Source organism: Methylobacterium sp. Leaf93 (genome assembly GCF_001422345.1).
In the GTDB taxonomy this organism is placed as follows: Bacteria; Pseudomonadota; Alphaproteobacteria; order Rhizobiales; family Beijerinckiaceae; genus Methylobacterium; species Methylobacterium bullatum.
Genome location: NZ_LMMS01000028.1, coordinates 56,962 through 113,956, shown reverse-complemented (window position 1 = coordinate 113,956; position 56,995 = coordinate 56,962). Strand labels below are relative to the sequence as shown.

Genomic DNA, 56,995 nt, shown 5'->3' with positions numbered 1-56,995 from the left:
TGTTCGCACTGCTCTCGATTCCCCTGTTGATGCTGTCGGGGCTAGCGATCGATTACAGCGTGAACTCCATGGCCCAGCAAGGCCTCCAGGATGCCGCGGATTCCACCGTCATCTCATTGCTGAAGTTGCCGCTCTCCACCACGGATGCCGACCTCCAGGCGAAGGCGGACAAACAGATCAGGGCCGCCGTTCCAAAACTGGTGGACGCAGGCACGACGGTCACCGCCACGCGCGTGGACAATACGATCACCGTAAAGGTGGTCGGCAATAGCCCGACCAGCGTGTCCAAGATCGCCGGCTACGAAGCCTTTCCCGTCTCGGTCACAGCCGCCGGCACGCGCGGATCCGGTAATCTCGAGATCGCCCTCGTACTCGACAATACCGGATCGATGAGCGGCGCGAAGATCAACAACCTGAAAGCGGCCGCCAACGACCTCGTCACGTCGCTGTTCAAAGAGGCCGACACCACCAAGCCCAACGCCCTCAAGATCGGAATTGTCCCGTTCTCGATGACCGTGAATGTCGGGCCTTCGAATGCGACCCAGTCATGGCTCGATAAGGATGCGAAAGCCTCCTATCACTCGGACATCTTCGTCTCGCCAGCGAACCGCCTGACCCTGTTCAGCCAGATGAAGGTCGCGTGGGGCGGGTGCGTCGAGAGCCGGCCCGCGCCCTACGACGTTCAGGACACGCCACCGTCGATCGCCACTCCCAACACTCTGTTCGTCCCCTTCTTCGCACCCGACGAGTCCGACAAGGACAATAACGCCGTCAACGATTACATGTACGATTACGTCACCGCGTCGTCGATGCCCGACCACCGTACACGACAGGGCCAGATCACAAAATATTCAAAGAACGCTATCTTACAAAAAGGCCGGATCAGCAACAACATTCCCTATCTTTACGGGCCCAATTCCGGCTGCGAACTCCAACCCGTCACGCGCCTCACCACATCGCAATCGACGCTCACGAACGCGATCAACGCGATGACTGTGGTCGGCGACACGAACATCGCCATGGGGTTGGTCTGGGGATGGCACCTGCTGTCTCCGAACGCCCCCTTCGCTGAGGGTGTGCCCTATGACGACAAGAACACCCGGAAGTTCGTCGTCCTGATGACGGACGGGCAGAACACCTCCTATGTCGGATCGTCCGCGAACGCATCGATCTATTCCGGCCTCGGCTTCATCTGGCAGAACCGGATCGGGACCACGTCGACGAATACGACCACCCGCACGAACGCCATGAATGCCCGGCTGTCGACGCTCTGCTCCAACATGAAGAATGCCGGCATCACCATCTTCACGGTTCGCGTTGAGGTGACCGAGGGAACCAGCGACATCCTGCGCAACTGCGCCACCAGCACGGACAAGTTCTACGACGTCCAGAACTCGGCAACACTCACCGATGCCTTCAAGGCGATCGGATCACAGATGAGCGAGTTGCGGATTTCGCGATGAACGTCCGGGGACGCACTCGCCTGATCGTCCGCACGCTGCGGGAACTCCCAGGTGACCGAAGCGGTGCGACAGCCGTCGAGTTCGGGCTCGTCGGTATCCCCTTCTTCGTACTGCTCGGCGCGATGCTGGAAGGCTTCATGTTCATGGTCGCCCAGGTCTCCTTCGACAACGCTCTGGACCGGGCCGCGCGTGCCGTCTTCACCGGCACGTTTCAACAGGGGTCCAACGGCAGCGACCCGGCGTCCCGCCTCATCCAGGAGATGTGCAAGGACGCAACGCTGTTCACGTGCAACGCGGAAAAGATCAAGCTCGAGGTCACCACTGCGGATGCGGACGACGCGCCCGTCACCTGCTCTCCCTACGACAGCACGAGCCAGTCGATCTCGCCGAGCTTCGGAACCAAGTTCCAGTGCCCCAATGGCGACGATATCGTCACGATCTGCGCCATCGCGGCGATCCCGCGCTATTTTCCGACATCGAAACTGACCTTGCCGCCCCTTCCGAACAACGAGCAGATGATCCGGTCGATGGTCGTCTTTCGTGCGGAGCCATACGCGCAGGGAAAATGTCAGGCGAATTGATGCGGTCTGTCATTCTCTTCCGGCGGTTCGTCACCGAGCGCTCGGGTGTGTCCGCCGTGGAATTCGCACTCGTGGCACCGGTGATGATCCTGCTGTTCATGGGAACGATCGAACTGCCCCGTGCCTACACGACCGGGCAACATGCCAACCGCGCCGCTCGCTCGATGGCGGATCTGATCTCACGCAAGACCCTGACTGCTCAGGAGGTGGACGGCGTCTACAACACGGGCCGCAACATGATGGCGCCGTACGATGCCACCGACGCGAAGATCGTCCTGACGGCGGCGGGCGTCTATCAGCAGAAAGACGGTTCGTTCAAAGCCAAGGTCTGCTCCAGCACGGCGGTGAATGCCCAGAAATACGCGGCTTCCACGGACCTTGGAGCACCGCCACCGTCGGAGGCAGTCGACAAGGCCCGCTACGTCATCGCCAAGATGACGATCGAATATAGGCCCATCTTCGACATCTTCCCGTCGCTCACCTCCTTCTCGTTCGAGAAGGAAGTGACTTGGCCCGTCCGAGCGATGAACGGAAAGCCGATCATCCTGCCCGGTGGCGTGGCCTGCCCCGCGACGTGATTCGCGAAGGGCATGGCGGTTTCAGGGACCAGCCCGGATTGACGGTCAGCGAGCCGGCAGAGCCGTCTCGATCACCCTCGCCCACAGCGAGGCCCCATAGGGAATGGCGGCATCGTTGAAATCGTAATGCGGATGGTGGAGCCCGGCGCTGTCCCCGTTCCCCATGAAGATGTAGGCACCGGGCCGGTGGGCCAGCATGTAGGAGAAATCCTCTGCCGCCATCATCGGCGCCACATCCCGCTCCACATGGCTGTCTCCGACCATCCCTGCCGCCACGTCTGCGATGAATTCCGCCTCGGCCGGGTGGTTCTCCGTCACCGGATATCCGCCGCTGTAATCCACGCGGGCGATGGCCCCGTAGGCCGCGGCCGTGTTCGTGACGATGGCATCGATGCGCTCCAGCATGGTGGCGCGTACCGTCTTCGAGAGCGCGCGCATGGTGCCCCGCATGGTCACCTGCTGGGGCAGGACGTTGAAGGCATCGCCGGCCTCGAGGGCACAGACCGACACGACACCGCTCTCGAGCGGGTTGACCCCGCGCGCCACGACCGATTGCAGGGCGACGACGATGTGGCTCGCCACCAGCACGCTGTCGATGGCGAGATGCGGCTGCGCCGCATGGCCGCCGCGCCCATCGATCGTGATGGTGAAGCGGTCCGTGGAGGCCATGATCGGGCCGGGACGGATCGCGAAGCGGCCGAGCTCCAATCCGGGAATGTTGTGCAGGCCGTAGACGGTCTCGACGCCGAACCGCTCCATCATGCCGTCCCGGACCATCGCCTCGCCGCCACCGCCGCCTTCTTCGGCGGGCTGGAAGATCATCACTGCCGTGCCGTCGAAATCGCGGGTCTCGGCGAGGTACTTGGCGGCACCGAGCAGCATCGCGGTATGACCGTCATGGCCGCAGGCATGCATCCGCCCCGGCACGGTGGAGCGATAGGCGAGATCGCGCACCTCTTGGATCGGCAGCGCGTCCATGTCCGCACGCAGCCCGATGGCGCGGTTCGAACCGTGCGAGCGCCCGCGAATGAGCCCGACGACTCCCGTCCGGCCGATCCCCGTGGCGACCTCGTCGCAGCCGAAACCCCGCAGCTTTTCCGCCACGAAGCCGGCCGTGCGATGGACGTCGTATTGCAGCTCCGGATGGGCGTGGAGGTCGTGCCGCCATGCGGTGATCTCATCCGCCAGGGCTGCGATCCGGTCGACGATGGGCATGGTTCACGTCTCTTGCGCGTCTTGGCTCGTCTCGGGCCGAGCTTGTCGACCATAGCGCATACCAGCAAAGGCGAGGCCATTTAGATCGATTTGAAAAAGCGCGGACGACGGATCATGTGCAGAACGTGATGGCTGGTGCTAGCGGGAAGGCGGTCTTGCCCCGACAGGTCGTCGTGGAGCCGGCGCATGCGCGGCGGCGAGATCGTCGAGGATCGGGCAATCGGGGCGGGCATCGCCGCTACAATGGTCCGCGAGCGATGCCAGGGTTCGGGCCATGGCCTCGAGCTCGGCGATGCGGCGGCGCAGGTCCGCTACGTGATGCAGGGCCAAGGCCTTCACCTGGGCGCTGGCGCGGTCGCGATCCTGCCAGAGGGCGAGAAGGCCGGCGATGTCCTCGACGGAGAAGCCGAGATCGCGGGAGCGGCGCACGAAACGCAAGGCGTGCAGATCCTCCTCGCCATAAAGCCGGTAGCCGGACGTGGTCCTGCCGGCCGGTGGCAAAAGGCCGATCTCTTCGTAGTACCGGATCATCTTGGCCGAGACGCCGGTGGCCTTCGCCGCCACGCCGATGGTGACGGGACCGCTCATCCCAGGCCTCCCGCGCGCCTTCCCGCATTGCGAAGGCGGAGGGCATTGGCGAGCACGAACACGCTCGACAGCGCCATGGCACCTGCCGCCAGGACCGGCGAGAGCGACGGACCGCCGAACGCTTGGAGCAGCCCTGCCGCCACGGGAATCAGCGCGACGTTGTAGGCGAAAGCCCAGAACAGGTTTTGCGTGATGTTGCGCATCACCGCGCGCGACAGGCCGATGGCAGAGACGATGCCGGACAGCGCCCCCGACATCAGCACCACGTCCGCGCTCTCCACGGCGATGTCCGTACCCGTCCCGATAGCGAGGCCGATTTCGGCCTCCGCGAGGGCCGGAGCATCGTTGATGCCGTCCCCGACGAAGGCCACGGGGCCGAACCGGGCGCGCAAGTCCCGCACGGCCTCGACCTTGCCGCCGGGAAGCACCTCGGCGACGATCTCGGCGATCCCCAGCCGTGCCGCGACCCCGGATGCCGCTCCCCTTGCATCCCCCGTGACCATGGCGACGACGAGGCCCTGCGCCTTCAGGGCCGAGACGGCCTCGGCCGCGCCCGCCTTGATCGGGTCCGATACGGCCATGAGGGCGGCAAGGCGACCGTCGATGGTGACGTAGAGGGGGCTCTTTCCCTCACCCTCCAATCGGGATGCCGCCTCGGCGAGGCCGGCTATGGCGATGCCGTACTTGTCCAAATGGCGCCGTGCGCCGACGATGATCGCCTGCCCCCCGACGCTCCCCTCGACGCCGTGGCCCGGCACGGCCTCGAAACGGTCTACGGGAAACAGGGAAACGCCCCGTTCACCGGCCGCCTCGACGATGCTGCGCGCGATAGGATGTTCGGACCGTGCTTCCACCGAGGCTGCGAGCCTCAGCACCGCGTCCGGCTCGAAGCCGGCCGCGGTGACGAAGTCGGTGAGAGTCGGCCTGCCCTCGGTGAGGGTTCCGGTCTTGTCGAAGGCAACGACCTTGGCGTCGCGCAGGGCCTGTAGCGCCGCGCCGTTGCGGAAGAGCACGCCGAGCTCCGCCGCGCGCCCCGTGCCGACCATGATCGAGGTCGGCGTCGCCAGCCCCATTGCGCAGGGGCAGGCAATGATGAGGACGGCGATGGCGTTGACGAGGGCGAAGCCCATTGCGGGACTTGGACCGAAGGCGAGCCATCCGACGAAAGTCATCAGGGACACGGCGATGACGGCCGGGACGAACCAGCCGGTGACCCGGTCGATCAGGGCCTGGATCGGCAGCTTGGCGCCCTGCGCCGCCTGGACCATCCCCACGATCTGAGCCAGCACCGTGCGCGCGCCGATCGTGTCCACACGCAGATCGAAGCCGCCATTGGTGTTCAGCGTGCCGCCGACCGTGCGGTCGCCCTCGCGCTTCCGCACGGGCAAAGGTTCGCCGGTGACCATGCTTTCGTCGACGAAGCTCTCCCCCGCGACGACCACGCCATCGGCGGCGATGCGCTCGCCGGGGCGGATGCGGACGATATCGCCGAGCCGAAGGGACGCGAGGGGAATGTCGCTTGCGCGACCCTCCCGGATGACGCGTGCGCTCGCCGGCGCGAGTCCGACGAGGCGCGCGATGGCCGCGCCGGTACGTCCTTTGGCCCGAGCCTCCAGCATGCGGCCGAGGAGGATCAGCGTGACGATGAGGACGGCGGCCTCGAAATAGAGATGGGCCGTTCCGGGCGGCAGAACCTGCGGTACCAGGGTCGAGACGAGGGAATACGAATACGCGGCCCCCGCGCCGAGGGCGACGAGGGCGTTCATGTCCGGATGGCGGTTCAGTAGGGCCGGGATCCCCTGCCGGAAGAAGCGCCGTCCGGGCCAAGCGAGGACGATAGTGGCGAGAACGGCCTGAAACAGGCCGGCCGCCGTGCCGAGATGGGCCTGGACCGCCTCACCAAAGCCGGGGACGAGATGCCCCCCCATGTCGAGGACGACAATCGGGGCCGACAGGGCGGCGGAGATGACGGCATCGCGCCGGAGCTCCGAAGCCTCGCGCTCGTGCCTATCCGCGGGCACTCCTCCCTTTACCTCGTCAACGGGAGTGGCCTCGTAGCCAGCGGTCTCGACAGCCTCCACCAGATCCGCAACGTCGACTGCCCCTTCCGCATGGCGCAACGTGGCACGCCCGGTGGCGAGGTTCACATTGGCCGTGCTCACCCCGTCGAGGGCGATAAGCGCGCGCTCCACGCGGCCGACGCAGGACCCGCAGGACAAGCCGCCGACGGACAGCTCCGTTACGGTCTCGGGCACCTCATAACCAACCTTGTGGATAGTGGCGACGACGCTTGCCGGGTCGCCGTTCAGTGTCAGGCTGACCCGCCCGGTGGCGAGATTGACGGCAACGTCAGATGCGCCGGGAAGCGCGGTGAGGGCGCGCTCGACGCGACCGACGCAGGACGCGCAGCTCATGCCGACGACCGGAAGGTCGAGACGACGTCCCCTGACGGGGTGCTGCTTGGGGGAAGCGATCACGGTATCCATACGAGCCTATGTGGTGCTTCCCATCGTGGGAAGGTCAAGGCTGCGACGCATGGCTCATCGCGTGGCGTGCACATAGCGTCCGGGGCGTTTCCGCGTCATAGGAAGGCGATGATACAGCCTCTCGACACCTGCATGCGAACCTTGAGCGCGCTGATCACCTCCGACATCCCGGCGGGTGAGGCCGAGGCCAATGCCTGCATCGAGACCTATCTCGCGACGTTTCCCGGTCCGGCGAAGCAGGTGGCGGCCCTAAGCATGCTCGACCATGCGGTCGACCAACGCTTGAGCCCCTCCCCCTTCCTGCCCGTGCTGAAGGCGATCATCGAGGCGCAGTACCGGCGTCTCGGCACCAGCAGGAACTGAAGGGCCAGGGTCAGGGACTCTTAGACGTTTCGTCGCCAGCCTGCCGTTCCGGTAGCAGCGCGCGGACGGTGGTGCCCCGGTCCGGCTCGCTCTCGATGACGAGCTTGCCACGGTGGCGGTTGACGATGTGTTTGACGATGGCGAGGCCGAGGCCCGTCCCGCCCTTCTGCCGGCTCGAGGCCACATCCACCCGGTAGAACCGCTCCGTCAGGCGGGGAATGTGTTCTGGCGCGATACCCGGTCCGTCATCCTGCACGCTGAGCGCGATCTGCGGCTTTCCCGACGCCGGGCGAAGGGTCCGTTCGAGACCGACGACGACGTTGCCGCCCCCGTACTTCACCGCATTCTCCACGAGGTTCTCGACCACGCGGGCGAGCTCGTCGCGCTCGCCGAGCACCGGATAGGTGGCATCCGGCGCGTCGAGGGTGATGCTCACGCCGCGCTCGCGGGCCAGCGGCCCCTGCATGTCCACCATCTGCCGCGCGATCTGGCCGAGATCGACGACCTGCGTCGGTGGGACGTGCTCGCGCAGCTCGATGCGCGAGAGCGAGAGCAGGTCGTCGATGAGGCGCGTCATGCGCTGCGCCTGGGTCTTCATGATGCCGAGGAACTTCTCCCTGGCCGGCGCATCGGCCTTGGCCGGCCCCTGCAGGGTCTCGATGAAGCCGAGGAGGGAGGCGAGCGGCGTGCGAAGCTCGTGGCTGGCATTGGCGACGAAATCGACTCGCATCGCCTCCAGGCGACGCGCCGCCGTGAGGTCGCGCAGGAACAAGACGACGTTGGGCTGTCCGCCCCCCGGGCCATCCGGCATCGGCAATGCGCCGATCTGCACCTCGAACGCACGCTCGGTCGGCACACGTGTCGTGTAGAGCGTCTTCAGTGGGGCACCGGTGCGGAGCACCTCCTCGATCCCGTCGAGCACGTCGGGTGCCCGTAAGGCAAAGGAGAGCGGGTGCTTGAGCTTGAGGGCCGGCAAGAGCGTGCGCGCGGCCGGGTTGACCTCGATGACCACGCTGCGCCGATCCACCAGGATCACCGGATCGGGGATGTTGGCCAGAAGGGCCTCGGCGATGGAGTGGCGCGTGCGGGCAGCGGCCTCGGGCGGGGCCACTCTCCTCGGCCGGCTGAGGCTGCCGACGAGGCCACCAATGACGACCGCCACCACACCTGCGGCGGCGACGGCAGGGTCGAGGTTACCTCTCACGCTCGAAGCGACGACCGTGATCGTGGCAGCGATGCCTGCGCCGATCCAGGCCGATCTTCGCGCGCCACGAGCCATCGCTCACCGTTCCCTGGCCGAAGACAACGCTCAGGAGCCGCTTGACGCGGATGGCGAAGCCCCGCGCACGCGCCGGACAATCTCATAGACGCCGAGCATCGCCAGGGCGACCACGAAGGGAACGAGGTAATAGCAGACCCGGAATAGCAGCAGCGAGCCGAGGACCTGGTCCCGCGGCAGGCTCGATAGGGCGAGCAGGATCGTCGCCTCGAAGACCCCGAGCCCGCCCGGTGCGTTGGAGGCGATGCCGAGCATGGCTGCCAGGACGTAGACGCCGACGAAGGTGGTGAATCCGATGGTCGAACCAGCGGGGAGCAGGACATAGAGCGTCGCCGCCGCAGCGCAGACGTCACCGATGCCCACGACCATCTGGCTCATCGACACCGTGGCGCCAGGCAGTTCGAGGGACCAGCCCTTGACCCTGACATGGCGGCGCTTGAGCGAGACCCAACCGAGATAGCCGAACACCATGAGTAGGGCCGCAAAACCCACGCCTTGGTTCAGACGGATGCTGGTGAAAGTGAGCGCCGCCAGTTGCCCCGCCTCGACCACGAGGCTGAGCCCGAGGACGACACCCATGCCAAGCCAGAAAGTGAAGCCGGCGATGACGGTGAGCGCCGCGATCTTCGCCGCGCTCAGACCTTTCTTCGAGTAGATCCAATAGCGGATCGTTCCCGCCGTCAGGAGCGGGAAGCCGAGAGTGAAGCTCACCGCGTAGCTGGTGAACGAGGCGAGCGCCGTCGTCCTGTAGGGAACCTTGATCTTGAGTTGTCGCAGGGCGAGGGCGTCGTAGCAGGTAAGGAACAGATAGCTCACGCCGACGAACAGGAAAGCGAAGCCGAGCTGTTCGCCGGTGGCCGCCGTCAGTGCCGCATGCAGCTCGGCCCAGGTGACCTGCTGCGCCAGCTTCCACAACACGCCGAGTGACACCGCGAAGATGACGATGCTGGCGGCGGTGCCGAGCCAAGCGTAGCGATTCCTGTAGGAGCGCTTCGGCGCTGGCGGAGCGCAATCCTCCGTTTCGGCCGCCTTCACGTCGGCCCGCCGATGATGGTCTCCCGCAAAGTTCATGTCGTCGGCGTCCGCCTCCGCCGGCCTTCCCGCCCAACCTCGACGGCGGCGTGGATTGGGACCGAGCTTTTGCCGGACCGCGGCCCGTGCCCCGGCATTTAGGGTCTTTGTGTCCGGATGGCCAGTCACCTCGGCCCCTCCGCTAGTGAAGTCCGGTATGAGAGTAGCGTCGCCGCGGCTTGGGCCAGCCCCTCGACGATCCGCTGAGCCACCAGGGGGGAGGTGCAAACGAAGGTCGGGCTCGGATGTGGAATGGCGAGAACCGGTATCCCCGGCCGGAGCCGTGAGAGTGGTTCGCGCGACAGGCCAGCCACGCGCCCGGCAAGCACCACGACGGCGAGGGACGGAAGCAGATCAATGAGCGGCGCGAGGTAGACGGCGGCGGACGCGATCTCGACTTTCTTCGGTGCCCGGTTGAGGGCGCCGGGCGCGTGGATGACCCAGGGAACGGCGTTCCAGATGAGGCTGTCGCGCCGTGCGATACCCGCCTCGGCCATGAAGCGGAACAGGTTGGCGGCGGTACCGGTGGGGTTGTCGCGCGAGACGAAGCCGGTGCGGCCGATGCTAGGACCCGGTGTCTCCAGCAGCAGGAGAAGCCGTGCGTTGATCCCACCATCCTGCGGATCGGGGTCCGGCACCTCGGCGGACCGTTCCGCCGCGATCCGCCGCGCCAGCGCGCGCAAGGGCGCGACATGCGCCTCATTTCGGAATGCGCGACGGACAGCGAGCTGGTCCGGATCGGCGAGGCTCTTTGGCCGGATCGCGTCAGCCTCGGGCGGCATGGGCCTCGAACAGCGCGGCGACATCAATGGACAACGTGCCGGCGAGACGGAACCGCTCCGTCCTCGCCTCGCCCGCCAGACGACCCATCAACCCTTCGACGCCACCGAACTGGAACGTGAGCTGCGTCGCATAAGCCGAACAGGAGGCACCCTTCCGCGCCTCGGCCAACGCGGAATAGCGACACGCGCGCTCCGGCAACCTATGGAAATCGCCCTTAAACGGTTCCTTCGGCGCGGCATCGCGAACGGTATAGGGAAAATCGCGCCACCACAGGATCGGAACGGTCCATCGTGCTTGGCTGATGGCGCGGACCAGCTGGACGTGATCGACATGGCCGCCGACGGCCTGCGGGGCGAAGACGATATCGGGAGAAAGGTCGCCGACGAGGCACGAAACCGCATCGCCAAGGGCATCGACGATGACGTCGTCGTCGCGAGGATCGGCGAACAACTCCGGTGCGGTGCCGTAGCCACGATGCGGCGCTTCCCGAAACGGCAGGTGCAGGGGCGGCGCGATCCCGAGCGCTTCGGCCGCGTGCCGATCCTCGTCCCGCCGGAGGGCCATGTAGTCGATCTCCGGCCCCAGACCTTTGTCGGTCTGGCACGCGAGGGCAAAACCCTTCGGATCGGCGACGGTGGCGGTGAAGATCGTCGTCATCACCACCTTCCAGCCAGCTTCGGCCAAGGTCGCCAGGGTTCCGCCGCATGAGAAGGCGGCATCGTCGAGATGGGGTGAGAGCGCGAGGGCGACGGGCATGGTCAGAGCAGGTGGGGCTCGGCGCGGAACCGGCAGGCGGGATCATGCGGCAGGGTGTCCGCGAAGTCAGTCCGGGGCCGCTCGCCCGCGACCTCGGCATAGACGTCCATGATCTGGCGGCCGACCGCCGTCCAGGAATAGACGCGGCGGCACTCGTCGAGCCCGTCCCGGGCGAGACGCCGGCGCAGGGGCTCGTCCTCGATGACGCGCTGGAGCGCATCGGCGAGGGCTTCCACGTCGCCGGGACGGACCAGCAATCCGTTCTCGCCGTCGCGCAAGCAGTCGGACACGCCCACCGCATGGGTCGAGACCACGGCGAGCCCCGCAGCCATGGCTTCCAGGATGGTGTTGGAAAAGCCCTCGGCATAGGTCGGCGAGACGAAGACGTCCGCCTGTCGGTAGAGGTCGGGCACGGTGTGGTAATCCGCGTAGCCAGTGAAGCGGATCTCGGCCTCGGAAAAGTTCAGCTCGGCAGCACGGGCCTTCGAGGAATCCACGTCGGGCCCGATGCCGGAGACGATCGTCTCGAACGGGACCCCGCGCGAACGTAGCAAGCCGAGGGCGTCGATGAAATCGAGCACGCCTTTCCGGCGGTCGACCCGGCCGTGATAGAACAGCCGCACCGGCCCCGCATGACCCAGGGGACCGGGGGTGAAGCGCGCCGTGTCGACGGCGCCGGGCACGATGGTGAAGCGGTCCGAGTCGGAACCCAGCCGGTCGCAGACCTCCTCAATGAAGGAGCGGCCTCCGATGAGGAGGGCGTTGGCATGGGCCAGCACCTGGCACATGGCCACCCGATGGGTTTCGCAGCACGAGCCGACCCAATGGCCGTCGCCGCCCTGGATCGAGACGACGTTGGGAATGCCGATCCGCTTCGAGGCGAGCAGCGTCGCCCAGCCGGTTGGATAGCCGTATTGGGCATGGAGAAGATCGAAGGGCTGCCGAGCGTGCTCGGCCACGATGGTCTCCACGATCGTCTCGATGTCGCGCTCGAAATCGCCGTTCGTCTGCTCGCCGACCTGTTCGAGGCCGATGACGTGCACACCCGGTACTGAGGGCGGCGGACCACCGCCATAGACGCGGGTGCCGAATGCATCGCCCCGGTACTGGCTGATCATCGTCACGTCGTGGCCGGCATCGACCAGTTCGCGCAGCAGGTTCTGCGCGTACACGCTCATGCCGGAAATCGCCGGGAAGTAACGGCGGCTGACGAAGCAAATTTTCACGCGTTCACCTCTGCCTTATGGTTGCGGCAGGTCCGCAGATAGTCCAGCGATCTCGGCACCATGACGTCGGCGCGGTGGCTCTCGCGGGAGAGTTCGACGCAGACGAGGCGCTGGAAGCCGATGGCGTCGAGGGCATCGAGCACACCGGCGACGTTCATGTCGCCCTCACCGAAGGGCAGGTGGATATGCTCGCCCCGCGCCATGTCCTCGATGGCCACGGTACCGATCACGTCGGCGAATTCCGCCACGGCCGCCGCCGGATCGCGCTCGCCGGTCACGAGGCAATGGCCGGTATCGAGGGCGAGCCTCAAGCCTTCGATGTTCAAAGCGGCGAAATCGTCCAGGGTCTCGACCAGCATGCCGGGTTCCGGCTCGAGGCAGGCGACGATGCCCTGCTCACGGGCATAAGCCACGATCTCGGCGACGCCATCGCCGAGCCAGAGGCGGGCCTCGTCCCGGTCGATGCCGGATCTCGGGACGCCGGCCCAAAACGACACGGCTTCCGAATGCAGGATCACGGCGATGTCCACCGCGCGCTTGAGGAACCCAACCCGCCGGGCGCGCCCGGAAGCGTCCGCGCTCACGAGGGTCGGCTCGTGCTTGGCCCTTGGGTCGAGGAGGAAGCGGGCACCGGTCTCGACGACACTGCCGAGGCCCAGCCGTTGCAGCCGGCTCGACACGCGCTGGGCCTCCTGGACCCAGTTCTCGGCGAACGGATCGAGATGGTGGATGTCGAGAGTCAGTGCCACGCCCTGGTAGCCGGCATCGGCAATGAGATCGATGGCGTCGTCCAAGCGATGGTTGGCCGTGCCGTTGGTGTTGTAGGCGAAACGAAGGGTCATGCGGCCCTCCCCTGCTGTTCGAGGCGGAACGGCGCGTGATGCGATTCCGGCTCGCGGTAGAGCGGGTAATGCCGCCCGACGATCTCGTCGGCCAGGGCCACGTCGAAGAGCGGCTGGCCGCCGAGACGATCGAGCGCTTCGGGGGTGAGACGCACGGGGAGCTTCGTCTCGCTGGCCTCACCGAACGTGATCAGCGGATGGTCCCGCTCGATCAGTTTGGCGGCGTTGCGCTCGCCGATGCGGTGATAGCTCATCGTCTCGACTTCCAACCCTGGTACGATCGCCTTGACCACACCGACGCTGCCGCCTGGCGGAGAGCAATCGACGTAGAGAACGTCGAACCCGGCCTCTTCGAGGCGCTCGCGGGCAATCCGTCCACGGGCATGGCCGTCGGAAGCCTCCGTCGTCGGCAGGTCCGTGAACGCCTTGGTGCTGCGCTCGGAATAGACCGTGTCCTTCAGGACGTCGCGTAGCCCCTCCGGCGGCAGGACGATCCATTCGAGCATGGCCTTCAGGGCGCGGCTCTCTTCGAGGTCGAGGCTCGGGAGAGCCTTCTGGATGAAGGCTTTGACGTAGCCCGGCGGCGTCACCTGTTCGGCGAAGGAAAGTGGGCCGTGGCCGAAGGCCTTGCGCACGCGGGCCGCCTGGAATTCGAGGAGCGCCTTGCGTAGGGCACGCTCGCGGTCGGGATCGCAGGCTTCGCCGCAGGCGGAGAGAGCCACGGGGACCGGAGCGTCGGCGGGGTTCCGGTCGTGGCCGACGACGTAGATGTTGGTGAGACCGAACTGGTCGGTGGCGAATTTCGGCAGCGCGCGGATGCCGAGATCGTCGAGACGGGCGAGCATCGCCCGGTTCTCCGGGCCGATCCCGTCGAGATCGAGCATCACGCCCTGGTCGAGGGCGCGGAACAGCAGGCCGTTGCCATCGCGCTGGAGCAGTTCGAGCAGGCCGTGTCCGAGGGCGAAATCCACGTCCGGCCCGGCGCCGAGCCCGTTGGTGATGAGGTTGGTGAAGGGCTTGTAGCCCTCCGACAGCTCGAAATAGTCCGTGGCCGCGATATCGAGGGGCATCAGAACGGTCTCGCCCGTGAGCGCCCGGACGCTCGGTGTCCATTCCAGCACCGTGTCGCGGCCCACCGGGGAGCCGGCGGGCAGGCACAGGGTGAGCGGATCGGCCACCGAGCCAATGCCGAAGACCTTGGTCAGGTCGTGATAGGAGCCTCGCTCCTTCTTGCGCGGCATGACAGCCAGCGACGGCATCAGGTTCTCGGCGATCTCGGCCACCGCGCCGATCAGCGCCTCGTCGTCGGTGGCGCCGTAGCCGATGCCGCTCGGCATGGCGCCGACGAAGAACGGATCGTCGAGGAACAGCGAGACGAACCAGACCGGGATGCCGGTCCGGTCAAGGGGGGCCAGGGGGAAACCGACGATGCGCCCCTTCGGCAGGATGTCGAGATAAGCCCGCACGGGCTCGGGCAGCGACGCGGGCAGCCCCTCGACAACCCGTGGGCCGCCATAGGTGTAGGGCCGGGGGGACTTGATGCGCGGGTCGCGCGCCCGGGCGTCCTGATCGTGTTCGCTCATGTCGGTCGTCCCTCAGTTCCGGATAGTCCCACCCATCGACCTCATCCTGAGGTGCCGCAGCCTAGCTGCGGCCTCGAAGAAGGCCTCCAGGACCGAAAGCGATCCCTGGAAGTCTCTTTCGAGGCTGCTTCGCAGCACCTCAGGATGAGGTCCGGGGTGAGAAGCAAGTAGGCGTCGCGGCCCGCGTTCTAGTCCCCAATGACCCGCGCGTTCCGGCAACCTTCGTAAGCCCGCGCCAGAAGCCGCATCGTGTGAAGGTCGCGCTCGGCGCTGTAGGCATCGCGCTCGGCGGGTCGGCGAAGGGCGGAGCCGAAGGCACGGACCTGTTCGAGGAAGGGCGAGGCCTGTACATCGAAGGAGATGGCTTGCACCTGCCCACTGACACCGTCGGTGAGGCTGAGCGTGCCGCCCGCCACTTGTCCCATCGTGTCGACGGCGGTGAGTGCCCCCTTGGTGCCGATCACTTCGAGGCGGCGGCGCGGCAGCGCGTCCGGGCAATTGTAGGCGACGTGAAGGTTCGCGAGGATGCCGGAGCTGGTACGACCGATGAGAAGCGCGCCGTCATCGACGGCGTAATCCTGCGCCCTTGCCTGGGTCAGCGCGGCGATGTCCTCAATCGATTCGTCGAGGAGGAAATCAACGAGGTCGATGCCGTGGGGTGCCAGATCCATCAGCGCTCCCCCACCTGCCTTCAGCGGGTCGATGCGCCAATTGTCCTGGCCGGCGAAGGAGGTCCAAGCCCGGTCAAGCCAACAGGCATAGACGATGCGGATGGTGGTGACGGCGCCGATGCGGCCCTGGCGGATCGCATCGCGCATGGCCTGGTGTGCCGGGTGATGGCGCTGGTCGAAGGCGGTGCCGTAGAAGATGCCGCCTTTCCGGACCGCCGCGACCATCGCCTCGGCATCGACGAGCGAGGCTGCCATCGGTTTTTCGCAGAGCACGGCCTTGCCCGATGCGGCCAGGGCTTCCACCGCCTCTCGGTGGAGGTGGTTCGGGGTCGCCACGTAGACCGCCTCGACCTCCGGCTCCGAGAGCAGACCGGCGATGTCGGCATGAGCGCGAGCGCCTTCCGCCTCGGCGGCAGCGCGCGATGCCTCTCCGGGATCGGACACGGCAACGAGCCGATGCCCGGCGCTGCGGATGCCGGGCGCCATGTAATCCCGCGCGACCCAGCCGTAGCCGACGATGCCCCAACCGATGGAATCACCCATCACCAGCGCTCCGGAAGGACAACGAACTCGCGGCGGCGGACACGGTCCTTGTGGGGCGATTGCTCCCCGCCGACCCAGTCGAGGATCTCGGGTCCGTCCGAATGCGACGGATAGGTGACCCGGGACGCGTATTCCGCCTCGTAGCGTTCGGACGGCCAAGCGACGGTGTAGCCGCCCGCCGGATCGGGCGCATAGAGAGGGTTGAGGCGAAGCGACGTTCCCTCGGTTGGCCAGGTCAGACCATCGAGAATGGCGCGCGGGGCTGGCCTCATTCCGGCGCCGGCGACCACGGAGAACGCCTCCACATGTCGCAGGTCGGCCGGGCGCCGTGGCGACGGCGCGCGCTTCTCGACGAGGGCGCGGGTGAGTTCGTCGTCATCGTAGACGAGAGCGTCCGGAAACAGCTCCTCGATCTCGTCCGCCGAGACCGCCCGACCAGCCGAGAAACCCGGCCGCTCGGAATTGTGGATGTGGCTGAGGACGAGCCAGCCGTCTTCGCCGGCATTCTGGCGGAGGCATTCGAGCACAGCCGGCTTGTCATCGAGGAAGTAGAAAGCGTCGTTGCAGACGACGAGATCCACCGGCGCACCCGGGATCGGCCAATGCGGCGAGCCGGCGTCGAAACAGATGAACTGCGCCGTCTCGCCGACGACCCAATGGCGCGCCACCCAAAGCTTGGCGAAGACGACGTCGGCGCCCGCTACCTTGACACCGCGCGCCTGGATCTCGCGCAGATAATGGCCGATGCCGCAGGCGAATTCGAAGACGCAGAGGGGGTCGTTCCAATGCGCCTCGAGGAGCGTCAGCCCGGCCAGGAAGGTCGGGTCGGTCCAGCGATGCAGGAAGTAGTCGCCGACCCGGCCCCAGCCGAGAAGACGCACGGCGTCCCGCAGACTGGCCTTGCTGCGGTCGCTGACGAGGGCATGGAGGTCCAAGGGATCGGCCGGCGGACCGGTCCACCAATCGTCCTGATCGGCGAGCAGACCTTCCAGGGCGAGATCGTCCTGCCCGTTGTCGAGCAGGGCGAGCGTCGCCTCGACAAGGTCGTCGCGCCCGGTCCGGAGGTAGGGAATGCCATCCACGACGGGCCAGCGCGCATTCGTCTCGACGTCGCGCAGGGAATGCGGCGTGTCGGCTTTGAGCGCGTGCCCCGTGTGAGGGGAGAGGAGGTCGAATGGGATCATGACACCCGGCCCATCCTGCCGCAGCGGGCCATCACGGGATTCGCATGTCCCTGAGGACCCGATCGTGGAAGCCTTTCACCGGGCCGGCATGGACCAGTTCCAGGTCGTCGAGCACGGTCGTCATGGTCAGGGACGCAGCCTTAAGGTGCTGGGAAATCTGAAGAACCCGGTCGATGCAATCGGCGGCGTGGAAGGCGCGACCCTCAGCCGTCGCATCGTCGGGCAGGACGGCACGCGCCCGTTCCACGGTCTCGCGCAAGGGGGCGTCCAACTCGTCGAGAGCCCATTGCGTCGTCCGCGCCATGATCGGAGCGAGGTGGTCGCCGAGCAGCATTTCGCCGGTGAAACCGGCATCGGGCATCGCCGCATTGTGGAAGTGGTGGCTCATGGCCGCCAGAAAAACCACGGTGGGGTCGGCCCGGTAGAACGGGCTGAGGACGACCCCATAGACCGCCACCATCAGGCAATGTTCGGCATGGTTCTCGGGCGGCTCGAGCAAGATGCGAGGCTTGCCGGGACAGGTCACGCCGGCCCTCGGCTGGTGGCTCAGTGCCGCCACGAAACCCGGTAAAGGACCGCCATGCACCACCCCGTTCGAGCGCAACGCGTCGGCCAAACGCCGCTTCAGATCGGGGTCGACCGTGGCGGTGACGGCGTCGAGTCCGGACGCCAGAATGTCGCCGATTTCCGCCTCGCCGAGACCGGCAGAGGCGAGGAAAGCGGCGTCGAGGTCGCAGAGCCGGGAGGCCGCGAGCGCCTTGGCGGTGATGTCGATGGCGACCGTCTCGGGATCGGCACCACCCGTCAGCGCCGACCAGCCTTGGGCGAACAGCCGCTCGGCGATGGAGCCGATGCGGCCGGCGGAATGCACGCGCTTGAGGTCGTTGAGCTCGACGAACAGCTCACGCAGCGCGAAGGGGGCAGCCATGCCGCCCCCCGTATCGGACGCGATCATTGCTGGCCGCCGAGCCACTCGAGCAGCATGTGCTGCTGCTTGCCGAAATCGTGCTCCGGCCCATGGCCGTTGGCGACCATCGGTGCCTTGAAGAACGATGACAGCTGCTCCTGCGGTCCGCTCTCGCCGCGCTTCTTGGCGAGGTCGAGAACGCGGGCGATCTCGATCACCAGAGGTGCGGCAAGGATGGAATCCTTACAGAGGAAGTTGACCTTGATCTGCATCCGCTGACCGAGAAATCCGGTGACGTCGATATTGTCCCAGGCTTCCTTGTCGTCGCCGCGCGGGCGGTAATAATGGATGTGGACCAGATGGTCCTCGACAGGATAGCCGAGGATCGAATCCAGCACCGTACCCTTGGTGTTGAGCTTCGACTGGAGCGAATCCTTGTCGTTCAGGGCGAGACCGTCGCGGTTGCCGAGGATGTTGGTGGAGAACCAGCCATCCACGTGCAGGGCACGGGCCTTGAGGGCCGGCGCCAGGACGGTCTTCATCATGGTCTGGCCGGTCTTACCGTCCTTGCCCGCCAACGGTACGCCGTTCTCGCGGGCGAGTTCGAGCAGGGCCGGGATGTCGGCGGCCACGCTCGGGGTGAAGTTGGCGTAAGGCACACCGCTCTGGATCGCCGCATAGGCATAGAGCATCGCCGGGCTGATCGCCTCGTCGCTGGAATCGAGACCCTTCTCGAAAGCGTCGCGGGAGTTCAGTGCGGGCGCATCCAGGTTTGGCCAACGTTCCGTGGAGGCGAGGTTGATCACGACGACTTCGTCGAGGTTGCTCTCCAGCCGAAAACGACGAAGATCGTTCGCGATGACGGAGACCGCCTCGCGGTGGTCGGCGGCGACGATGCGGTTGGCACCCTCAATGTTCTTGCAGAACTTGGCGCTGCCGACAGCCGGCCAGGGCTTGATGCCCTTGAGCACCTGGGCACCGTTCTCGATATCCTGCTTGGTGAGCACGCCGTGGCCGGTGGCGGCTGAGGCGAGATCGTCGTCGTTGAGATCCCAGCCGCCGAAAACGAGATCCTTGTAATCGGCCAACCCGGCCACCGAGAGGCCTGCGAGAGGCAACCCGTCGAGGCGGTTCGATCCGGATTTGATCATCTCGATGCCGGCGATGGCGGTGGTGGCGACAGCGCCACCCATACCGACGAAGGCAACGCCGACACGGCGACCGGTCTGCATGCTCATTGGAAAAAGGCTTCCTTCAATGGGTCCATCGGGGCGTGTCTCATCGACGTTGTGAACCCGCCCTCCGGGACCATCGTAACTGGGCTACGGAGCCTTCGTTCCAACCCCGGCCAGAATGCCTTTTTGACGCGGGCTCTCTGAACCGCACCCGAACGATTACTTAAAATATCGTTAAATCATAGCCTTAACCGTTCCTTAAGCGTGCCACGCTTGAATCACGGAGCTGTCCCATTGTGGTCACAGCTCCCAGCGAGATGTCCGCTCGCTGAACTGATCGAAGCCGCGTCCTAGAACGCCGCGGCACGAACAAGGAACAATGATGGGGCTTTTCCCGGAGCCGGCGCATCGCGCCGACGACGCGTGCCGTCTCGTGCCTGACGAGACCCAGGATCGTGACGAGACTGTGGCTTGGCTGAAGCCCGGCTCCCTTCGCGGCAGGAAGAAGGCAAGCACCACGGTATCGGCCAAACTCACCGTCGCGAAGATCGCGATCGGCCTGCTGCTCGGCTCTGGGTTGCCGCAGAGCGCCCTGGCGCCCGCAGCGACCGCCCACGACCGCATCGACATCCGCGCCTACGTCGCCAGCGATTTCGCGGCGGCCACGATCGACAAACCCACGGATTGGGATGGGGTTCCCCTCCTCGACCAGGAGCCTGCGACGGCCAGCCTGATCGAAAGCGACCTCGCCTCTCTTCCCCAGAGCCGCGAGAGCGACGGCCGGGACGTGCTTCGGTTCGGCGACATGAATGTGCCGCGCGACATCGTCGAGACGATCCTGAAGGCGTCGTCCGAGACCGGGGTCGATCCGGTCTACATGATGGCGCTGGCCGACAAGGAATCGAGCTTCTCGACCACCGTGAAGGCCTCGACCTCTTCGGCGGAGGGGCTGTTCCAGTTCCTCTCCGCCACCTGGCTCGAACTGGTGCGGACCTATGGCGCCCGCTACGGCTATGAGACCGAGGCCAACGCCATCACCGGCCGCGGCAGCGCCATCACGATCCAGGACGAGGCCACCCGCACCCGCGTGCTGCGCCTGCGCCAGGACCCCTATGTGGCGGCCCTGATGGCCGGCGAGTTGATCAAGCGCGACCGCGCCCGCATCGAGCAGCGTATCGGCCGCGAACTGAAGACCTCCGAACTCTATCTCGCCCATTTCCTCGGGACGTCGAGCGCCGGCAAGTTCCTGACGCTGAGCGACGACAACCCGGACCTCGTGGCCAAGCAGGCTTTCCGCGCCGCCGCCCGCGCCAACCGCAGCCTCTTCACCGCGAAGGCCGGCAAGCACCGCCGCAGCCTCACCGTCGCGGAAGTCCGCGAGCGCCTCGGCGACATGATCGACCGCCGGCTCGACCAATATGAAGGCGTCACCGCCCTGGTCGGTACCCAGGACGTCACCCCCGGGACGAACAGCGATCCGAGCCAGGCCTCGGCCCTTCTCGATGCCAGCCTGCGCGTTTCGGCCCCGACCCAGCGGATGCAGGTGACCGAGGCTTTGCCGAGAGAGTGAGGACTCGGAGGAGATTCGGCGCTCAGGCTGTATGGGACCAAAGGGCATGACGACGCCGCTTCCGGCATGGCGTCCACGGTTCTTTCCGGTCTAGAACCGCCAAATCAGCGCCGACGGTAAGCCGACGGGACCTGCACTCCTGGATGACGACCGGCGGCCGATGACAGATCTAGAACCGGAACGGCCGAAGGCTCCTGAGGTGCCGGATGCCCGAACCGCCGCCCGCGAAGCCGGACAGGCGGCGCGCGTCCTCTTCAGGCATCTCGGTTTCCTCCTCGCAACGGCCTTCCGCGGCCTCGCGCGGGGCTTGCTCTTAATGGGGCGCGCTGCCGGGCGGACGCTCGGCACCCTCGGTTCGCGGCTCACCGCACGCACCCCGTCAGCGCGAGCGAGCGGCACGGGCACTCCACCTGCGGCAGGGATCGCTCCGGCGGCGCAGACGGTACAATCGGGCTGGCGCGGTCGTCTGCGGCAACGGCCCTACCTCGCCGCCGGCCTCGCGGCCCTCGCCCTGCCGCTGGTCTTCGTCGCTGGCCTCGTCCTCTACAGTTTCGCGACCCTGCCCCCGCTCGGCGGCGTGGTGCCGGAAGGCGGCCAGCGCGCCCTCACGGTGGAGGCGGATGACGGAAGGGTCTTCGCCACGCGCGGCGCCTTCCAGGGCCAGAAGCTCACGGCGGCGGACATGCCCGCCCATCTCGCCCAAGCCGTGGTCTCCATCGAGGACCGGCGGTTCTACTCGCATTGGGGGGTCGATCCGCGCGGGCTGGTGCGAGCGCTCTGGCGCAACACCGTGAGCGGCGGCGTGCGCGAGGGCGCGTCCACCATCACGCAGCAATATGTCCGGCTCACCTCCCTGACCCAGGAGAAGACGCTGCGCCGGAAGATCCAGGAGGCGTTCCTGGCCCTGCGCGTGGAGAGCACGATGTCGAAGGAAGACATCCTCCTCGGCTATCTCAACACCGCCTATTTCGGGGCCGGCGCCTACGGCATCGACGCCGCGTCGCGGCGCTATTTCGGCAAGGGCGCGAAAGCGCTGACGCTTCCCGAGGCGGCGATGCTGGCGGGCCTCGTCCGCGCGCCGTCACAATTGGCGCCGACGCGCAATTTCGGCGGCGCCAAGGAGCGCGCCGACATCGTGCTGCAGACCATGGTCGAGACCGGCGCGATCACCGCCGCCGAGGCCGACAAGGCACGCGCCGAGACGATCACCCTGCGCACCCCGCCCGAGACGCCGCCGGGCACCAATTACTTCCTCGACATGGTGTCGGCGGACGCCAAGCGCCTGTCGGACACATCCGGCGACGTCACCCTGCGCACCACCCTGAACCTCGATCTGCAGAGTCTGGCGGAGGGCGTCGTCGCCCGGCGGCTCGATGCGGAAGGGGGCAAGAAGAAGGCGAGCCAGGGCGCCATGGTCGTCCTGAACAAGGAGGGCGCGATCCTCGCCATGGTGGGCGGGCGCGACTACGAGGACAGCCAATTCAACCGGGCGACCCAGGCCAAGCGCCAGGCCGGCTCGCTGTTCAAGCTGTTCGTCTACCTCACCGCCTATGAGAAGGGCCTCTCGCCGGAGACGGTCCTGGTGGACCGGCCGATCCAGATCGGCGATTGGGAGCCGCAGAATGCGAGCGGCCGTTTCCGGGGTGCGGTCCCCCTCCGCACGGCCTTCGCGCAATCGATCAACACCATCGCCGCGCAACTCGCCGATGAGATCGGCATGGCCTCCGTGATCGAGACCGCGCGCAAGCTCGGCGTCACCTCCGACCTTCCGAACGTCCCGAGCCTGGCGCTCGGCTCGGCCGAAGTCTCCCTGCTGGAGATGACACGGGCCTATGCCGGCGTTCTGGCGAGCGCCCAGCCCCTCGACACCTATGGCGTCCATGCCATTCGCGGGGCCGGCCCCGACCCGCTCTACCTGCGCCCCGACGCCAAGCCGGCGACGCCGCTGCCGGGCGAGAGCCGCGCGATGATGCTGGATTCGCTCCAGGCGGTGGTAGATAGCGGAACCGGGCGGGCCGCGCGGATCACCAACCTCGCGGTGGGCGGCAAGACCGGGACGACGCAGGATTACCGCGATGCCTGGTTCGTCGGGGTGACTCCGGACCTCGTCGTCGGCGTCTGGGTCGGCAATGACGACAATTCCTCGATGAACAAGGTCGGCGGCGGCGACCTGCCGGCGGCGATCTTCAAGGATTTTACCCAGCGCGCCACCGTCCAGATGGCGTCACGGCGCAAGCGCCCCTCGGCCGCCCGCGCCGAGCCGGCCCCCGCCGCCAAGGAGACCAGCGCGGCCGGGGCGTTGCGCGGCGTGCCGGAGGTGATCGATACCGGCACTCTCTCGTTCCGTGGCCGGACGGTGCGCCTGCTGGGCGTCGATGGCGAGCGCGGCGCCCTGGCGCGCCAACTCGCGCGCTATCTGCGCCGGCGCGAAGTCGTCTGTGCCCCGGCGGCCGGCGAGGCGACCGACGAGGCGCAGCCCGCGGGCCTGCGCTGCCAGATCGACGGCGACGACCTCGCCTCCCTCATCCTCACGGCGGGCGGTGCCCGCGCGTCGGAGGATGCCCCGTCGGACCTTCTGGCGGCGGAGGAGCAGGCCCGGTCCGAGCGGGCCGGTTTATGGCGGCGCGAGCGGTAGGATTATTCCGGGCAACCGCTCGTAGCGCTCGCCCTGGCTTTCTCGCTGGCCACCGTCGCCAGCGGCCCCCTTCGCGGGCTCGGGCTTTCGCTGCGTGAATCCACTCACGCGGCTTCGCGCTATCGCCCCGTCGGATTTTACGACCGAAGTTGACAGGCAGCCATTCCCCGCCCATTTGTGTAGTACACTACATGATAGCAAGCTGCACAAATGAGCCTGGACCGACGAAGGATCGCGACGGAGTTTTCCTTCGCGCTCAACGCCGCCGCCAACCGCATGGTGCGGCTGCACAAGCCTTTCCTCGAGCCGCTTGGCCTGACGTTCTCGCAATACCTCGTCGCCCTCGAATTGATGAACGGCGCACCGCTGACCGTGGGCGAGTTATGTGTCCGCCTCGACATGGAGACGGGCACCCTGACGCCGCTGCTCAAGCGGCTGGAGGCCGCCGGCGTGGTGACACGGACACGCGACGCCTCCGACGAACGCCGGGTGCTGATCGATCTGACCCCGCATGGCCGAGCCCTGGAAGGCGCGCTTCGCGGCATCCCCGACAGGATCCGAACGGCGTGTCAGCTGACCCCGGAGGCCATCGAAGAGCTGCGCCGCACTCTCGACGGCCTCGCACGCCCGGTCGCCGCCCCGTGAGGGATGCGGCCAACCCAAATTCAGAGGACACAGGCATGAAAATCGGCGTCATCGGCACCGGCAATATCGGCGGCACGCTGGCCCGCAAGCTCAGCGCAGCGGGACACGAGGTCCGCGTGGCGAATTCGAAAGGCCCCAACGGCGTGCGCGCCTTCGCCGAGGAGATTGACGCGACTCCCGCCGATGCCCACGGTGCCATCGCGGGCGCGGACCTCGTGATCCTGTCGATCCCGTTTCCCGCCGTCGCCCAGTTGCCGAAAGACCTGTTCGACGACCTGCCCGAGGCGATCCCGATCGTCGACACGGGCAATTACTATCCCGGCCTGCGCGACCCGCAGATCGCCGAACTCGACGCAGGTAAGACGGAGAGCGTCTGGGTGTCGGAACAGATCGGCCGCCCCATCGTCAAGGCGTTCAACAACATCCTCGCCCATTCCCTCGCCGAACTCGGGCGTCCGGCGGGTGCGCCCGACCGGATCGCCGTCGCCGTGGCCGGCGATGCCGAAGCGGCGAAGCGGACCGTGATGGACATCGTGGACGAGGTCGGCTTCGACCCGGTGGATGGGGGATCGCTGGCGGAATCCTGGCGCCAGCAGCCCGCCACCCCGGGTTATTGCTGCGACCACGACGCGGAGACGATGCGCGAGGCCCTGCTCGCCGCGGTGAAGGGAGAGGCGCCCAAGACCCTGAGCCGGGTCTATGGCCTCTTGGGAAAACTCGGTCCCAATCCCAGCCATGCCGAGATGATCGCCATGAACCGTTCGGTGCATGCGGCCGACTGAGAGCGGACAAACCGTAACCCGGGACCATTCGCGGCTCTGCGCCGATCCGATGGCACCGGGGCGGCGTCCCACATCGTCCCTCGGTCGCCGGCCTTCGGACGGCCTACCGGAACGGCGGTTCGTCGAAGCTCCTCAGCTTGCGCGAATGCAGGCCGTTGCGGTCGGCGCGGAGGATATCGAGGGCGGACAGGCCGATGAGCAGGTGCTCGGCCACCGCCCGTTCGTAGAAGGCGTTGGCCGCCCCCGGCAGCTTGATCTCGCCGTGGAGCGGCTTGTCGGACACGCAGAGGAGCGTGCCGTAGGGAACTCGCAGACGGTAGCCCTGGGCCGCGATGGTGCCGCTCTCCATGTCGACGCCGATAGCGCGGGAGAGGTTGATCCGCCGCCGCTCCTGGCTGAAGCGGAGTTCCCAGTTGCGGTCGTCGTAGGTCACCACCGTGCCGGTGCGCAGGCGCCGCTTCAGGTCGTCGCTGGTCTCGCCGGTGACGCTGGCGGCCGCGGCCTGGAGCGCGAGTTGGACTTCGGCCAGGGCCGGCACCGGCACGTCCGGCGGAACCAATTCGTCGAGGATACGATCCCGGCGCAGATAACCATGGGCGAGGACGTAATCACCGATGGTCTGCGACTGCCGCAACCCGCCGCAATGGCCGACCATGAGCCAGCAATGCGGACGCAGGACCGCCAGATGGTCGGTGATCGTCTTGGCGTTGGAAGGGCCGACGCCGATGTTGACCAGCGTCGTGCCCTGCATCGACCCGTCGGGGCCGCGCGCTACGAGATGGTAGGCCGGCATCTGGAACTTGTGCCAGGGGGACGCGGCGATGAGGGCCGCCGGATCGATGCCCGCCGCCTCCTCCCGCGAGACGGTGATGCCGCCGGGCAGGATCATGCGCTCGTAGCCGTCCCTGCCGCTGGCGAGCAGCTCCAAGCCGTGCCGGATGAAGCCGTCGACGTAGCGATGGTAGTTCGTCAGCAGGATCCACGGCTGGACGTCGCGCCAGTCGCAGCCGGTGTAATGGACGAGGCGGCGCAGGGAGTAATCGACACGGATCGCGTCGAACAGCGCCAGGGGCTTCGGCTCTTCGGCCGGCGCCACCCAGAGGCCGTCCGCGATCTCGTCTCCCACCACCGAGAGCAGCGGGACGGGGAAATAGGTGGCCAGATCGCGCGGGGTGATCCCGCTGCCCGAGAGGTTGGCGCCGGGCTCCAGCACATAGGGATAGGGTATCTCCTGCGCGCTCAGGCCCACTTCGAGGGTCGCACCGTAATCCCGGATCAGGGGCGTCAGCTGCTCCAGCAGGTACGGCCGGAAATGCGCCGGCTGCGTCACCGTGGTGGCGTAGGTACCGGGAGACTGGAACTTCGCCGTCGCGCGGGAAAAACGCGGGATCGGGCCGGACGGATGATAGGTGATCCGCAATTCGGGATAGCGGAACTGGAGCCGCTCGGCATGGTCGGGCGCGGCGCCCCCGTCGAGATAGCGGGTCAGGGCGGTCTGGAGCGACTGGATCGCACCCGCGTACAAGGCGGCGAGACGGTCGACGGCGGTCTCGGCATCGCCCACGGATTCCATCGGGCGCCATTCGCTGGTGGTCACGCTCTCTCCTCGAAAGGCTTCGGCTTGAAGGCAGGCGATGCCGAAGGAACCGCCGTGGACCCTATGCAAGAAACCTATACCGCACTGGCGCCCGATGGAACGATGCGGCCCGCATGGCGGCTCGCTGTCGACCGGCTTGCGCACGGGGGCGAGTTGTCCGACATGCTCGCTTCGAACGGCTCGGGGCTCCTCCGGGCACCGCCTCTCCAAATCCGATGCGTCTCATGAGCGACCCGATCGACCGGCGGCCCGGCGAAGAGACCGTCACGCTGCCCGCCTCGCACGATGCCGGGCTCTATTTCATCGGCCATATCCGGACCCCGTGGGCGAGCAGGGCCGAATGCCCCAAGAACGGGCTTCAGACCGACGCCATCTGCACACTGGAGGTCGATGCCACCTTCGCCCCCGGCTTGCAGAACGTGGAGGGGGTGAGCCACCTCATCGTGCTCTACTGGATGGACCGGGCAGCGCGGGACATCGTGCGCCAGATGCCGCGCCATGCGGAGGGCAGCCGGGGCACGTTCTCCCTGCGCTCGCCGGCGCGCCCCAATCCCATCGCGCTCTCCGTGGTGGAACTCCTCGGCATCGACGGGCCTACGTTGAGCGTCCGGGGGCTCGACTGTCTCGACGGCACGCCGCTCCTCGACATCAAGCCCTATTACGCCACGACGGATTCGCGGCCGGACGCGACCATCGACAGGGCCGGCACCGCGAAGACCTCGGAGGTATCGGAAGCCTTCGAAGTATCGAAGACCCGGGACGTGTCGGGAGCGGCCCGGTGAAGGCTCTGCGCCTCGGTCTCGCCGGGTTGGCAATCCTTGGGGTCGGCTTCGCCATTGGTTGGATCGAGAAGCCACTGCACCTCAACGCCCGGCTCTACGCCACGGACCGGCTACCTTCGATCCAGGCCCATCTCGACGATGCACCGAACGGCTACATCCTCCTCGCCGGCGATTCGCAGGCCGAGTTGCAGAGCCCGGCCCAGCGGGTCTGCGGTACGGAGATCGTCAATGGCGGTATCAGCGGCGCATCGGCTTCGGTCTATGCCGATCTCGTGGCCAAGCTGTCGGTGAAGACCCGCGCCCGCGCGGTGGTGGTCTTCATCGGAACCAACGACCTGCAGCGGAAGAAGGAGCCGTTGTCCGACAGGACCGCCCGGGGCTTCGACGACGCGGTGGAGCGGATCGTGACGCGGCTGCAGGCCGGCAGCGACCGTGTCGTGGTCGCCGCCGTTCCGCCCATCTCCCGTTCGGTGGAAAAGCGCCTCGAACCGGCGGCGGTCGTCGCGTACTCCGCGCGGATCGAGGCCCTGTGCCGGCGTCTCTCCTGCCGGTACGTGGACCCCTACGCGGATCTGCGCGACGGCGACACCGGGTTCGCCCTGCCCGGCGCCTTGCGCGACGCTCTGCACATCACCGATTATCGCCGCGTCATGCGGGCCCTGGAGCCCGCACTCTGCGCCGCAGCGCCCTGATCAGGCCTCGGCGTGATGGCCCGCCGCCGGGGCCGTCGATGCGCCGCCCGCGGGGCGATCCCCCTTCGGAGCCTTGATGCGGTACCAGCCGACATAGAGCGCGGGCAGGAAGAACAGGGTGAGGAAGGTGGCGGCGATGATGCCGCCGATCATGGCGTAGGCCATCGGACCCCAGAAGACCTCCCGCGCGATGGGGATGAGGGCGAGGCTCGCCGCACCGGCGGTGAGCAGGATCGGCCGCATCCGGTGGCAGGTCGCCTCCACCACCGCATCCCACGGGGCGTAGCCCTCGCGGTCGTACTCGTCGATCTGCATCACCAGGATCACCGAGTTGCGGATGATGATGCCGATGAGCGCCAGCACGCCGAGGATGGCGACGAAGCCCAGCGGCTTGCCGAAGGGCAGCAGGATCGCCACCACGCCGATCAGGCCGAGCGGCGCCACGCTCGCCACCAGGAACAGCTTCTGGAAGCTCTGGAGCTGGATCATCAGGAACATCGCCATGGCGAGCAGCATCACCGGCGCCACCGCCGCGATGGGTCCGCTGCCCTTGGCGCTCTCCTCCACCGCACCGCCGACCGCGAGGGTGTAGCCGTCCGGCAAAGTCTTCTCGAAGGCCTTGATGGCCGGATCGAGGGCGTTGACGATGGTGGGCGCCTGGGTGTCGTCGACGATCGCCGCCCGCACCGTGATGGTGGGCAGGCGGTCGCGGCGCCAGACGATGGGCTGTTCGAGTTCGTAGCTCACGGTGGCAAAGGCCAGAAGGGGCACGACGCTGCCGTTCGACAGCGGCACCTGCAGGCTTTGCAGCGTCTCGACGGAGTTGCGTTCCGCCGCCTGGGCGCGGCCGACCACGTCCACGAGGTAGATCGAATCGCGCACCTGCGTGATCGAGCGACCGCCGACGATGCCGTTGAGGAGCCCGGCGATATCCTCCGAGGTGACGCCGAGCTGGCGCGCCTTGTCCTGGATGATGTCGACCTTCAGCACCTTGCCGGGCTCGTTCCAATCGAGGTTCGGCAGGCCGACATTCGGGCTCGATGCGACGATGTTGCTGAGCTGGAGCGCGAGGCCGCGCACCTTCTGGAGATCGGGTCCGCTGAGCCGGTACTGGATCGGTCGGCCCACGGGGGGGCCGAGATCGAGGGAGTGGACGAAGACGTCGGTGCCGACGAACTCCTTGGCCGCCAGCGCCTCGAATTTCTGGATCATCTTGTCCCGGGCCTCGAGCGACGAGGTCACGACGATGATCTGGCCGAAGAACGCGTTGCCGAGCTGCTGGTCCAGGGGAAGGTAGAAGCGCACCGCGCCCTGCCCGACATAGGAGCTCCAGCGCAGGATCTCGGGATCGCCCCTCAGCGTCGCCTCGAACCGGTCCATCTGGGCCTTGGTCTCGGCGATGCTGGCATTCTGCGGCAGGGTCATGTCCACGAGAATTTCGGGACGGTCGGAGGCCGGGAAGAACTGCTGCTGCACGAACTGGATGCCGTAGAGCGACAGGCCGAGCAGGCCAACGCATAAGGCCACGGTGATCCAGCGGAACCGCATGGCCGGGAGCAGCATCGCGCGGAAGGTGCGGAGCAGGAAACTCGGTTTGTCGTGGTGCTTCTTGATCGTCTTGGGCAGGAGCTTCACGCCGATGAGCGGCGCGAACAGCACCGCCACCACCCATGAAATCAGCAGCGAAGCCGCGATGACCACGAACAGGCTGTAGGTGTATTCGCCGGCCGCCGAGCCGTTGAAGCCGATGGGCAGGAAGCCCGCCACGGTGACCAGCGTGCCGGTGAGCATCGGGAAGGCGGTGGAGGTATAGGCGAAGGTCGCCGCCTTCTTCAGCGTGTCGCCCACCTCCAGCCGCGCGACCATCATCTCCACGGTGATCATGGCGTCGTCGACGAGGAGGCCCAGGGAGATGATGAGCGCGCCAAGCGAGATGCGCTGCAGCGTGACGCCCATCACCTGCATCACCACGAAGACCACGGCGAGGACGAGGGGAATCGAGAACGAGACCACGAGCCCCGCCCGCCAGCCGAGGCTGATGAAGCTGACGCCCAGCACGATGACCACGGCCTCGATCAGGGCCTTGGTGAAGCCGCCCACCGCCTCTTCGACGATCTTCGGCTGGTCGGAGACGAGGTGGATGCCGACGCCGTAGGGCAGCTCGCCTTCGAGCTTCTTCATCCGCGCCTTGAGGTCGTGGCCGAAGGTCAGCAGGTTGCCGGAGGGCTGCATGGCGATGGCGAGGCCGATCGCCGGCTGGCCGTTGAACCGGAACAGGGCCGTGGGCGGATCGGTGAAGCCGCGCGATATCTCGGCCACGTCGGACAGGCGGAAGAACCGGTCGTTCACCCGCAGGTTGATGGTCTTGAGGCTGTCCTCGGAGACGAACTGACCGCCGACCCGCACGGAGACGCGCTCGGGGCCGGCCTGGATCACGCCGGAGGGGGCGATGGCGTTCTGCGCCTGCAGCGTCGCGATGACGGCGGCCTGGTCGACGCCGAGGCCGGCGAGCTTGCGGGTGGAGAAGTCGAGATAGATGACCTCGTCCTGCGCGCCGAGGAGCTGCATCTTGCCGGCATTGTTGACCTTCTTGAGGTCCGCCCGCACCCGCTCCACGTAGTCGCGCAACTGGCGCATCGAGACACCATCGGCGGTGAACGCATAGACGTTGCCGAAGACGTCGCCGAACTCGTCGTTGAAGAACGGCCCCTGGATGCCCTGCGGGAAGGTGCTGCCGATATCGCCGATGCGCTTGCGCACCTGATAGAAGATGCCCGGAATGGTCTTGGGCGGCGTCGTCTCGCGCAGCTGGACGAAGACCGTGGTCTGCCCCGGCGTGGTGTAGCTGCGGCTGAAATCGACGGCATCGATCTGCTGCAATTCCTTCTCGATCCGCTCGGTGACCTGATCCAGCGTGTCGCTGATCGTGGCACCGGGCCAGCGCGCCTGCACGATCATGGTCTTGATGGCGAAGGGCGGGTCTTCCTCGCGGCCGAGCTTCTCGTAGGCGAGGAAGCCCGCCAGCATCGAGACGAGCATCAGGAACCAGACGAAGGAGCGGTGCTCGAGCGCCCATTCGGACAGGTTGAAGTTCTTCACGGGCGGCTCTCGCGTGACGCTGAACGGATCGGCGCGGCTATTGTGTCTATTGCGGCTTGTCGGACAGGCGGACGCGCTGGCCTTCGCTGAGACTGCGTGCACCCGCGAGGACGACACGGTCCCCCGGTTTCAGTCCCTCGGTGACGGACACGCGCTGGTCGTTTCGTTCCGCCAAAGTGATGTCGCGGCGGTGCACGGAATCCCCGGCCTCGCTCACGATCCAGACCGCGCTTCGACCATCGGCCTCGAAGACGGCGGTTGCCGGCAACAGGAAACGCGCTTTCATGTGGCGCGAGAGCCCGACGGTGATGGTGGAGCCGAGGCGGAACGCCTCCGGCGGCTTCAGCAGTGTCATTCGAATGCGGCGGGTACGGGTCTTCTGGTCGGCGAAGGGCGAGATCTCACGGACTTTGCCCGTCGCCGTCACGTCGGGGGCACTCTGAAGCGCCACGGTGAAGACCGCATCCTTCGGCATGGCTCCGACCAGATCCTCGGGGATGTCCACCACGGCCTCGCGCTCCTCGGGCCGGGCCAGGGTCGCGACCGCCTGTCCGGCGGAGAGGACCTGTCCCACTTCCGCGCTGCGGACGGTGACGACGCCGTCGAAATCCGCATGCAGCTCGGTATAGCCCATCTGGTCGCGGGCCTTCTGCAGGTTGGCCTGGGCCTGGGCGAGACGGGCCTGGGCGGTGTCGCGGCTCGCCACGGCGCTGTCGAGCCGTGCCTGGCTGACATTGCCGTTGGCGATCAGCCGCCGCTGCCGCAGCTCCGTGGCGTTGGCATTTTCCGCCTGCGCCGTGGCATCGGCGAGTTCCGCCTCGGCGCGGGTGAGAGCGAAGCGGGTGACGATGGGGTCGAGGGCGGCGATGCGCTGACCCTTCTTCACCACGTCGCCCACCGTCACGTCGCGGGCGATCATACGGCCCGCGATCTGGAACCCGATCTCCGACTGGTATCGGGGGGCCACGAACCCGGCGAAGGGCCCGAACACGATGGTATCGACGGGCTTGGCCTCCGTATAGAGCACGGGCCGCACCGGCGGCGGTCCGGCCTCCTCCTCCGCGCCATGGCAGGCGCCGAGGCCGGAGAGGGCCACCCCGATCAGGGCGAAGCGGATGCCGGAGCGGATCATCGGGCGGTCTCCTCGGCCACGGCGACGGTCTGGCCCGGCCGGAGGAACTGGATGCCGGCGACGACCACCTCCTCGCCCGGCTCGACACCGCCGGACAGGGCGATGGTGTTGGGCGAATACCGGTCGATGGTCACGTTGCGCGGGGCGACCTTGCCGCTGGCCGGATCACGCACCCACACGGCGGGGCCGTTCTCCCAGCGGTAGAGCGAGGACCAGGGCAGGACGATGGCCGTCTGCGGCCTGAACTTGCCGGTGCCGATGACGATGGCGCCGAGGGACATGGCGGCGGGCGTGTCCTTCAGGCCGACCTTGACCCGCACGGTGCCGGAGGCGGCGTCCACGCTCGGCGAGATCTCCCGCACCGTGCCGACGGTCCGCACCTTCGGGTCCGCCTGTAGGGTAATCTCCACCTGCTTGCTCTCGGGAGGGGTCGCGAGCACCGCCTCGAACACGTTGAACACCGCGTCGCGCGGCCCGTCCTCGGCCATGGTGAGAACGGTCTGGCCGGCCTGGACCACCTGCCCCACCTCGAAGCTGCGGCTGAGCACGATGCCGTCCACGCCCGCCTTCAGGTCGGTATAGGAGAACTGCTCCTGGGCGGTGCCCAGTGCCGCCTTGGCGGATTCCACCGAGGCCTGGGTCGTGCGGAGCTGCTGCTCGGCGTCGTCATAGCTCGGCCGCGTGGTGTATCCGCTGGAGAGCAGCATCTCCTGGCGCTTGAAATTGACCTTGGCCTGGGTCAGCAGCGCCTCGGCCGAGGTGAGCGCGGCCTGCGCGTTGTTGAGATTGGCGCGCTGCTCCTGCGGATCGAGCCTGGCCAGAACCTGGTCGGCGGTGACGTGATCGCCCACTTCCACCAGACGCACGGCGATCTTGCCGTTGTTGCGGAAGGCGACGTTCACCTGCGACTGGGCCTGGATGTCGCCGGTGAAGACGAGATCGGCCGCGATGGTGCTGCGCTCGGCCTTCGCCGTGCGGACGGTGGCGAGGCTCTTTTTCGAGGGAGCCGGGCCGGGTTGGCCGGCATCGTCCTTCGCCTGCGCCGGGAAGCAGGCCAGGGCGGCGAAGCCGAGGCAGGCCACCGTCAGGGCGCCTCGGTACCGTCGAATGGACATGGTCGGACCGGACACTGTGACCCCATCCCGCAAAAGCTCTATCGAAACGCCTGTCTATCGGTTATCTTACCGACCGTCCAGACGGTTTTTAGGGTGTGAACATGGCGAAGCCGCGCACACGGCGGGAGGATCGGCCGAGCGTCATCCTCGATGCGGCCGAGAGCCTGATCCGTCGCGCGGGCACGCGCACCCTGACCATCGACGCGGTGGCGGCGGAGGCGGGCTTGAGCAAGGGCGGGGTCCTCCACCATTTCTCCTCGAAGGAAGCGCTCATCACGGCCATGGCCGAGCGCAAGCTGAAGGAGGTCAAGGAGGGCATTGCCAAGCTCGAAGCGGAGCAGGTGCCGGGCCCCTCGGCCCTCCCCCTCGCGCTGATCGCCCATGCGAGGCAGGTCTATGCGGAGGAAGAGGGGTTCCCGCGGGCCTTCCTCCTGGCCTCGGCGGAGAATCCCGAGGCCTTCGCCGGATTCAACGCCTTCCTCAGCGAGCGACTCGCCGCCCTGGAAAAGATCGAGACCTGTCCGGGAATCGGTGCGGCCTTGGTTTTCTCGACGCTGGGGCTGCTGATCTCCCGGACGCTGGGCTTCCATTCCATGGAGGGCGCGCAGTTGGAGCGGCTCTTCGACGGCCTCGAAAAGGTGGCGCGCTGCGTGACCGAGGGCGAGATCCCGCCGGATGCGTGCGGGACGCCCTGAGCGGCTTCACGCGAGGGCGGCCATGGCCTGGAAGACGAGGGCGTGGCGGGCGGCCAGGGCGTCGATATCGGTGGCATAGCCGCCGCCGATCACCGCCACGAGGGGAATGCGGCGCCGTCGCGCCTCTCCGATGACGTAGCGATCCCGTGCGGCGAGGCCCGCATCGGTCAGGGCCAATCGCCCGAGCCGGTCGTCCATGTGCGGATCGACCCCGGCATTGTAGAACACGATGTCGGGCGAGAGGCCGTCGAGGAGGCCCGGCAGATGCGCCGCCAGAACGGCCGCGTAGGCCGCGTCGTCGACGCCATCGACCAAGCCCAGATCGAGGTCGCCGGGGATCTTGCGCGTCGGGTAGTTCTTCTCGGCGTGGATCGAGAAGGTGAACAGGTCCGGCGAGCCGGCGAGGCAATCGGCGGTGCCGTCGCCCTGGTGCACGTCGCAATCGACCACCAGCGCCCGGCGGATCGTGCCCTCGTCCTGAAGCGCCAGGGCGGCGACCGCGACGTCGTTGAACACGCAGAAGCCCGCACCGGTCTCCCGCCGCGCATGGTGGCTGCCGCCGGCGGCGCTGCCGGCGAGGCCATGGACCAGCGCCAGCCGCGCCGCCGCGAGGGTACCGCCGGCGGAGGCACAGGAGCGGGCCACGACGCTCCCGTCCACCGGCAGGCCGATCTCGCGCTCGATCTCCCGCGAGACCGAGCAGGACAGGACCGCGTCGACGTAATCCGAGCGGTGCGCGCGCTTCAGGAGGGCCGCATCGGCGGGCTCCGGCCTGACGAAACCGGTAGGAGCGAGGCCGAGCTCCGCCAGCGTTTCGGCGAGGCGACCGTATTTCCGCATCGGGAACCGGTGCCCGTCCGGCAGGACGGCCTGATAGGCGGGATGGACGACGATGGGTGGAATCATGTCGGGTCGGCGATCTGCCACGTTCCGGTCACACCGGCCCCTTCCCTGCGACGAGGAGCCGATCGACTCCGCATGTCTGTCATACGACTGAAACAGCCTGCCTGTTACGGCCTCGGGCATGGGCTGGTTCCGTCAGACGGCGGATGCCCCGGGGGAGCGCAGCATGATCGGCAGCATCGAGACCGGCGCGATCGTCGCGCTCTCGCTCTGTGCCGCGCTGACCCTGGTCAATTGTCTCAGCATCGCCATCGCCGCATGGCGCATCGGCCGCACCCGCGGCACGCCGAGCTTCCCGAGCGCGGCACCCATCTCCCTCGTGCGCCCGGTCTGCGGCCTCGAAGCGTTCAGCGAAGAGATGCTGGAGCGCGGCTTCCATCTCGCCCATCCGGATTACGAGCTGATCTTCTGCGTCGCCGACGGCCGCGATCCCATCGTGCCGCTCCTGCATCGCCTCATGGCGTCCCATCCGGCGGTGCCGGCGAAGCTCATGGTCGGCGACGAGCGTATCAGCGACAACCCGAAGCTCAACAATTGCGTGCGCGGCTGGGAGGCGGCCCGCCACGAATGGGTGGTGCTGGCCGATTCCAACGTCCTGATGCCGCCGGACTACCTGCAGCGGCTGCAGGCCTCGTGGCGGCCGGATACGGGCCTCGTCTGCTCGACGCCCATCGGAGCGCGGCCGAACGGCTTCTTCGCCGAACTGGAATGCGCCTTCCTCAACACGCTTCAGGCGCGCTGGCAATATACCGGCGAGAGTCTCGGCCTCGGCTTCGCCCAGGGCAAGAGCATGCTCTGGCACAAGCCGTTCCTCGACGGGCATGGCGGCATCCGGGCACTCGCCGCCGAGATCGCCGAGGATGCGGCAGCGACCAAACTCGTCCGCGCGGCGGGCAAGCGGGTGCATCTCGTGGCCTCGCCCTTCGACCAGCCCCTCGGATTTCGGACGTTCCGCGAGGTCTGGTCGCGGCAGGTGCGCTGGGCGCGCCTGCGCCGCGTCACCTTCCCGCATTTCTTCGGGCCCGAGATCGGCTTGGGCGCGGTGTTGCCCTTCGCGATCGCGGCTCTCTGCGTCCCCACCTTCCCGGTCGTGGCCAGCGTCGTCGCCATGGCGATGCTCTGGTACGGGGCCGAATACGCCCTCGCCGCCCGCGCCGGGTGGCACCGCTCGCCCCGGCTCCTCCTCGCCTTCCTCCTGCGCGACGCGATCCTCCCCGTCATGTGGGTGAGCGCCTGGATGCAGAGCGCCATCGTCTGGCGCGGCAACGCCATGGACATCCGCCCCAAGGAGACGCCCCGCCTGCGCACCCGCGCCACGGCGGCATGAAGACGGATACGGACTTTCAACCCGACATTCCGCGCGCGGCAAAACTCTTGCTTGGCCATATCCCGACGGCAGCCTTCGCCGACGACGGGAAGCCACTATGCAAAGCGAATCCACCGGCCTGCATAAGGGCCTGAACGCGTTCCATCTCTGGGGTATCGCCGTCGGCCTCGTGATCTCGGGCGAGTATTTCGGCTGGAGCTACGGCTGGGCCAGCGCCGGGACCCTCGGCTTCCTGGTGACGACGACCTTCATCGCCGCGATGTACGTCGCCTTCATCTTCAGTTTCACCGAGCTCACCACGGCCATCCCGCAAGCCGGTGGCCCCTTCGCCTATAGCCGTCGCGCCTTCGGCCCCGTCGGCGGCTGCATCGCCGGCTACGCCACGTTGATCGAGTTCGTCTTCGCGCCCCCCGCCATCGCGCTGGCCATCGGCGCCTATCTCAACGTCCAGTTTCCGGGCCTCGACCCGAAACACGCGGCGCTCGGCGCCTACCTGATCTTCATGACCCTCAACATCGTCGGCGTGCAGATCGCCGCCACGTTCGAACTGTTCGTGACCATCCTGGCGGTGGGCGAGTTGCTGGTCTTCATGGGCGTGGTCGCCCCCGCCTTCAGCTTCTCCAATTTCGCGGCCCACGGCTGGGCCGGCGAATCCACTTTCAGCCTCGCTGCAATCGGCGGCATGTTCGCGGCCATTCCCTTCGCGATCTGGTTCTTCCTCGCCATCGAGGGCGTCGCCATGGCGGCGGAAGAGGCCAAGGACCCCAAGCGCACGATCCCCATCGCCTACATCACCGGCGTGCTGACGCTCACCGTCCTCGCCTTCGGCGTGATGATCTTCGCCGGCGGCTCGGGCGACTGGCGCACTCTGAGCAACCTCAACGACCCGCTGCCCCAGGCCATGAAGACGGTGGTGGGCGAGTCGAGCGGCTGGCTGCACATGCTGGTCTGGCTGGGCCTGTTCGGCCTCGTAGCGTCGTTCCACGGCATCATCATGGGCTATTCGCGCCAGATCTTCGCCCTCGGCCGCGCCGGCTACCTGCCCGGTTTCCTCGCCAAGGTGCACCCCCGCTTCCAGACCCCGCATGTGGCGACGGTGGCCGGCGGCCTCGTCGGCATCGCCGCCATCTACAGCGACAACCTCATCGAGATCGCGGGCCAGTCCCTCACCGCGAGCATCGTCACCATGGCGGTGTTCGGTGCGCTGGTGATGTACGGCATGAGCATGGCGGCCCTGTTCAAGCTGCGCCGCAGCGAGCCCGACCTCGCCCGTCCCTACCGGGCGCCGTTCTTCCCCGTCGCCCCCGCCTTCGCCCTGGCCATGGCCGGCATCTGCTTCATCGCCCTGGTCGTCTTCAACCCAGTGATCTTCGCGATCTTCCTGGCCGTGATGGTGGTCGCGGTCGCCGCCTCGCATTTCCTGGCGAAGCCGGTGCCGGCTAGTCCCGCCGCGACGCTCGATCCGGTTATCTGAGGGGCGGGGGCTCGCATCACGGGCGGGGCTTGGCCATAAGGCGGCGATGAAGATTGGAATCATCGAGGCGGGCGCACCGCCCGCTCGCCTGGCCGAGACCTACCCGTCCTACGGCCGCATGGTGGAGCGGCTCCTCGGCGACCCTGCCGAGGTGACCACCTTCCCGGTGGCGGAGGGGCGGTTTCCCGCCGCTCCCGAGGCGTTCGACGCGTTCGTCGTGACGGGATCGGCGGCGGGCGTCTATGACGACCTGCCTTGGATCGCACCGCTCAAGAGCTTCCTGTGCGAGGTCGACGGGCGCGCCAAGCTCGTCGGCCTCTGCTTCGGCCATCAGATCATGGCGGCGGCCTTCGGCGGCACGGTGGAGAAATCGGCCAAGGGCTGGGGCATCGGCCTCCACACCTACGACGTGTTCGAACGCGCGGAGTGGATGGACGACGCGCGCCGCGTCTCGGTCCCGGCGATCCATCAGGATCAGGTGATCGTTCCCCCTTCGGACGCGCGCGTTCTGGGCGGCAGTGCCTTCACGCCCTACGGCATCCTGTCTTACCCGCAACGCCGGGCGATCTCGTTCCAGGTCCATCCGGAATTCGAGACCGATTACGCCACGGCTCTGATTGCCGGGCATCGGCCCAGTCTGCTCCACGACGAGGCGTTTCAGGCGGCGGCCGTCGCCTCGCTGCGCGGCGAGAGCGATGCTCCCCGCGTCGGCGGCTGGATCCGTCAATTCCTAGAATCGAGGTAGGGGCTGCCCGGCACTGGCTCACGGGCCGCGTCGCCGGGGCGAATGGTGCGGGCGGTCGGAATCGAACCGACACTCTGTCACCAGAACCGGATTTTGAGTCCGGCGCGTCTACCAGTTCCACCACGCCCGCAACATCCGCCTCATGGCACAGGTTCGCGCGGACGGCCAGAGGGGTTTTGCCGCCGGGTGCCGAAGCGACGGTTCCGGCTCGCAAGTCCGGCCGGGTTGTGCTCAAAGGGCCTCGCGCCCTCCCCTTTCGGATAGAAGCCCTTCATGATCCGCCGCCTCTACGAGTGGATACTCGCGCTCGCGGGCAAGCCGTCGGCCCCCTATGCGCTCGGTGCGGTGGCGTTCTCGGAGAGTTCGTTCTTTCCGGTCCCCCCCGACGTGATGCTGGTGCCGATGGCGGTGAGCCGGCCCGACAAGGTCTGGCTCTACGCGACGATCACCACCCTGTCGTCGGTGGCCGGCGGGCTGCTCGGCTACGCGATCGGCGCGCTGCTCTACGATTCCATCGGGGTCTGGCTGTTCTCGCTCTATGGGCTGAACGAGAAGGCAGCGAGCTTTCAGGCCTCCTATGCGCAATACGGGCATTGGGTGATCCTGCTGAAGGGGCTCACGCCGATCCCGTTCAAGCTGGTGACGATCACCTCGGGCTTCGCCCATTACGACCTGTTCTGGTTCGTCCTGCTTTCGCTCGTCACCCGGGGGGCGCGCTTCTTCCTGCTCGCTGGGCTTCTGAAGCGCTACGGCGTATCCATTCGCGCCGTCCTCGACCGGCATCTGAACGTCGTCGCGGCCATCACGGTGGCCGTCATCATCCTCGGCTTCGTCCTGTTCAAGGTGCTGCTGTGATCAATTACACCACACTTCTCCGTCTTCGCCGGGCCGCGCTGGCGGTCCTGATTGGCTCCGCACTGGCGATCGCGGGCGCCTTCTATTTTCAGTGGGTCCTCGGCTACGTGCCGTGCAAGCTGTGCCTGACAGAGCGGCTACCCTATTACGCGGCGATCCCGCTGGCCCTTCTGGCCCTGTTCACGCCAGAGCGCCTGACCCGGCTGATCCTCGGAATCGCCGCCCTCGGGTTGCTCTACGGGGCCGGCCTCAGTGTCTATCACGCGGGCGCCGAATGGGCGTTCTGGGCCGGCCCGTCCGATTGCGGCGGCGGCAGCGGCGCCAATCCCAGCGATGTCGGCGATTTCCTCGACACCCTGAAGGCGACGCGGGTCGCCGATTGCTCCACCGCCGCCTGGCGTTTCCTCGGCATCTCGCTGGCCGGCTGGAATGCGGCGATCGCCTCCGTCCTGGCCTCCATCGCCGGAACCGCGGCCCTCAAGCGGTAGCGAGACGGGGCCGACCTCTCAGTTGAGGTCGCCCGGCAATGAGGGGAGCGGCGCCACGTCGATGCCCTCCTCCACCAGCGCGCGCGCCTCGGCGGGGCTCGCTTCGCCGTAGATCGGCCGGGACTCGGCCTCGCCGTAATGCATGCGGCGGGCCTCCTCGGGGAAACGGGGGCCGACATTATCGGCCGTCCGGGTCACGTGCTCGCGCATGGCACGCATCAACGCGCGCAACTGCCGCTCCGGCTCGGCCATCACCGGCACGTCCGCCGAAGGCACGGCAACGGACGCGCTCGCAGGAGGTTCGACAGTCGAGCGGCTTTCGTCCGGCACCGATGCGACGCTTTTCGCCAGGGCCGGTGCCATCATGGCCTTCGCGACTTTGGTCGAGCCGCAGGCCAGGCAGGCCACGAGGCCGTCCGCCGCCTGAGCGTCATAGGAATCGCTCGATCGAAACCAGCCCTCGAAATCGTGTCCGTTCTCGCAGACGAGGGTGTAGCGGATCATGGGCGGGATTGGACCGGACGCATGGTCACCCAGCCCGCCCGACGCGCTCGACCGTGAAGGGGCGCGCGTGTTTGAGGGCGGGGATCCGCCCCCTTGCCTCGGTAACGCGGGCAAGGTCGATCTCGGCCAGGATCACGCCGGGCTCGGCCCCGCCGGCATCCGCCAGCACCTTGCCCCAGGGATCGACGATGATGGAGTGGCCGTAGGTCTCGCGGCCGTCCTCGTGGCGACCGCCCTGGGCGGCCGAGATCATGAACGATCCGGTCTCGATGGCGCGGGCGCGGTGGAGGACATGCCAATGGGCCTCGCCCGTCTGCTTGGTGAAACAGGCCGGCGCGCTGAGGATCGTCGCCCCGGCTTCCGCCAGAGCCCGGTACAGGGCAGGGAAACGCAGATCGTAGCAGATCGCGATTCCGAGGGGCGCCCAGGGCGTCTCTGCGACGACGGCACAGGCCCCGCCGGTATAGGTGTTGGATTCGCGCCAGCGCTCGCCGTTGGGAAGGTCCACGTCATAGAGGTGGAGCTTGTCGTAAGATGCGGTGATTGCCCCGTCCGCATCGATGAGAAAGGCGCGGTTCGCGATCTTGTCGCCGTTCCGCACGGCCAGCGAGCCGACATGGACGACGATGCCGCGCTCGCGGGCCACATCGCGCAGGGCGGCGAGGGTCACGTCCTCGTCCTGCTCGCGCACATTGGCGAACAGGCTGGCTTTGTCCCGCTCCACCAGGGAGGTCATTTCCGGTGTCTGTACGTAGTGAGCCCCCTGGGACGCGGCCTCTCGCACCAGGGCGACGGCGGCATCGCGGTTGGCGAGGGGATCGCGCCCGGACCGCATCTGGACGCAGGCCGCGACGAAGCGGGGCTCCGTCTTGTCCTGTCCCGTCGATGGAGCGTCGCTCATGATTGCACAGCCGGCGCCGACAGGAGCGGATCGAGCTTGCCCGACCGGTCGAGCGCGTAGAGGTCGTCGCAACCACCCACATGCGTCTCGCCGATGAAGATCTGCGGCACGCTGGTCCGGCCGCCGGCACGCTGGGTCATGGCGAGGCGCGAGCCCGCGATCTTCTCGACGTCGATCTCGGTGAAGGAAGCGCCCTTCTCCCGAAGCAAGGTCTTGGCGGCGGTGCAGTAAGGGCACCAGGCTGTCGTGTAGATGGTCACCGGAGGCATGGTTTGCTGACGTCCCGCTTCGCTCCCCTCAGCATATAGGGGAACGACCGTCACCTTCCTACCGACAAGACACCGTCCTGTTACAGAGCCGTCGTCGGGCCGGGGAGCACGTCCCGTCTCAGGCGGCCAGCAGCTTCTCGACCTCATTGACGAGATCGCGCAGGTGGAAAGGCTTGGACAGGACCTTCGCGTCCTTCGGAGCCTTCGAATCTGGGTTGAGGGCGACGGCCGCGAAACCCGTGATGAACATCACCTTGATGTCCGGATCGAGTTCGGTGGCGCGGCGGGCCAGTTCGATCCCGTCCATTTCCGGCATCACGATATCGGTGAGGAGCAGCTCGAACGGCTCCTCCCGCAGCCGGTTATAGGCCGACAGGCCGTTGTCGAACGACAGCACGTCATAGCCGGCATTCTGCAACGCCTTGGCCAGGAAGCGGCGCATGTCGTTGTCGTCTTCGGCCAGGAGGATCTTCATCTGTCGGTGTCCCGCACCCGTGAGTCGCTGAGTTCATTTCATAAAGCGCAGACTTGGTAAACAAGGTGTTGAGATCGGTGGCCGGGCCACGTGCACAGGGGCACAACGTTCGTCTCGCGACAGGTCGTGCCACAGTGGACACGCCCCGTCGCGCACCGCAGAGTGCGCTCATGCGTTTCCCCGTCAGCCCCTGGGCGCCCACGCCGCGATGACCGAGCCGACCCTCCGCCGGGATGCAGCGAATCCAGGAGATTTCGCGCCACCCTTCGCCATTGACGAGCCGAGGGAGCACACGCTTCCGTTCGTGTTCAACACGCCTCATTCCGGTGCGGTCTACCCGAAGGCCTTCCTGGCGGCGTCACGCCTCGACCCGTTGGCGCTCCGGCGCTCGGAAGACGCCTATGTCGACAGGCTGTTCGCGCCCGTGGTCGATCTCGGTGCGCCGCTGATGCGCGCGAACTTCCCGCGGGCCTATCTCGACGTGAATCGCGAGCCCTACGAACTCGACCCACGCATGTTCGACGGGCGCCTCCCGCCCTTCGCCAACACGCGGTCCATGCGGGTGGCCGGCGGCCTCGGCACGGTGCCGAGGGTGGTCGCCGACGGTCAGGAAATCTACCGCGGCCGGTTTCCCGTCGAGGAGGCGGTCGCGCGGATCGAGGAACTCTACAAGCCGTATCACCGCACCCTGCGCGGTCTCGTCCAGCGCACGGCCCGCGTCTTCGGCCACGCCATCCTGATCGATTGCCACTCGATGCCGTCATCGAGCCTGCTGCGGGAGGAGGATTCGAAGGCCGATTTCGTTCTGGGAGACAGGTTCGGAACGAGCTGCACGCCGGCCCTGATCGCGGCGTTCGAATATCATTTGCACGCGCGCGGCTTCCGCACCCTGCGCAACAAGCCCTATGCGGGCGGCTTCATCACCGAGCATTACGGCGAGCCGAATATCGGGCGTCACGCGCTTCAGATCGAGATCAATCGCGGTCTCTACATGAACGAGACCACCCTCGCGGTCACGCAGGGCTTCGCCGATCTGGTCTGGATGCTGCGCGAGGTGGTGAAGGCGGTCGCCGAGGAAATGGACAGCCTCACGCCGCGCAGAATGGCGGCCGAATAGGCCCGGACTTTCGGCCCCCGTCCATCCAGGGTTCGAGCGCGCCTGAACGGCTGCACTGAGCCCGACCCCACCGAAGCCCAACCCCATCGAAGAATGGATCGCCCAAGAAAAAAGGCCGCTCCGAAGAGCGGCCCGAAGTCTAGGGAGGAAACGCCCAAGAAGGGCTGCGGGACCGCGACGCCATCGCGATCTCGCAATGCACAAAGTAAAGTGCGCCGCACAAAACGCAAGAGTGTTTCGCCGTCGAAAGGCTGCACACCGCGCATGCCCCGCCCGCGTCCGCTGCACCATACGGCGCAGCTTGCAGGTCTCTTCCGTTTCACCTCACATTTCGCGGAGCAGGCGGGCGATTTCGGCCTTCAGCGGCTCGGCCAAATCCTTGCGCTCCAGCGCGTAGGCGATGTTCGCCGTCAGGAAGCCGAGCTTGGAACCGGTATCGTAGGTCCGGCCCTCGTAGCGCATGCCGAAGAAGGACTGCTTCTCGGCGAGTTTGATCATGGCGTCGGTGAGCTGGATCTCGCCGCCCGCCCCCTTCTCGCCATGCTCCAGGATCGAGAAGATCTCCGGCTGGAGGATGTAACGCCCGGAAATGATGAAGTTCGACGGGGCGGTGCCCTGTTTGGGCTTCTCGATCATGCCGTTGATCTCGAAGGTCTGCCCGTAGGTCTCGCCGACGCCGACGATACCGTACTGGTGCGTCTCTTCCGGCTTCACTTCTTCCACGGCGATGACGTTGCCGCCATGACGCTCGTAGGCCGAGAGCATCTGCTGCATGCAGCCCTTGCTCAGCATGTCGGGCAGCAGCACCGCGAAGGGCTCGTCGCCGACGATCTCGCGGGCGCACCAGACCGCATGGCCGAGGCCGAGGGGAGCCTGCTGGCGGGTGAAACTCGTCTGCCCGGCGGCCGGGAGATCACGCTTCAACTCCTCGTAGATCGCTTCCTTGCCGCGCTCCTGCAGCATGCGGTCGAGTTCGAAGGCGATGTCGAAATGGTCCTCGATCACGGCCTTGCCGCGTCCGGTGACGAAGATGAAATGCTCGATCCCGGCCTCGCGCGCCTCGTCCACCACATGCTGGACGACCGGCCGGTCGACCACGGTGAGCATTTCCTTCGGGACGGCCTTGGTGGCGGGCAGGAAGCGGGTACCCAACCCTGCGACAGGCAGGACGGCTTTACGAATCGGTTTCATCAAGCGGGACCCGGTCTCTTAAAATGCGGTGGGAACAACCCGGAGGCGGAGGACGATAGCACGTTGTCGTGATGGCGCGAGCAAGAACAAAACCATTTCCACGCCCAACTCAGCCTAACGCGCCGCATGATCACACGGAGTGTTTGAGGTATATCTTCCGCGAAGTCGGCGGGAATGGAAGTGGGGCCATGGCGATTCTGGTGACGGGCGGCGCAGGATATATTGGCAGCCACATGGTGCTGGCGCTGCTGGATGCGGGCCATGAGGACGTCGTCGTCATCGATGATCTGTCCACCGGTTTCGACTGGGTGCTCCCCCCCGAGGTGACCCTTGTGGTGGGCGACGTGGCGGATCAGGCCCTGGTGAAGCAGGTCATCGCCGAGCACGGGATCGACGTGCTGGCGCATTTCGCCGCCAAGATCGTGGTGCCGGAATCGGTGGCGGACCCGCTCGGCTACTATCTGGCGAACACGGTCAAGACCAGGTCGCTCATTGAGGCCGCCGTCGCGGGTGGGGTGAAGCACGTCATCTTCTCCTCCACCGCCGCCGTCTATGGCGAGCCCGAGATCGTACCGGTACCGGAGGACCTCGTCGCCGCGCCGATCAACCCCTACGGCCGCTCGAAACTGATGAGCGAGTGGATGATCGCCGACGCGGCCAAGGCCCACGGCTTCAGCTACGTCATCCTGCGCTATTTCAACGTCGCCGGGGCCGATCCGCGTGGGCGCAGCGGTCAATCCGCAAGCGACGCCACCCACCTCATCAAGGTGGCCACGCAGGCGGCACTCGGCCGGCGCGCCCATCTCGATGTGTTCGGCACGGACTACCCCACCCCCGACGGCTCGTGCCTGCGCGACTACATCCAGGTGTCCGACCTCGCCGATGCCCATTGCGTGGCGATCGCGCATCTGCGCTCGGGCGGCGAGAGCAAGACGCTCAATTGCGGCTACGGGCGCGGCTATTCGGTCCTCCAGGTGATCGAAGTGGTGAAGCGCATGTCGGGCCGTGACTTCGAGGTGAGGCTGGCGCCGCGCAGGCCTGGAGACCCGGCGCAGATCGTGGCGAAGGCCGACCGGATCCGCGACGAATTGGGATGGCGCCCGCGCCATGACGACCTCGATGGGATCGTGGCCCAGGCCCTCGCGTGGGAAGAGTCGCTGGCCCGGCGCAACCGGCTATGACAACGCTCCTTCGCGCCGCCCTCGCCCTCTGCGTCCTGTTGGCGACCGAGAGCAGGGCACAGGACGCTGTCCGGGTCCCCGCAATCGCGAAACCCGACATGGCGGCCAACGCATCGTTCCGCAGCTTCATCGATGCCCTGCGGCCCGATGCGGAGGCACGTGGGGTCAGCGCGGCGACCTTCGATGCGGCCTTTCGTGGCGTATCCTCCCCCGACCCCGGCATTCTCGCCAAAACCACCGCTCAAGGGGAGTTCGGACGCCCCGTCTGGGACTATCTCGTCGGTGCGGTGTCGACCGGGCGGATCGCCAAGGGGCGATCCCAGGCGGCGCGTCTCTCCGGCACCCTGTCGGCGATCGAAGCGCGCACCGGCGTGCCTCGCTGGATCGTCCTCGCCTTCTGGGGGGTCGAGTCGGATTTCGGGGCGAGCGGCGGGACCGTCCCGACCATCCGCGCCCTGGCGACCCTGGCGCAGGCGCGTTTTCGTGGGGCGCTGTTTCGCAACGAACTCCTCGACGCCCTGACCATCCTTCAGCGCGGCGACATCGCGCCGGAGGCAATGAAGGGATCCTGGGCCGGCGCCATGGGCCAGACCCAGTTCCTTCCATCGACCTTCCTCAAACATGCGATGGATTTCGACGGGGATGGCCACCGCGACATCTGGCGCTCCGAGGCCGATGCCCTCGCCTCCATCGCCGGTTATCTTCAAACGCTCGGCTGGAACCGCGACCTGTCGTGGGGCTATGCCGTGACGCTTCCCGGCGGCTTCGACCTGACGAAGTATCGCGCGGACCTGTCGGACTTCGAGAAGCGCGGCGTTCGCAGGATCGATGGCGAGGCCCTGCCGGCATCGGGAGCGGCGAGCCTGTTCCTGCCCGGCGGATCGGGCGGCCCGGTCTTCCTGATCACCGACAATTTCGAGGTCATCCGAGGCTACAACACCTCGGATTCCTACGCGCTCGCCGTCGGGCACCTCGCCGACAGGCTCGCCGGCGGACCGGCCTTGGAAGCACCCTGGCCGACGAGCGCGGCTCGCCTCGACAAGGCGGGGCTCCAGGCGCTGCAGAAGGGCCTCGCCGCCCGCGACCTCTATACCGGCGACGCCGACGGCCGCGCCGGACCGAAGCTGCGCGAAGCGGTCCGCCGGTATCAGATCAAGGAAGGTCTGGTGGCCGACGGCTATGCCACGCCCGCTCTCCTCGAACACATCACGGCGCGCCCCTGATGCTCCGCCTCGTGAAGCGGATTTAGACGCGGGGCCGATCGTCGGATAGGATGGCGCGGTCTCGTCCTTCGACGATCAGCAGGCAGGTCGCAGCGTGGCACCAAGGACCGTCAAGACCATACCGAACGGGGCGACCATCGCGGGACGGGTGAAGGACGCCGTCCGTCGTGCCTGTCTCCTCGCACTTCTCGCGACGCCCCCGCTCTTCTCGTCGAGCCCGTCCGCCGTGGCCCAGTGGGGGGATTCCTACGATACCCCTCGCGGCGACTCCTATTATGCGCCGCGCCGCCGCCCCCGCGAGGAGGGTGATTACGGCGCGCGCCAGGCCAATCGGCGCTACACCCCTCCCCCTCAGGAGGCACCGCGCCAGTTCTACTGGCCCTGGGAGGATCGCCCTCAGCAGGTTCAGCCGACCCCCGCACCCGTGCCATCGGCCCGACCAACCCGGCCGCGGCCGCCGACCATCGGCGAGAGTCAGCGCTCCTACACGAGGCGGCCGCGTCCCGCTCCGGTGATCGCCCAGCCGAAGCCGGTCCAGCCCAAGGCGGAGCCGTCGATCCGCATCGCGGTGTTCGGCGATTCGCTCGCGAGCTATCTCGGCCGCGGCCTCGACGACGTGTTCGAGGACAATGCCGATGTGGCGATCCTCGACCGCTCGAAGGCCGATAGCGGCCTCGTCCGGAAGGACGTGGTCGACTGGCCCAAGGCGGCGGAGGATTTCCTCAAGACGAGCCCGAAGGTGGCCTACGCGGTGGTGATGCTGGGCGCGAACGACCGGCAGCCCATCCGCGATGGGACGGAGAATGTGGAGCCGGGGACGGAGCGCTGGCGCGAGATCTACCGCGACCGCGTGGACGCCCTGGCCAAGGTCTTCGCCAACCAGAAGATCCCCTTCATCTGGGTCGGCGCGCCGCCCATGCGCAGCGAGCCACTGACGAAAGACATCGCGTCGATCAACGACCTGATCCGTGACCGGGTCGCCAAGGCGGGCGGGACTTATGTCGACATCTGGCCGGGCTTCGTCGACGACCGCAACCGCTTCACTATGACCGGCCCCGACCTGGAGGGGCAGGAAGCCAAGCTCCGGACGTCGGACGGCGTGCATTTCACCAAGGCGGGCGCCCGGAAGGTCGCGCATTTCGCCGACGTCGAACTTAAGCGTCTCATGGGCACGAACCCCACCGAGGCGCCGGCCGTCGCGCCCGTGGCGACGGTCCCCGGGCCCCTACTCGAGGGCGAGACACCGAAGCTCGACGATACCGCCGCGATCGACCGCCAGATCACCGCGATGCTGCCGAGCCTGCCTGAGCCTCCGGGCATTCCCGCCTTGCCGGTGAAGCCCGCGTTTGGCCCGGTCATTCCCCTCGGCCGCGCCGAAGTGACCCCCGGCGGCACGCTCATCAGCGGACGGCCGCGCGATGGCGACGCATCGGGGAACGTGGAGCGGGTGCTTCAGCGCGGCTCTGCGCCGATGCCACAGCCGGGCCGGGCCGACGATTTCAAATGGCCGCCGGGCTGAGCCCGGCGTGGCGGCACTGAGTTCGAGAAGAGATCCAGTCGCCGGGGCCTGGCATAAAGCCGGCCCCGGATTGCGAGCTCAGCGCGGCAGGACGCTCGATCCCATCAGCGCCTCGTCGATGGAACGCGCCGCCTGACGGCCTTCACGGATCGCCCAGACCACGAGGGACTGCCCACGGCGCATGTCGCCGGCGGCGTAGATCTTCTCGTTGGACGTCCGGTAATCGAGCTCGTTGGCGGTGACGTTGCCGCGCTTGTCCATGACCACGCCGGATTCCTCCAATAGGCCCTTACGGACCGAACCGGCGAAACCGATGGCGAGGAACACCAGATCGGCCGGCAGGGTGAACTCACCGCCGGGAACGGGCTGGCGCTTCTCGTCGACGCGGGTGCAGACCACGCCGGTGAGCTTGCCCTTCTTGTTGCCTTCCAGGCGCAGCGTCGCGGCCTGGAACTCGCGCTCGGCGCCTTCTGCCTGGCTCGAGGAGGTCCGCATCTTGGTCGGCCAATAGGGCCAGACCGAGAGCTTGTCCTCGCGCTCGGGCGGGCGCGGCCGGATGTCGAGCTGCGTCACCGACAGGGCGCCCTGGCGGAAGGAGGTACCGACGCAATCGGACGCCGTATCGCCGCCGCCGATCACGACGACGTTCTTGGCGGTGGCGAGGATCGGCAATTCACCGTTGCCCGGCATCGGCTCGGCACCGACACGCCGGTTCGACTGGACGAGGAACGGCATCGCGTAATGCACGCCGGCGAGATCCTGGCCGGGAAGCTGCGGGTTGCGCGGGTCTTCGGCGCCGCCGGCGAAGAGCACCGCGTCGAACTCTGCGGTGAGCTCGTCGAGCGGCTTCGTCACGCCGACATTGACGCCGTAATGAAAGGTCACGCCCTCCGCTTCCATCTGCTTCACGCGCCGGTCGATATGGCGCTTCTCCATCTTGAAGTCGGGGATGCCGTAGCGCAGCAAACCACCAGCCTTCGGCTCACGCTCGAAGACATGGACGTCGTGGCCGACACGGGCGAGCTGCTGCGCCGCAGCCATGCCTGCCGGCCCCGAGCCGATGACGGCGACCTTCTTGCCGGTGCGGGTGGCGGGAATTTCCGGCTTCACCCAGCCGTTGTTCCAGGCGCGGTCGGCGATGGCCTGCTCGATCGTCTTGATCGCGACGGGCTGGTTCTCGAGGTTCAGGGTGCAGGCTTCCTCACACGGCGCGGGGCAGACGCGGCCGGTGAATTCCGGGAAATTGTTGGTGGAGTGGAGGTTGCGCGCGGCCTCCTCCCAATCCGACTGGAAGACGAGCTCGTTCCAGTCCGGAATTTGGTTGTGCACGGGGCACCCGGTCGGCCCATGGCAGAACGGGATGCCGCAATCCATGCAGCGCGCGGCCTGCTTTTTCAGGTCGTGCTCGTCGAGGGGCAGCGTGAATTCGCGGAAGTGCCGCACGCGGTCGGCTGCGAGCTGATACTTCTGCTCCTGCCGGTCGAACTCGAGGAAACCCGTGATCTTGCCCATGACCTAAAGCCCCACTCACCCAAAGCGCTCCGCACGGAGCGGAGACCGATTCTTCTTTCGCGAGCGAGCTCGCTACGGTCTTAACCAGTTCTCGACGTCGAGCATCGGCACCTGCGAGAACTCACCGACATTGTCCGTCACCAATACACTGCCATCCCAAATCGCGTGCGACGCGATCAGCAGGTCGTTCGCTCCGATTGGTGTTCCAGCCGCCTCGAGAAGTCGGCGCAGTTCGCCATAGGTGTGATCGACGGGCACGGAGAGGGATGCGACGGTGATCGCACCCAAAACCGCATCCACCTGCCGGGTCAGGCGTTCGGATCCTTTCTTGGCAGCACCGAAACGCAGTTCCGAGGCCACCACCACACTCGTATAGACGTTCGACTCCCCCACCCGCACAATCGTCTCTCGCAGGAGCCCATTGGGAGCGCGAACGAGGGCCGACAGGATGTTCGTGTCGAGCAGGTAGCGCACTAGAGATCAACCGGCTCCGGAAGTCGGTCCTCGCTCTCGGGCCATGCGTCATCCAGGGGCAAGAGGCGCGAAAGGGTCGACAGGAGGGAAGGCCGTGCGACGGCTTCGAGCGTCAGACGGCCCGCCTCCCAGCGGAGAATCGCCTCGTCGCCGGGCAGAGCAAATTCATCCGGGAGCCGGATAGTCTGCTCGTGCCCCTCGCGATGAAGCTTGATCCTCCGTTCGATCATGAGTCCCTTCTCCTCAGGCACGGTCCGACGCGAAACGAGCGTCCGCATCGATCCCCTCGACGACGTCGGATCGGACCCGATCCGACGTCTCCTCGCTATTCCGCCGCCACCGGCATCCGCGCCATCTCCATTTCGCGCAGGGCGCGACGGTATTCCACCGGCATCACCTTCACGAACTTGGTGCGGTAGCCGGCCCAGTCTTCCAGAATCGCCTTGGCACGCGGGGAACCCGTGTACTTCAGGTGATTGGTGATGAGCTGGCTCAGGCGCTCCTCGTCATGGCCGGACATGTCGGCGAGGATATCGACGCGCCCCTTGGTCTCGAGGTCGCCGTCCTGGTGGAAGCGGCGCATGACGTCGTCCTCCTCCTCGACGGGTTCGAGATCGACCATGGAAAGGTTGCAGCGGGCGGCAAACGAACCGTCCGCATCGAGCACGTAGGCGATGCCGCCCGACATGCCGGCCGCGAAGTTGCGCCCGGTCTCGCCGATGGACACCACGACGCCGCCGGTCATGTACTCGCAGCCATGGTCGCCCATGCCTTCGACCACGGTGATGGCGCCGGAATTGCGGACGGCGAAGCGCTCGCCGGCCGAACCGCGGATGTAGCATTCGCCCGCGATGGCCCCGTAAAGCACCGTGTTGCCGGCCATGATCGTCCGCCCGGCGGGCGACCGCAGCGCGTCGCTCGGCCGGATAATCAGCTTGCCGCCCGACAGCCCCTTGCCGACGTAATCGTTGGCGTGGCCCGTGAGAACCACGGTGATGCCGGCTGCGAGCCATGCCCCGAAGCTCTGGCCGGCGGTGCCGGCGAGGTTCACCGTGATGGTGTCGTCGGGCAGGCCCTCATGGCCGTAGCGCTTGGCGACGACGCCGGAGAGCATCGCGCCCGCGGTGCGGTCCGAGTTCCGGATCACCTCGTTGAGCACCACCGGCTCGGCGCTCTCGATGGCCGCCTTGGCGCCCTCGATCAGGCGACGGTCGAGCACCGTGTCGATCGGATGCTTCTGCTTCTCCGTATGGCGGATCGCTACATCGGGGCCGACATCGGGGCGATGGAACAGCTTCGAGAAATCGAGGCCACGCGCCTTCCAGTGGTTGATGACCTCCAGCGTGTCGAGGAAGTCCGAGCGGCCGATGAGGTCTTCGAGCTTGGTGTAGCCCATCGCCGCCATTAGCTCGCGCAACTCCTCCGCCACGAAGAAGAAGTAATTCACCACGTGCTCCGGCGTGCCTTTGAAGCGCTTGCGCAGGACGGGGTCCTGCGTCGCCACGCCCACCGGGCAGGTGTTCAGGTGGCACTTGCGCATCATGATGCAGCCGGCCGCGATGAGCGGCGCGGTGGAGAAGCCGAACTGGTCGGCGCCGAGCAGGGCCGCGACGAGCACGTCCCGGCCGGTGCGGATGCCGCCATCGGCCTGCAGCACGACGCGACCACGCAGGTGGCTGAGCACCAGGGTCTGCTGGGTCTCGGCGAGACCCGTCTCCCATGGCCCGCCCGCATGCTTGATCGAGGTCAGCGGCGCGGCGCCGGTGCCGCCGTCGAAGCCCGAGATCGTGATGTGATCGGCGCGCGCCTTGGCGACGCCGGTGGCGACCGTCCCGACACCGACCTCGGACACGAGCTTCACCGACACGTCGGCCGCCGGGTTCACGTTCTTCAGGTCGAAGATGAGCTGGGCCAGGTCCTCGATGGAGTAGATGTCGTGATGCGGCGGCGGCGAGATCAGGCCGACGCCGGGGGTGGCGTAACGGACCTTGGCGATTTTGGCATCGACCTTGTGGCCGGGCAGCTGGCCGCCCTCGCCGGGCTTGGCGCCCTGCGAGACCTTGATCTGCATCATGTCGGCATTGACGAGATATTCCGTCGTCACGCCGAAGCGGCCGGAGGCCACCTGCTTGATCGCCGAGCGGCGCGAGCGACCGTCGGCCATCGGCTTGAACCGCTCGACCTCCTCGCCGCCCTCACCCGAATTCGAGCGACCGCCGAACGAGTTCACCGCGATGGCGAGGGTCTCGTGCGCCTCCTTCGAGATGGAGCCGTAGGACATCGCGCCCGTGGCGAACCGCTTGACGATGTCCACCGCCGGCTCGACCTCGGAGATGTCCACGGGCGCCCGGCCGAGCTCGGCCGCCTGCTTGATCCGGAACAGGCCGCGGATGGTCTTGAGGTGGTTCTCCTGCTCGTTCACCAGCCGGGCGAACTCGCGGTAGCGCTCGGGCAGGCCGAGGCGCACCGCGTGCTGCAGGGTCGCCACCGAATCCGGCGTCCAGGTATGGCTCTCGCCGCGCAGGCGGTAGGCATATTCGCCGCCGACATCGAGGGCGTGACGGAAGACCGGGGCATCGCCGAACGCGTCTGCGTGACGACGGGCGGTCTCCTCGGCCACCTCGGCCATGCCGATGCCTTCGATCGTGGTCTTCGTCCCGAAGAAGTCGCGGGCGACGAAGGACGAGTTCAGGCCGATCGCGTCGAAGATCTGAGCGCCGCAATAGGATTGATAGGTCGAGATGCCCATCTTGGACATGACCTTGAGCAGGCCCTTATCGATCGACTTGATGTAGCGGTAGACGATCTCGTCGTCGGTGAGATCCGGCGGGAACTCGGCCTTCATCGCGATCACGGTCTCGAAGGCGAGATAGGGGTTGATCGCCTCGGCGCCGTAGCCGGCCAGACAGGCGAAGTGATGCACCTCGCGCGGCTCGCCGGATTCGACCACGAGACCGACCGAGGTGCGCAGCCCCTTGCGGATCAGGTAGTTGTGCACCGCCGCCGTGGCCAGCAAGGCCGGGATCGCGATGCGATCCGGGCCGACGCCGCGGTCGGTCAGGATGATGATGTTGTAGCCGCCGCGCACCGCCGCTTCGGCCCGGTCACAGAGCCGGTCGACCGCACCTTCCATGGCGACGGCGCCGGATTCGGCCGGGAAGGTGATGTCGAGGGTCTTCGTGTCGAAGCGATCCTCGAAATGCGAGATCGAGCGGATCTTCTCCAGATCGCCGTTGGTCAGGATCGGCTGACGGACCTCGAGGCGCTTCTTGCGGGAGGCGCCCTCCATGTCGAGCAGGTTCGGGCGCGGCCCGATGAACGAGACGAGGCTCATCACGGCCTCCTCGCGGATCGGGTCGATCGCCGGATTGGTGACCTGGGCGAAGTTCTGCTTGAAGTAGGTGTAGAGCGGCTTGGGCTTGTCGGAGAGAGCCGAGAGCGGCGTATCGGTTCCCATCGAGCCGACCGCCTCCTGGCCGGTGACGGCCATGGGCGCCATCAGCAGCTTGAGGTCTTCCTGGCTGTAGCCGAACGCCTGCTGCCGATCGAGCAGCGACACATCCGAACGCGAGGCACGCGGGATGACTGGCTTCAGGTCTTCCAGCACGATCTGGGTGTTCTTCACCCATTGCGCATAGGGATTGGCCGCCGCGAGCTCGCTCTTGATCTCCTCGTCGGAGATGATGCGGCCCTTCTGCAGGTCGATGAGCAGCATGCGGCCCGGCTGCAGGCGCCAGGATTCGACGATGCTCTCGTCGGGGATCGGCAGGACGCCCATCTCGGAGGCCAGCACGACGAGGCCGTCTTCCGTGACGATGTAGCGGGCGGGGCGCAGGCCGTTGCGGTCGAGGGTCGCGCCGATCTGGCGGCCGTCGGTGAAGCAGACGGCGGCGGGGCCGTCCCACGGCTCCATCAGCGCGGCGTGATATTCGTAGAACGCCTTGCGCTCCTCGCTCATGAGCGGATTGCCGGCCCAGGCCTCCGGGATCAGCATCATCATGGCATGGGCGAGCGAGTAGCCGCCCTGCACGAGGAACTCGAGGGCGTTGTCGAAACAGGCGGTGTCGGACTGGCCCTCGTAGGAGATCGGCCACAGCTTCGAGATGTCGTTGCCGAACAGATCCGAGTCGACGCTGGCCTGGCGCGCCGCCATCCAGTTCACGTTGCCGCGCAGCGTGTTGATCTCGCCGTTATGGGCGACCATCCGGTAGGGATGCGACAGTTGCCAGGTCGGGAAGGTGTTGGTGGCGAAACGCTGGTGCACGAGGGCGAGGCCCGAGACGTAGCGCTCGTCCTGCAGGTCCTTGAAGTAATGGCCGAGCTGCGTGACCAGAACCATACCCTTGTAGACGATGGTACGGGTCGAGACGGAGACCGGGTAATAGGCCTTCACGCGCGGATCGTTGAGGCCGTAGACCTTGTTCGAGATGACCTTGCGGGCGATGAACAGACGGCGCTCGAACGCGTCCTCGTCCGTGATCGCGGCCGGGCGGCCGATGAAGACCTGCTTGTGGTGCGGCTCCGTCTCCTTGACGCGCACACCGAGGTCGCTCGAATCCACCGGCACGTCGCGCCAGCCGAGGAAAGGAAGCCCTTCGTCCTGGAGGGCCTTCTCGACGATCTCCTCGACGATGCGGCGGCCTTCCTCGTCCTTCGGCATGAAGAACTGCCCGACGCCGTAATGGCCGGGCTCAGGCAAAGCGATGCCGAGGCCCTCGCATTCCTCCTTCAGGAGGAAATGAGGGATGTGGGTGAGGATGCCGCAGCCATCGCCCATCTTCGGATCGGCGCCGACTGCGCCGCGATGGTCGATGTTCTCGAGGATGAGCAGCCCCTGCGCGACGATGGCGTGGGTGCGCCGGTCATGCATGTCCGCCACGAAGCCGACGCCGCAGGCATCGCCCTCACGGGCGGGATCGTAGAGGCCCTGCTTGGGCGGGAGAGCGTGATCGCGGACGACGAGCGGCGCGACGCCGTCCCGCGTGGCGGGGATCGGGTTCTGGACGACCCCGGCAACCTCAGATGCGGCCATGTTCATAACCCCTCAGCCTCGTTCGTCCGTGCCCGCATGCGAGCATGTTTCATGCCCAAATGCCATCCGGCACTCAGGCTCCGTCCTCGACGCGGTCGGATTCGGGCAGGGTCTTCGGTGAGGAAGCGCCCGCTCTCCGCGGGCTCAGCGCCGGCTTGAATTCAAGCCGTGCGGGCCCGGATCGCCGCGATGGCGACCGGCTTGGAATCTCGTTTTTTCGTGAGATTCGACACCCGCTCCAGACCTTCCACGTTCCTCGAAGGCACTTCGTCCCCGGCAATCACTCGCCGTGGGGACGCCCCGCCAAAAATGGGACAGCCGTACTGTCCTAATTACGGAAGGTGACAGATTTTAAACGGTCCAGCAAGAGGCTCGCGTGCCCGATGGACAGGTTTGATGCACCGTGCGACGCCGCGACCAGCCGAGGCACCCGGCAGCCTATGAACGGCACTCGCCCCCTCGCCCAATGGCGGCGGATCGGGGCCGCCCGAGACTTGCCGCGCTTCACCCGTATTCCCGCCCCATTCGGGCAGTCTACAAGACTTGCCAAGCACAAGCGGCATGCGGGGTGATGGACCGCACGGAGACCTCCTTAGACCTGCGCCAACAGTGGGCTACGGAACGACGACACTTCATCGAGACGAGGCACCATGGAATCGAGCCGCAGGGCGCCTGTGCGCTCCCATACGATCAGCCTGACCATGCTGGCGGGGTTCATCACCCTGTCGGCTCTCGGGACGGGCACGGCCCAGGCACAGTACGGCTACGAGCCCGATCCGTTCCTTCCCCCCCGTGCCGTGGTCTGGCGCCTCAACGACCGGGGCTTCACCGAGGTGACGCGGCCGCGATTCGACGGCCGGGCCTATATCGTCGAAGCGACCGGCCCCTATGGCGACAGGGTCCGGTTGTTCGTGGATGCTCGGGACGGCGCCGTTCTCGACCGTCAGCGGCTCGGCGTACCGTTGCCGCCCGCACCGATTCCGGTCGCCCGTCCGGCGGCGCCCGGCTATGGCTGGACCGAGGCGGACGAGCAGCCCCGTCGACCGATGCGCGAAGCCGAACGGCTGGTTCCTCCCGGAAGGATCCCGAACGGAGATAGCATCGGCCGGCAACCGCGTTACGACGTGGCGGCGCGCCCCGAGACCACCACCCGCGTCGAACCCTCCGACCGCAATCCGCTGGGCCTGAACCCGGATGCCCGGACCGGCGACGCGCGACGCCCGGCGGAAGCACCACCTGCCCGCAAAATCACCAGATTGGCCCCGCCGACGAAACCGGCCGCGCCTCGGCTCGCGCCGGAAGCCCCTTCACCGTCCACGGCGAACACGACGCCCGAGCGTCGAAGCGACGAGCCCCCCGTCGCGGCGGTAGAGCAACCGAAGGCCGAACCGCCGACACCCGCCGCGAATCAGCCCCGTCGCGACGCCGGGCCGGCGCCTCAGACTTCGCCCGGCAAGGCACAGGCCTGGAGCGATCCCCCGGCGGACAAGAAGGCCGTTCGGGTGATCGGTGGCGCGACGGTGGTTCCCGGAGCGACCGACAAGGATCAGGCAGGCGACCGCCCGGCGGATTAGCCCTTCTCGCCACAGCGACCGGACCACCGAAGGCGTCGAGCGAAGCAAGCTCGACGCCTAATCCTCACGCGGACACGAAAGCGCTGTTCAGCCGGCGTCGCTGGCGCCGGCACCCTGGAGGTGCGGATCGTTAGTGGCCGCCCGAATGGGGCTGTCATTCTGGTCGGGCGAAGTCGTGATCGCCTTCAACGCC

The 56,995-nt window shown here is 67.1% G+C and carries 49 protein-coding genes and 1 tRNA gene (2 of these 50 running past the window's edge); 21 read left to right on the top strand and 29 right to left on the bottom strand.

Translation table 11 applies throughout. The features are described 5' to 3' along the window. The 3 genes in view from ASF26_RS18260 to ASF26_RS18250 are tightly spaced (each overlapping or abutting the next) and all read left to right on the top strand, a layout consistent with a single transcriptional unit that may run on beyond the window. Positions 1–1,463 carry the 3' portion of a TadE/TadG family type IV pilus assembly protein gene (locus ASF26_RS18260; RefSeq protein WP_244475983.1) on the top strand. The gene continues 79 nt to the left of window position 1, outside the view, so the window shows 1,463 of its 1,542 coding nt (coding positions 80–1,542); its start codon lies beyond the left edge, outside the window; its stop codon occupies positions 1,461–1,463. Then, positions 1,460–2,044, top strand: a complete 585-nt coding sequence (locus tag ASF26_RS18255; RefSeq protein ID WP_056257271.1) for a TadE/TadG family type IV pilus assembly protein — start codon at positions 1,460–1,462, stop codon at positions 2,042–2,044. Before ASF26_RS18260 ends, ASF26_RS18255 begins: the two co-directional genes overlap by 4 nt. After that, entirely contained in the window at positions 2,029–2,622 is a 594-nt protein-coding gene (locus ASF26_RS18250) for a TadE/TadG family type IV pilus assembly protein (RefSeq protein WP_348271101.1), read from the top strand. The genes ASF26_RS18255 and ASF26_RS18250 overlap by 16 nt, the downstream gene beginning before the upstream one ends. Before the next feature lie 45 nt (positions 2,623–2,667). Here the strand turns inward: ASF26_RS18250 and ASF26_RS18245 are convergent, their stop codons facing one another. From ASF26_RS18245 to ASF26_RS18235, 3 genes are all read right to left on the bottom strand, one after another. Next, positions 2,668–3,837 (bottom strand): M20 aminoacylase family protein, encoded by a 1,170-nt coding sequence (locus ASF26_RS18245; protein ID WP_056257265.1) that lies wholly within the window; start codon positions 3,835–3,837, stop codon positions 2,668–2,670. Positions 3,838–3,975: 138 nt separating this feature from the next. Beyond that, complete coding sequence (gene cueR / locus ASF26_RS18240; RefSeq protein ID WP_056257262.1) at positions 3,976–4,425, bottom strand: Cu(I)-responsive transcriptional regulator; 450 nt, start codon at positions 4,423–4,425, stop codon at positions 3,976–3,978. Further along, entirely contained in the window at positions 4,422–6,911 is a 2,490-nt protein-coding gene (locus tag ASF26_RS18235) for a heavy metal translocating P-type ATPase (protein WP_056257259.1), read from the bottom strand. Before ASF26_RS18235 ends, cueR begins: the two co-directional genes overlap by 4 nt. Positions 6,912–7,019: 108 nt before the next feature. Here ASF26_RS18235 and ASF26_RS18230 point away from each other — a divergent pair, with 108 nt between their 5' ends. Next, positions 7,020–7,274 carry a hypothetical protein gene (locus tag ASF26_RS18230; RefSeq protein WP_018044946.1) on the top strand — a complete coding sequence of 85 codons (255 nt, stop codon included), beginning with the start codon at positions 7,020–7,022 and terminating at the stop codon, positions 7,272–7,274. Between the two features lie 10 nt (positions 7,275–7,284). Here ASF26_RS18230 and ASF26_RS18225 read toward each other — a convergent pair whose 3' ends face one another. From ASF26_RS18225 to ASF26_RS18175, 11 genes are all read right to left on the bottom strand, one after another. Continuing rightward, positions 7,285–8,553, bottom strand: coding sequence for an ATP-binding protein (locus tag ASF26_RS18225; RefSeq protein ID WP_056257257.1), 1,269 nt, complete (start codon positions 8,551–8,553; stop codon positions 7,285–7,287). A 30-nt stretch (positions 8,554–8,583) separates the two neighbouring features. Continuing rightward, a complete protein-coding gene (locus ASF26_RS18220) occupies positions 8,584–9,624 on the bottom strand; it encodes a lysylphosphatidylglycerol synthase domain-containing protein (protein WP_056257253.1) in 1,041 nt (346 codons plus the stop codon). Between the two features lie 125 nt (positions 9,625–9,749). Beyond that, on the bottom strand, positions 9,750–10,406 hold the full coding sequence (locus ASF26_RS18215) for a uracil-DNA glycosylase (protein ID WP_056257251.1): 657 nt from the start codon (positions 10,404–10,406) through the stop codon (positions 9,750–9,752). Continuing rightward, the gene (locus ASF26_RS18210; protein WP_056257247.1) at positions 10,390–11,163 is read right to left on the bottom strand and encodes a PIG-L family deacetylase; all 774 of its coding nucleotides are present in this window, start codon (positions 11,161–11,163) and stop codon (positions 10,390–10,392) included. The genes ASF26_RS18215 and ASF26_RS18210 overlap by 17 nt, the downstream gene beginning before the upstream one ends. Before the next feature lie 2 nt (positions 11,164–11,165). Beyond that, positions 11,166–12,389: a glycosyltransferase family 4 protein gene (locus ASF26_RS18205; protein ID WP_056257244.1), complete on the bottom strand. Its 1,224-nt coding sequence runs from the start codon at positions 12,387–12,389 to the stop codon at positions 11,166–11,168. After that, positions 12,386–13,231 carry a sugar phosphate isomerase/epimerase family protein gene (locus ASF26_RS18200; protein WP_056257239.1) on the bottom strand — a complete coding sequence of 282 codons (846 nt, stop codon included), beginning with the start codon at positions 13,229–13,231 and terminating at the stop codon, positions 12,386–12,388. The genes ASF26_RS18205 and ASF26_RS18200 overlap by 4 nt, the downstream gene beginning before the upstream one ends. After that, complete coding sequence (locus ASF26_RS18195; RefSeq protein ID WP_056257238.1) at positions 13,228–14,814, bottom strand: YcaO-like family protein; 1,587 nt, start codon at positions 14,812–14,814, stop codon at positions 13,228–13,230. The genes ASF26_RS18200 and ASF26_RS18195 overlap by 4 nt, the downstream gene beginning before the upstream one ends. Before the next feature lie 188 nt (positions 14,815–15,002). Then, positions 15,003–16,028 carry a Gfo/Idh/MocA family oxidoreductase gene (locus ASF26_RS18190; RefSeq protein ID WP_056257234.1) on the bottom strand — a complete coding sequence of 342 codons (1,026 nt, stop codon included), beginning with the start codon at positions 16,026–16,028 and terminating at the stop codon, positions 15,003–15,005. Next, positions 16,028–17,212, bottom strand: a complete 1,185-nt coding sequence (locus ASF26_RS18185) for a methyltransferase domain-containing protein (protein WP_056257224.1) — start codon at positions 17,210–17,212, stop codon at positions 16,028–16,030. Before ASF26_RS18185 ends, ASF26_RS18190 begins: the two co-directional genes overlap by 1 nt. A 31-nt stretch (positions 17,213–17,243) precedes the next feature. Next, positions 17,244–18,140, bottom strand: a complete 897-nt coding sequence (locus ASF26_RS18180) for a hypothetical protein (RefSeq protein ID WP_056257580.1) — start codon at positions 18,138–18,140, stop codon at positions 17,244–17,246. A gap of 23 nt (positions 18,141–18,163) precedes the next feature. Further along, positions 18,164–19,357, bottom strand: coding sequence for an inositol-3-phosphate synthase (locus ASF26_RS18175; protein WP_018044958.1), 1,194 nt, complete (start codon positions 19,355–19,357; stop codon positions 18,164–18,166). Between the two features lie 316 nt (positions 19,358–19,673). On the opposite strand from ASF26_RS18175, the gene ASF26_RS18170 reads away from it, so the two are divergent. From ASF26_RS18170 to ASF26_RS18155, 4 genes are all read left to right on the top strand, one after another. Beyond that, positions 19,674–20,864, top strand: coding sequence for a transglycosylase SLT domain-containing protein (locus ASF26_RS18170; RefSeq protein WP_082477696.1), 1,191 nt, complete (start codon positions 19,674–19,676; stop codon positions 20,862–20,864). Positions 20,865–21,024: 160 nt separating this feature from the next. Then, a complete protein-coding gene (locus ASF26_RS18165) occupies positions 21,025–23,499 on the top strand; it encodes a PBP1A family penicillin-binding protein (protein WP_056257223.1) in 2,475 nt (824 codons plus the stop codon). 210 nt (positions 23,500–23,709) lie between these two features. Next, a complete protein-coding gene (locus ASF26_RS18160; RefSeq protein WP_056257219.1) occupies positions 23,710–24,144 on the top strand; it encodes a MarR family transcriptional regulator in 435 nt (144 codons plus the stop codon). Next, positions 24,066–24,926 carry an NADPH-dependent F420 reductase gene (locus tag ASF26_RS18155; protein ID WP_280136365.1) on the top strand — a complete coding sequence of 287 codons (861 nt, stop codon included), beginning with the start codon at positions 24,066–24,068 and terminating at the stop codon, positions 24,924–24,926. The genes ASF26_RS18160 and ASF26_RS18155 overlap by 79 nt, the downstream gene beginning before the upstream one ends. 103 nt (positions 24,927–25,029) lie before the next feature. Here the strand turns inward: ASF26_RS18155 and ASF26_RS18150 are convergent, their stop codons facing one another. Continuing rightward, a complete protein-coding gene (locus ASF26_RS18150) occupies positions 25,030–26,499 on the bottom strand; it encodes an AMP nucleosidase (RefSeq protein WP_056257214.1) in 1,470 nt (489 codons plus the stop codon). A 248-nt stretch (positions 26,500–26,747) separates the two neighbouring features. Here ASF26_RS18150 and tsaA point away from each other — a divergent pair, with 248 nt between their 5' ends. Beyond that, a complete protein-coding gene (gene tsaA / locus ASF26_RS18145) occupies positions 26,748–27,305 on the top strand; it encodes a tRNA (N6-threonylcarbamoyladenosine(37)-N6)-methyltransferase TrmO (RefSeq protein WP_056257212.1) in 558 nt (185 codons plus the stop codon). Further along, positions 27,302–27,997: a GDSL-type esterase/lipase family protein gene (locus ASF26_RS18140; protein ID WP_056257209.1), complete on the top strand. Its 696-nt coding sequence runs from the start codon at positions 27,302–27,304 to the stop codon at positions 27,995–27,997. Before tsaA ends, ASF26_RS18140 begins: the two co-directional genes overlap by 4 nt. On the opposite strand, the gene ASF26_RS18135 is transcribed toward ASF26_RS18140, so the two are convergent. From ASF26_RS18135 to ASF26_RS18125, 3 genes are read right to left on the bottom strand one after another with little or no spacing between them, the layout of a single operon-like run. Continuing rightward, the gene (locus ASF26_RS18135; RefSeq protein WP_056257206.1) at positions 27,998–31,096 is read right to left on the bottom strand and encodes an efflux RND transporter permease subunit; all 3,099 of its coding nucleotides are present in this window, start codon (positions 31,094–31,096) and stop codon (positions 27,998–28,000) included. A gap of 46 nt (positions 31,097–31,142) precedes the next feature. Continuing rightward, positions 31,143–32,228 carry an efflux RND transporter periplasmic adaptor subunit gene (locus ASF26_RS18130; RefSeq protein WP_056257203.1) on the bottom strand — a complete coding sequence of 362 codons (1,086 nt, stop codon included), beginning with the start codon at positions 32,226–32,228 and terminating at the stop codon, positions 31,143–31,145. Next, positions 32,225–33,343 (bottom strand): efflux RND transporter periplasmic adaptor subunit, encoded by a 1,119-nt coding sequence (locus ASF26_RS18125; protein ID WP_056257574.1) that lies wholly within the window; start codon positions 33,341–33,343, stop codon positions 32,225–32,227. Before ASF26_RS18125 ends, ASF26_RS18130 begins: the two co-directional genes overlap by 4 nt. 101 nt (positions 33,344–33,444) lie before the next feature. Here ASF26_RS18125 and ASF26_RS18120 point away from each other — a divergent pair, with 101 nt between their 5' ends. Next, the gene (locus ASF26_RS18120) at positions 33,445–34,038 is read left to right on the top strand and encodes a TetR/AcrR family transcriptional regulator (RefSeq protein ID WP_056257198.1); all 594 of its coding nucleotides are present in this window, start codon (positions 33,445–33,447) and stop codon (positions 34,036–34,038) included. Positions 34,039–34,044: 6 nt separating this feature from the next. On the opposite strand, the gene ASF26_RS18115 is transcribed toward ASF26_RS18120, so the two are convergent. Continuing rightward, positions 34,045–34,944 carry a histone deacetylase gene (locus ASF26_RS18115; protein ID WP_200925964.1) on the bottom strand — a complete coding sequence of 300 codons (900 nt, stop codon included), beginning with the start codon at positions 34,942–34,944 and terminating at the stop codon, positions 34,045–34,047. 163 nt (positions 34,945–35,107) lie between these two features. Between ASF26_RS18115 and ASF26_RS18110 the strand changes: the two genes are divergently transcribed. The 3 genes from ASF26_RS18110 to ASF26_RS18100 all read left to right on the top strand — a co-directional run bounded on the left by ASF26_RS18110 (position 35,108) and on the right by ASF26_RS18100 (position 38,487). Beyond that, on the top strand, positions 35,108–36,268 hold the full coding sequence (locus ASF26_RS18110) for a ceramide glucosyltransferase (protein WP_056257565.1): 1,161 nt from the start codon (positions 35,108–35,110) through the stop codon (positions 36,266–36,268). A 97-nt stretch (positions 36,269–36,365) separates the two neighbouring features. Beyond that, positions 36,366–37,742: an ethanolamine permease gene (gene eat, locus ASF26_RS18105; RefSeq protein ID WP_056257194.1), complete on the top strand. Its 1,377-nt coding sequence runs from the start codon at positions 36,366–36,368 to the stop codon at positions 37,740–37,742. 46 nt (positions 37,743–37,788) lie between these two features. After that, positions 37,789–38,487, top strand: coding sequence for a glutamine amidotransferase (locus ASF26_RS18100; RefSeq protein WP_056257190.1), 699 nt, complete (start codon positions 37,789–37,791; stop codon positions 38,485–38,487). Between the two features lie 43 nt (positions 38,488–38,530). On the opposite strand, the gene ASF26_RS18095 is transcribed toward ASF26_RS18100, so the two are convergent. Further along, positions 38,531–38,617 (bottom strand) — tRNA-Leu (locus ASF26_RS18095). Positions 38,618–38,760: 143 nt separating this feature from the next. Here ASF26_RS18095 and ASF26_RS18090 point away from each other — a divergent pair. Both ASF26_RS18090 and ASF26_RS18085 read left to right on the top strand, forming a co-directional pair. Further along, entirely contained in the window at positions 38,761–39,342 is a 582-nt protein-coding gene (locus ASF26_RS18090; protein ID WP_056257187.1) for a YqaA family protein, read from the top strand. Beyond that, entirely contained in the window at positions 39,339–39,830 is a 492-nt protein-coding gene (locus ASF26_RS18085; RefSeq protein ID WP_056257184.1) for a disulfide bond formation protein B, read from the top strand. Before ASF26_RS18090 ends, ASF26_RS18085 begins: the two co-directional genes overlap by 4 nt. A gap of 18 nt (positions 39,831–39,848) precedes the next feature. Here ASF26_RS18085 and ASF26_RS18080 read toward each other — a convergent pair whose 3' ends face one another. From ASF26_RS18080 to ASF26_RS18065, 4 genes are all read right to left on the bottom strand, one after another. Further along, the gene (locus tag ASF26_RS18080; protein ID WP_056257181.1) at positions 39,849–40,334 is read right to left on the bottom strand and encodes a DUF1178 family protein; all 486 of its coding nucleotides are present in this window, start codon (positions 40,332–40,334) and stop codon (positions 39,849–39,851) included. Positions 40,335–40,359: 25 nt separating this feature from the next. Then, a complete protein-coding gene (locus ASF26_RS18075; RefSeq protein WP_056257176.1) occupies positions 40,360–41,235 on the bottom strand; it encodes a carbon-nitrogen hydrolase family protein in 876 nt (291 codons plus the stop codon). After that, a complete protein-coding gene (gene grxC, locus ASF26_RS18070; protein WP_056140619.1) occupies positions 41,232–41,504 on the bottom strand; it encodes a glutaredoxin 3 in 273 nt (90 codons plus the stop codon). Before grxC ends, ASF26_RS18075 begins: the two co-directional genes overlap by 4 nt. A 118-nt stretch (positions 41,505–41,622) precedes the next feature. Continuing rightward, positions 41,623–41,979, bottom strand: coding sequence for a response regulator (locus ASF26_RS18065; RefSeq protein ID WP_003603128.1), 357 nt, complete (start codon positions 41,977–41,979; stop codon positions 41,623–41,625). A gap of 208 nt (positions 41,980–42,187) precedes the next feature. Here ASF26_RS18065 and ASF26_RS18060 point away from each other — a divergent pair, with 208 nt between their 5' ends. Continuing rightward, the gene (locus ASF26_RS18060) at positions 42,188–43,096 is read left to right on the top strand and encodes an N-formylglutamate amidohydrolase (RefSeq protein ID WP_056257173.1); all 909 of its coding nucleotides are present in this window, start codon (positions 42,188–42,190) and stop codon (positions 43,094–43,096) included. Between the two features lie 324 nt (positions 43,097–43,420). Here the strand turns inward: ASF26_RS18060 and galU are convergent, their stop codons facing one another. Next, the gene (gene galU, locus ASF26_RS18055; protein WP_056257168.1) at positions 43,421–44,287 is read right to left on the bottom strand and encodes a UTP--glucose-1-phosphate uridylyltransferase GalU; all 867 of its coding nucleotides are present in this window, start codon (positions 44,285–44,287) and stop codon (positions 43,421–43,423) included. Between the two features lie 188 nt (positions 44,288–44,475). Here galU and galE point away from each other — a divergent pair, with 188 nt between their 5' ends. From galE to ASF26_RS18040, 3 genes are all read left to right on the top strand, one after another. Then, on the top strand, positions 44,476–45,468 hold the full coding sequence (gene galE, locus ASF26_RS18050) for a UDP-glucose 4-epimerase GalE (protein WP_056257165.1): 993 nt from the start codon (positions 44,476–44,478) through the stop codon (positions 45,466–45,468). Positions 45,469–45,566: 98 nt separating this feature from the next. Continuing rightward, positions 45,567–46,691, top strand: coding sequence for a lytic murein transglycosylase (locus ASF26_RS18045; RefSeq protein WP_244475980.1), 1,125 nt, complete (start codon positions 45,567–45,569; stop codon positions 46,689–46,691). A 148-nt stretch (positions 46,692–46,839) separates the two neighbouring features. Continuing rightward, the gene (locus tag ASF26_RS18040) at positions 46,840–48,210 is read left to right on the top strand and encodes an SGNH family hydrolase (RefSeq protein ID WP_056257157.1); all 1,371 of its coding nucleotides are present in this window, start codon (positions 46,840–46,842) and stop codon (positions 48,208–48,210) included. A 78-nt stretch (positions 48,211–48,288) separates the two neighbouring features. Here the strand turns inward: ASF26_RS18040 and ASF26_RS18035 are convergent, their stop codons facing one another. From ASF26_RS18035 to gltB, 3 genes are all read right to left on the bottom strand, one after another. Then, positions 48,289–49,722, bottom strand: coding sequence for a glutamate synthase subunit beta (locus ASF26_RS18035; protein WP_056140607.1), 1,434 nt, complete (start codon positions 49,720–49,722; stop codon positions 48,289–48,291). A 72-nt stretch (positions 49,723–49,794) separates the two neighbouring features. After that, positions 49,795–50,196: a type II toxin-antitoxin system VapC family toxin gene (locus tag ASF26_RS18030; protein WP_056257155.1), complete on the bottom strand. Its 402-nt coding sequence runs from the start codon at positions 50,194–50,196 to the stop codon at positions 49,795–49,797. A 325-nt stretch (positions 50,197–50,521) separates the two neighbouring features. Further along, positions 50,522–55,234 carry a glutamate synthase large subunit gene (gltB, locus tag ASF26_RS18020; protein ID WP_056257151.1) on the bottom strand — a complete coding sequence of 1,571 codons (4,713 nt, stop codon included), beginning with the start codon at positions 55,232–55,234 and terminating at the stop codon, positions 50,522–50,524. Positions 55,235–55,878: 644 nt separating this feature from the next. On the opposite strand from gltB, the gene ASF26_RS18015 reads away from it, so the two are divergent. Next, positions 55,879–56,802, top strand: coding sequence for a hypothetical protein (locus tag ASF26_RS18015; protein WP_056257149.1), 924 nt, complete (start codon positions 55,879–55,881; stop codon positions 56,800–56,802). Between the two features lie 87 nt (positions 56,803–56,889). On the opposite strand, the gene ASF26_RS18010 is transcribed toward ASF26_RS18015, so the two are convergent. Continuing rightward, positions 56,890–56,995, bottom strand: the 3' portion of a protein-coding gene (locus tag ASF26_RS18010; protein ID WP_056257145.1) for a formate dehydrogenase subunit delta. 188 nt of this gene lie beyond the right edge of the window; only the last 106 of its 294 coding nucleotides appear in the window; the start codon falls outside the window, past its right edge; the stop codon is at positions 56,890–56,892.

Excerpts from the sequence above, each read along its gene's own strand:
- ASF26_RS18255 (WP_056257271.1), top strand. The coding sequence starts at position 1,460 with ATGAACGTCCGGGGACGCACTCGCCTGATCGTCCGCACGCTGCGGGAA.
- ASF26_RS18250 (WP_348271101.1), top strand. The coding sequence starts at position 2,029 with ATGTCAGGCGAATTGATGCGGTCTGTCATTCTCTTCCGGCGGTTCGTC.
- ASF26_RS18245 (WP_056257265.1), bottom strand. The coding sequence starts at position 3,837 with ATGCCCATCGTCGACCGGATCGCAGCCCTGGCGGATGAGATCACCGCA.
- cueR (WP_056257262.1), bottom strand. The coding sequence starts at position 4,425 with ATGAGCGGTCCCGTCACCATCGGCGTGGCGGCGAAGGCCACCGGCGTC.
- ASF26_RS18235 (WP_056257259.1), bottom strand. The coding sequence starts at position 6,911 with ATGGATACCGTGATCGCTTCCCCCAAGCAGCACCCCGTCAGGGGACGT.
- ASF26_RS18230 (WP_018044946.1), top strand. The coding sequence starts at position 7,020 with ATGATACAGCCTCTCGACACCTGCATGCGAACCTTGAGCGCGCTGATC.
- ASF26_RS18225 (WP_056257257.1), bottom strand. The coding sequence starts at position 8,553 with ATGGCTCGTGGCGCGCGAAGATCGGCCTGGATCGGCGCAGGCATCGCT.
- ASF26_RS18220 (WP_056257253.1), bottom strand. The coding sequence starts at position 9,624 with ATGAACTTTGCGGGAGACCATCATCGGCGGGCCGACGTGAAGGCGGCC.
- ASF26_RS18215 (WP_056257251.1), bottom strand. The coding sequence starts at position 10,406 with ATGCCGCCCGAGGCTGACGCGATCCGGCCAAAGAGCCTCGCCGATCCG.
- ASF26_RS18210 (WP_056257247.1), bottom strand. The coding sequence starts at position 11,163 with ATGCCCGTCGCCCTCGCGCTCTCACCCCATCTCGACGATGCCGCCTTC.
- ASF26_RS18200 (WP_056257239.1), bottom strand. The coding sequence starts at position 13,231 with ATGACCCTTCGTTTCGCCTACAACACCAACGGCACGGCCAACCATCGC.
- ASF26_RS18195 (WP_056257238.1), bottom strand. The coding sequence starts at position 14,814 with ATGAGCGAACACGATCAGGACGCCCGGGCGCGCGACCCGCGCATCAAG.
- ASF26_RS18190 (WP_056257234.1), bottom strand. The coding sequence starts at position 16,028 with ATGGGTGATTCCATCGGTTGGGGCATCGTCGGCTACGGCTGGGTCGCG.
- ASF26_RS18185 (WP_056257224.1), bottom strand. The coding sequence starts at position 17,212 with ATGATCCCATTCGACCTCCTCTCCCCTCACACGGGGCACGCGCTCAAA.
- ASF26_RS18180 (WP_056257580.1), bottom strand. The coding sequence starts at position 18,140 with ATGGCTGCCCCCTTCGCGCTGCGTGAGCTGTTCGTCGAGCTCAACGAC.
- ASF26_RS18175 (WP_018044958.1), bottom strand. The coding sequence starts at position 19,357 with ATGAGCATGCAGACCGGTCGCCGTGTCGGCGTTGCCTTCGTCGGTATG.
- ASF26_RS18170 (WP_082477696.1), top strand. The coding sequence starts at position 19,674 with ATGATGGGGCTTTTCCCGGAGCCGGCGCATCGCGCCGACGACGCGTGC.
- ASF26_RS18165 (WP_056257223.1), top strand. The coding sequence starts at position 21,025 with ATGACAGATCTAGAACCGGAACGGCCGAAGGCTCCTGAGGTGCCGGAT.
- ASF26_RS18160 (WP_056257219.1), top strand. The coding sequence starts at position 23,710 with ATGAGCCTGGACCGACGAAGGATCGCGACGGAGTTTTCCTTCGCGCTC.
- ASF26_RS18150 (WP_056257214.1), bottom strand. The coding sequence starts at position 26,499 with ATGGAATCCGTGGGCGATGCCGAGACCGCCGTCGACCGTCTCGCCGCC.
- tsaA (WP_056257212.1), top strand. The coding sequence starts at position 26,748 with ATGAGCGACCCGATCGACCGGCGGCCCGGCGAAGAGACCGTCACGCTG.
- ASF26_RS18130 (WP_056257203.1), bottom strand. The coding sequence starts at position 32,228 with ATGATCCGCTCCGGCATCCGCTTCGCCCTGATCGGGGTGGCCCTCTCC.
- ASF26_RS18125 (WP_056257574.1), bottom strand. The coding sequence starts at position 33,343 with ATGTCCATTCGACGGTACCGAGGCGCCCTGACGGTGGCCTGCCTCGGC.
- ASF26_RS18120 (WP_056257198.1), top strand. The coding sequence starts at position 33,445 with ATGGCGAAGCCGCGCACACGGCGGGAGGATCGGCCGAGCGTCATCCTC.
- ASF26_RS18115 (WP_200925964.1), bottom strand. The coding sequence starts at position 34,944 with ATGATTCCACCCATCGTCGTCCATCCCGCCTATCAGGCCGTCCTGCCG.
- ASF26_RS18110 (WP_056257565.1), top strand. The coding sequence starts at position 35,108 with ATGATCGGCAGCATCGAGACCGGCGCGATCGTCGCGCTCTCGCTCTGT.
- eat (WP_056257194.1), top strand. The coding sequence starts at position 36,366 with ATGCAAAGCGAATCCACCGGCCTGCATAAGGGCCTGAACGCGTTCCAT.
- ASF26_RS18100 (WP_056257190.1), top strand. The coding sequence starts at position 37,789 with ATGAAGATTGGAATCATCGAGGCGGGCGCACCGCCCGCTCGCCTGGCC.
- ASF26_RS18090 (WP_056257187.1), top strand. The coding sequence starts at position 38,761 with ATGATCCGCCGCCTCTACGAGTGGATACTCGCGCTCGCGGGCAAGCCG.
- ASF26_RS18080 (WP_056257181.1), bottom strand. The coding sequence starts at position 40,334 with ATGATCCGCTACACCCTCGTCTGCGAGAACGGACACGATTTCGAGGGC.
- ASF26_RS18075 (WP_056257176.1), bottom strand. The coding sequence starts at position 41,235 with ATGAGCGACGCTCCATCGACGGGACAGGACAAGACGGAGCCCCGCTTC.
- grxC (WP_056140619.1), bottom strand. The coding sequence starts at position 41,504 with ATGCCTCCGGTGACCATCTACACGACAGCCTGGTGCCCTTACTGCACC.
- ASF26_RS18065 (WP_003603128.1), bottom strand. The coding sequence starts at position 41,979 with ATGAAGATCCTCCTGGCCGAAGACGACAACGACATGCGCCGCTTCCTG.
- ASF26_RS18060 (WP_056257173.1), top strand. The coding sequence starts at position 42,188 with ATGACCGAGCCGACCCTCCGCCGGGATGCAGCGAATCCAGGAGATTTC.
- galU (WP_056257168.1), bottom strand. The coding sequence starts at position 44,287 with ATGAAACCGATTCGTAAAGCCGTCCTGCCTGTCGCAGGGTTGGGTACC.
- galE (WP_056257165.1), top strand. The coding sequence starts at position 44,476 with ATGGCGATTCTGGTGACGGGCGGCGCAGGATATATTGGCAGCCACATG.
- ASF26_RS18045 (WP_244475980.1), top strand. The coding sequence starts at position 45,567 with ATGGCGGCCAACGCATCGTTCCGCAGCTTCATCGATGCCCTGCGGCCC.
- ASF26_RS18035 (WP_056140607.1), bottom strand. The coding sequence starts at position 49,722 with ATGGGCAAGATCACGGGTTTCCTCGAGTTCGACCGGCAGGAGCAGAAG.
- gltB (WP_056257151.1), bottom strand. The coding sequence starts at position 55,234 with ATGAACATGGCCGCATCTGAGGTTGCCGGGGTCGTCCAGAACCCGATC.
- ASF26_RS18015 (WP_056257149.1), top strand. The coding sequence starts at position 55,879 with ATGGAATCGAGCCGCAGGGCGCCTGTGCGCTCCCATACGATCAGCCTG.